The sequence below is a fragment of the Calyptranema fuscum S582 genome, assembly GCF_055793305.1.
The window spans coordinates 1-57,671 of the sequence record NZ_JBSLYH010000004.1; the positions used below are offsets into that span (position 1 = coordinate 1).

Annotated in this window: 45 protein-coding genes and 1 tRNA gene (1 of these 46 running past the window's edge); 23 read left to right on the forward strand and 23 right to left on the reverse strand. The window is 48.1% G+C overall.

The window, feature by feature from the left end; all coding sequences use genetic code 11:
* Positions 1 to 270 precede the first annotated feature (270 nt).
* Positions 271 to 1,218: an ABC transporter ATP-binding protein gene (locus ACR6Z4_RS04160; RefSeq protein ID WP_479715964.1), complete on the reverse strand. Its 948-nt coding sequence runs from the start codon at positions 1,216 to 1,218 to the stop codon at positions 271 to 273.
* Positions 1,219 to 1,532: 314 nt separating this feature from the next.
* Complete coding sequence (locus tag ACR6Z4_RS04165; RefSeq protein ID WP_479715965.1) at positions 1,533 to 3,752, reverse strand: caspase family protein; 2,220 nt, start codon at positions 3,750 to 3,752, stop codon at positions 1,533 to 1,535.
* Positions 3,753 to 4,314: 562 nt separating this feature from the next.
* Between ACR6Z4_RS04165 and ACR6Z4_RS04170 the strand changes: the two genes are divergently transcribed.
* Positions 4,315 to 5,040 carry a hypothetical protein gene (locus ACR6Z4_RS04170; protein WP_479715966.1) on the forward strand — a complete coding sequence of 242 codons (726 nt, stop codon included), beginning with the start codon at positions 4,315 to 4,317 and terminating at the stop codon, positions 5,038 to 5,040.
* Between the two features lie 238 nt (positions 5,041 to 5,278).
* Here ACR6Z4_RS04170 and tkt read toward each other — a convergent pair whose 3' ends face one another.
* The 4 genes from tkt to mrdA all read right to left on the reverse strand — a co-directional run bounded on the left by tkt (position 5,279) and on the right by mrdA (position 11,292).
* Entirely contained in the window at positions 5,279 to 7,291 is a 2,013-nt protein-coding gene (tkt, locus tag ACR6Z4_RS04175) for a transketolase (protein ID WP_479715967.1), read from the reverse strand.
* Positions 7,292 to 7,577: 286 nt separating this feature from the next.
* Complete coding sequence (fabF, locus tag ACR6Z4_RS04180; RefSeq protein WP_479715968.1) at positions 7,578 to 8,837, reverse strand: beta-ketoacyl-ACP synthase II; 1,260 nt, start codon at positions 8,835 to 8,837, stop codon at positions 7,578 to 7,580.
* 95 nt (positions 8,838 to 8,932) lie between these two features.
* Positions 8,933 to 9,178, reverse strand: coding sequence for an acyl carrier protein (gene acpP / locus ACR6Z4_RS04185; protein ID WP_479715969.1), 246 nt, complete (start codon positions 9,176 to 9,178; stop codon positions 8,933 to 8,935).
* Positions 9,179 to 9,489: 311 nt separating this feature from the next.
* On the reverse strand, positions 9,490 to 11,292 hold the full coding sequence (mrdA, locus tag ACR6Z4_RS04190) for a penicillin-binding protein 2 (RefSeq protein ID WP_479715970.1): 1,803 nt from the start codon (positions 11,290 to 11,292) through the stop codon (positions 9,490 to 9,492).
* 1,117 nt (positions 11,293 to 12,409) lie between these two features.
* On the opposite strand from mrdA, the gene ACR6Z4_RS04195 reads away from it, so the two are divergent.
* Both ACR6Z4_RS04195 and ACR6Z4_RS04200 read left to right on the forward strand, forming a co-directional pair.
* Entirely contained in the window at positions 12,410 to 12,544 is a 135-nt protein-coding gene (locus ACR6Z4_RS04195) for a hypothetical protein (RefSeq protein ID WP_479715971.1), read from the forward strand.
* Positions 12,545 to 13,045: 501 nt separating this feature from the next.
* Entirely contained in the window at positions 13,046 to 13,918 is an 873-nt protein-coding gene (locus ACR6Z4_RS04200; RefSeq protein ID WP_479715972.1) for an S-methyl-5'-thioadenosine phosphorylase, read from the forward strand.
* A gap of 193 nt (positions 13,919 to 14,111) precedes the next feature.
* Here the strand turns inward: ACR6Z4_RS04200 and ACR6Z4_RS04205 are convergent, their stop codons facing one another.
* Together ACR6Z4_RS04205 and petL are read right to left on the reverse strand one after the other, a co-directional pair.
* Positions 14,112 to 14,828, reverse strand: a complete 717-nt coding sequence (locus ACR6Z4_RS04205; RefSeq protein WP_479715973.1) for an FHA domain-containing protein — start codon at positions 14,826 to 14,828, stop codon at positions 14,112 to 14,114.
* 734 nt (positions 14,829 to 15,562) lie between these two features.
* Positions 15,563 to 15,700 (reverse strand): cytochrome b6-f complex subunit PetL, encoded by a 138-nt coding sequence (gene petL / locus ACR6Z4_RS04210; protein ID WP_479715974.1) that lies wholly within the window; start codon positions 15,698 to 15,700, stop codon positions 15,563 to 15,565.
* A 249-nt stretch (positions 15,701 to 15,949) separates the two neighbouring features.
* Here petL and aroB point away from each other — a divergent pair, with 249 nt between their 5' ends.
* The 3 genes from aroB (at position 15,950) to gcvP (ending at position 20,800) form a co-directional block, all read left to right on the forward strand.
* On the forward strand, positions 15,950 to 17,059 hold the full coding sequence (aroB, locus tag ACR6Z4_RS04215; RefSeq protein WP_479715975.1) for a 3-dehydroquinate synthase: 1,110 nt from the start codon (positions 15,950 to 15,952) through the stop codon (positions 17,057 to 17,059).
* A 197-nt stretch (positions 17,060 to 17,256) separates the two neighbouring features.
* Complete coding sequence (gene gcvH / locus ACR6Z4_RS04220) at positions 17,257 to 17,646, forward strand: glycine cleavage system protein GcvH (protein ID WP_479715976.1); 390 nt, start codon at positions 17,257 to 17,259, stop codon at positions 17,644 to 17,646.
* A 145-nt stretch (positions 17,647 to 17,791) separates the two neighbouring features.
* Complete coding sequence (gene gcvP, locus ACR6Z4_RS04225; protein ID WP_479715977.1) at positions 17,792 to 20,800, forward strand: aminomethyl-transferring glycine dehydrogenase; 3,009 nt, start codon at positions 17,792 to 17,794, stop codon at positions 20,798 to 20,800.
* Between the two features lie 90 nt (positions 20,801 to 20,890).
* Here the strand turns inward: gcvP and ACR6Z4_RS04230 are convergent, their stop codons facing one another.
* Positions 20,891 to 21,223 carry an HNH endonuclease gene (locus ACR6Z4_RS04230; protein ID WP_479715978.1) on the reverse strand — a complete coding sequence of 111 codons (333 nt, stop codon included), beginning with the start codon at positions 21,221 to 21,223 and terminating at the stop codon, positions 20,891 to 20,893.
* 176 nt (positions 21,224 to 21,399) lie between these two features.
* Positions 21,400 to 22,428, reverse strand: a complete 1,029-nt coding sequence (gene purM / locus ACR6Z4_RS04235) for a phosphoribosylformylglycinamidine cyclo-ligase (protein WP_479716129.1) — start codon at positions 22,426 to 22,428, stop codon at positions 21,400 to 21,402.
* 704 nt (positions 22,429 to 23,132) lie between these two features.
* On the opposite strand from purM, the gene ACR6Z4_RS04240 reads away from it, so the two are divergent.
* From ACR6Z4_RS04240 to ACR6Z4_RS04255, 4 genes are all read left to right on the forward strand, one after another.
* The gene (locus ACR6Z4_RS04240; protein ID WP_479715979.1) at positions 23,133 to 23,885 is read left to right on the forward strand and encodes a ParA family protein; all 753 of its coding nucleotides are present in this window, start codon (positions 23,133 to 23,135) and stop codon (positions 23,883 to 23,885) included.
* A gap of 190 nt (positions 23,886 to 24,075) precedes the next feature.
* On the forward strand, positions 24,076 to 24,783 hold the full coding sequence (locus tag ACR6Z4_RS04245) for a hypothetical protein (RefSeq protein WP_479715980.1): 708 nt from the start codon (positions 24,076 to 24,078) through the stop codon (positions 24,781 to 24,783).
* Positions 24,783 to 25,682 (forward strand): DMT family transporter, encoded by a 900-nt coding sequence (locus ACR6Z4_RS04250; protein WP_479715981.1) that lies wholly within the window; start codon positions 24,783 to 24,785, stop codon positions 25,680 to 25,682. The genes ACR6Z4_RS04245 and ACR6Z4_RS04250 overlap by 1 nt, the downstream gene beginning before the upstream one ends.
* 56 nt (positions 25,683 to 25,738) lie before the next feature.
* Entirely contained in the window at positions 25,739 to 26,794 is a 1,056-nt protein-coding gene (locus tag ACR6Z4_RS04255; protein WP_479715982.1) for a homogentisate phytyltransferase, read from the forward strand.
* Positions 26,795 to 26,809: 15 nt separating this feature from the next.
* On the opposite strand, the gene ACR6Z4_RS04260 is transcribed toward ACR6Z4_RS04255, so the two are convergent.
* The 3 genes from ACR6Z4_RS04260 to ACR6Z4_RS04270 form a co-directional block, all read right to left on the reverse strand.
* Entirely contained in the window at positions 26,810 to 27,550 is a 741-nt protein-coding gene (locus tag ACR6Z4_RS04260) for a pyridoxamine 5'-phosphate oxidase family protein (RefSeq protein ID WP_479715983.1), read from the reverse strand.
* A gap of 77 nt (positions 27,551 to 27,627) precedes the next feature.
* A complete protein-coding gene (locus tag ACR6Z4_RS04265; protein ID WP_479715984.1) occupies positions 27,628 to 28,104 on the reverse strand; it encodes a GNAT family N-acetyltransferase in 477 nt (158 codons plus the stop codon).
* Positions 28,105 to 28,456: 352 nt separating this feature from the next.
* Complete coding sequence (locus ACR6Z4_RS04270; protein WP_479715985.1) at positions 28,457 to 28,750, reverse strand: antibiotic biosynthesis monooxygenase family protein; 294 nt, start codon at positions 28,748 to 28,750, stop codon at positions 28,457 to 28,459.
* 110 nt (positions 28,751 to 28,860) lie between these two features.
* On the opposite strand from ACR6Z4_RS04270, the gene pdxR reads away from it, so the two are divergent.
* Together pdxR and ACR6Z4_RS04280 are read left to right on the forward strand one after the other, a co-directional pair.
* Complete coding sequence (gene pdxR, locus ACR6Z4_RS04275) at positions 28,861 to 30,360, forward strand: MocR-like pyridoxine biosynthesis transcription factor PdxR (protein ID WP_479715986.1); 1,500 nt, start codon at positions 28,861 to 28,863, stop codon at positions 30,358 to 30,360.
* 179 nt (positions 30,361 to 30,539) lie between these two features.
* On the forward strand, positions 30,540 to 31,487 hold the full coding sequence (locus tag ACR6Z4_RS04280) for a bifunctional helix-turn-helix transcriptional regulator/GNAT family N-acetyltransferase (RefSeq protein WP_479715987.1): 948 nt from the start codon (positions 30,540 to 30,542) through the stop codon (positions 31,485 to 31,487).
* Between the two features lie 52 nt (positions 31,488 to 31,539).
* On the opposite strand, the gene ACR6Z4_RS04285 is transcribed toward ACR6Z4_RS04280, so the two are convergent.
* From ACR6Z4_RS04285 to ACR6Z4_RS04295, 3 genes are all read right to left on the reverse strand, one after another.
* Positions 31,540 to 32,898: a glycosyltransferase gene (locus tag ACR6Z4_RS04285; RefSeq protein ID WP_479715988.1), complete on the reverse strand. Its 1,359-nt coding sequence runs from the start codon at positions 32,896 to 32,898 to the stop codon at positions 31,540 to 31,542.
* A gap of 134 nt (positions 32,899 to 33,032) precedes the next feature.
* Entirely contained in the window at positions 33,033 to 33,245 is a 213-nt protein-coding gene (locus tag ACR6Z4_RS04290) for a hypothetical protein (RefSeq protein ID WP_479715989.1), read from the reverse strand.
* A gap of 230 nt (positions 33,246 to 33,475) precedes the next feature.
* Entirely contained in the window at positions 33,476 to 34,453 is a 978-nt protein-coding gene (locus tag ACR6Z4_RS04295; RefSeq protein WP_479715990.1) for a CHAD domain-containing protein, read from the reverse strand.
* Between the two features lie 817 nt (positions 34,454 to 35,270).
* Here ACR6Z4_RS04295 and ACR6Z4_RS04300 point away from each other — a divergent pair.
* A complete protein-coding gene (locus ACR6Z4_RS04300) occupies positions 35,271 to 37,085 on the forward strand; it encodes a tetratricopeptide repeat protein (protein WP_479715991.1) in 1,815 nt (604 codons plus the stop codon).
* A 271-nt stretch (positions 37,086 to 37,356) separates the two neighbouring features.
* On the opposite strand, the gene ACR6Z4_RS04305 is transcribed toward ACR6Z4_RS04300, so the two are convergent.
* On the reverse strand, positions 37,357 to 37,692 hold the full coding sequence (locus tag ACR6Z4_RS04305) for an ArsR/SmtB family transcription factor (RefSeq protein ID WP_479715992.1): 336 nt from the start codon (positions 37,690 to 37,692) through the stop codon (positions 37,357 to 37,359).
* A gap of 470 nt (positions 37,693 to 38,162) precedes the next feature.
* Between ACR6Z4_RS04305 and trxA the strand changes: the two genes are divergently transcribed.
* The 3 genes from trxA (at position 38,163) to ACR6Z4_RS04320 (ending at position 41,231) form a co-directional block, all read left to right on the forward strand.
* Complete coding sequence (gene trxA, locus ACR6Z4_RS04310) at positions 38,163 to 38,519, forward strand: thioredoxin (RefSeq protein ID WP_479715993.1); 357 nt, start codon at positions 38,163 to 38,165, stop codon at positions 38,517 to 38,519.
* Positions 38,520 to 38,708: 189 nt separating this feature from the next.
* Positions 38,709 to 39,812: an alkene reductase gene (locus tag ACR6Z4_RS04315; protein ID WP_479715994.1), complete on the forward strand. Its 1,104-nt coding sequence runs from the start codon at positions 38,709 to 38,711 to the stop codon at positions 39,810 to 39,812.
* A 216-nt stretch (positions 39,813 to 40,028) separates the two neighbouring features.
* Positions 40,029 to 41,231 (forward strand): GNAT family N-acetyltransferase, encoded by a 1,203-nt coding sequence (locus tag ACR6Z4_RS04320; protein WP_479715995.1) that lies wholly within the window; start codon positions 40,029 to 40,031, stop codon positions 41,229 to 41,231.
* Between the two features lie 58 nt (positions 41,232 to 41,289).
* Here the strand turns inward: ACR6Z4_RS04320 and ACR6Z4_RS04325 are convergent, their stop codons facing one another.
* The 3 genes from ACR6Z4_RS04325 to psbO form a co-directional block, all read right to left on the reverse strand.
* Positions 41,290 to 42,066, reverse strand: a complete 777-nt coding sequence (locus ACR6Z4_RS04325) for an RNA polymerase sigma factor SigF (protein ID WP_479715996.1) — start codon at positions 42,064 to 42,066, stop codon at positions 41,290 to 41,292.
* 992 nt (positions 42,067 to 43,058) lie between these two features.
* Entirely contained in the window at positions 43,059 to 44,249 is a 1,191-nt protein-coding gene (locus ACR6Z4_RS04330) for a pentapeptide repeat-containing protein (protein ID WP_479715997.1), read from the reverse strand.
* A gap of 625 nt (positions 44,250 to 44,874) precedes the next feature.
* Entirely contained in the window at positions 44,875 to 45,699 is an 825-nt protein-coding gene (gene psbO, locus ACR6Z4_RS04335; RefSeq protein ID WP_479715998.1) for a photosystem II manganese-stabilizing polypeptide, read from the reverse strand.
* Positions 45,700 to 46,106: 407 nt separating this feature from the next.
* Here psbO and ACR6Z4_RS04340 point away from each other — a divergent pair, with 407 nt between their 5' ends.
* Positions 46,107 to 46,457: a hypothetical protein gene (locus ACR6Z4_RS04340; protein WP_479715999.1), complete on the forward strand. Its 351-nt coding sequence runs from the start codon at positions 46,107 to 46,109 to the stop codon at positions 46,455 to 46,457.
* Between the two features lie 322 nt (positions 46,458 to 46,779).
* Here ACR6Z4_RS04340 and ACR6Z4_RS04345 read toward each other — a convergent pair whose 3' ends face one another.
* The 3 genes from ACR6Z4_RS04345 to ACR6Z4_RS04355 form a co-directional block, all read right to left on the reverse strand.
* Positions 46,780 to 47,889: a peptidylprolyl isomerase gene (locus ACR6Z4_RS04345; protein WP_479716130.1), complete on the reverse strand. Its 1,110-nt coding sequence runs from the start codon at positions 47,887 to 47,889 to the stop codon at positions 46,780 to 46,782.
* A 326-nt stretch (positions 47,890 to 48,215) separates the two neighbouring features.
* The gene (locus ACR6Z4_RS04350; protein WP_479716000.1) at positions 48,216 to 48,947 is read right to left on the reverse strand and encodes a hypothetical protein; all 732 of its coding nucleotides are present in this window, start codon (positions 48,945 to 48,947) and stop codon (positions 48,216 to 48,218) included.
* Positions 48,948 to 49,583: 636 nt separating this feature from the next.
* Positions 49,584 to 50,144, reverse strand: a complete 561-nt coding sequence (locus ACR6Z4_RS04355; RefSeq protein WP_479716001.1) for a DUF7733 domain-containing protein — start codon at positions 50,142 to 50,144, stop codon at positions 49,584 to 49,586.
* 447 nt (positions 50,145 to 50,591) lie between these two features.
* Between ACR6Z4_RS04355 and ACR6Z4_RS04360 the strand changes: the two genes are divergently transcribed.
* The 6 genes from ACR6Z4_RS04360 to ACR6Z4_RS04385 all read left to right on the forward strand — a co-directional run.
* A complete protein-coding gene (locus ACR6Z4_RS04360; protein ID WP_479716002.1) occupies positions 50,592 to 51,389 on the forward strand; it encodes a response regulator transcription factor in 798 nt (265 codons plus the stop codon).
* Positions 51,390 to 52,196: 807 nt separating this feature from the next.
* Entirely contained in the window at positions 52,197 to 52,601 is a 405-nt protein-coding gene (locus tag ACR6Z4_RS04365) for a hypothetical protein (RefSeq protein WP_479716003.1), read from the forward strand.
* 286 nt (positions 52,602 to 52,887) lie between these two features.
* Positions 52,888 to 55,212 (forward strand): ComEC/Rec2 family competence protein, encoded by a 2,325-nt coding sequence (locus ACR6Z4_RS04370; protein ID WP_479716004.1) that lies wholly within the window; start codon positions 52,888 to 52,890, stop codon positions 55,210 to 55,212.
* 300 nt (positions 55,213 to 55,512) lie between these two features.
* Positions 55,513 to 55,597, forward strand: a tRNA-Ser gene (locus tag ACR6Z4_RS04375).
* A 540-nt stretch (positions 55,598 to 56,137) separates the two neighbouring features.
* Positions 56,138 to 56,302 carry a hypothetical protein gene (locus ACR6Z4_RS04380; RefSeq protein WP_479716005.1) on the forward strand — a complete coding sequence of 55 codons (165 nt, stop codon included), beginning with the start codon at positions 56,138 to 56,140 and terminating at the stop codon, positions 56,300 to 56,302.
* A gap of 514 nt (positions 56,303 to 56,816) precedes the next feature.
* On the forward strand, positions 56,817 to 57,671 hold the beginning of the coding sequence (locus ACR6Z4_RS04385; RefSeq protein WP_479716006.1) for a SpoIIE family protein phosphatase. The gene runs 1,296 nt beyond the window's last position; only the first 855 of its 2,151 coding nucleotides appear in the window; the start codon lies at positions 56,817 to 56,819; its stop codon lies off the right edge, out of view.

The following is a 57,671-nucleotide window of genomic DNA, read 5'->3' on the forward strand; positions in this document are numbered from 1 at the left end:
TGAAGGAGGTAGAGAGATGGAGGGTGTGGGAAGAGGGGGAAGCTTTAAGTTTTAATCATCAGGCTGAGATTTTGACTTAACGTTAGGAAGTACGTGCCTTTGGTGCGCACTTCCTAACCGTATACTTCCTAAGCAATTGGCTCGTGATGATGTTTATGGATCTAGCTGCTAATCTACAGTCCCCAATTGTGTTGAAATTTTGAGGGTTCAGATGACATTTATTCAAGAATATTCATCAATAAAAATATAAACCTTCCCTAATCCTCGGGTTTAGGATGCTTGTTGGTGTCCTAATTTAAGGAAAATATTTTCCAGACTTTCTTGCACAGGATGGAAGCTATGGATGGTAAAACCATCAAAGATAAGAGACTTCAATAAATCGGCGCTGTCTTCGGGGGTACCCGAAAATTGGATTTGAATGTTGCCATCGGGTAGAGGTTCGCAGTGATGGATCATGGGGCATTGATCGAGTCTTTGTAGTAGTGCAGCGCGATCGCCTAAGGTTGAAATCAAAATATGGTGCTGGCTGAGTTTTTGGTAAAGCTCGGCTAAGGGGGCGCTTTCTACAAGAAAGCCCAATTCCATAATGCCGATAGAAGTACATAGCTCTGCCAGGTCACTCAACACATGGGATGAAATCAAAATCGTAATCCCAGCCGCCTGAAGCATTTTGATGATGTCTCGAAACTGGACTCGGGCGATCGGATCAAGACCCGACACAGGTTCATCGAGCAACAATACAATCGGTTGATGAATAATGGTGCGAGCTAATCCCAGCCGTTGTTTCATGCCGCGCGAAAGAGAACTGATGACACTATTGCGCTTACTGGTGAGCTGTGCCAACTCCAGCACTTCGTAGAGGCGTCGAGTCCGGTGAGGATCACGCAATCGATAGAGTCGGGCAAAGTAATCTAAATAATCCCAAACGGTCAGCTCATCGTAAACAGGGAAATCATCCGGCAGGTAGCCAATCCACTGTTTTAAATGGGCGTTTTTGTGATCGCACAGGAGCCGCTCGCCATTAATAAAAATCTGTCCGATCGTCGGTTCTTCGGCGGTGGCAAGCATGCGAATCAGGGTGGTTTTACCGGCACCATTGGGACCGATCAAGCCGTAGACGTCTCCGCATCCAATTTCTAGATCAACGTCATTGACAGCAACGTAACGGTCAAACTGTTTGGTCAATCCACGCGTGGCGATCGCCAGTTCCTTTCCCATATTCTGAACTCTACAAAAAATGCAACAAACAACCCAGCATAGGCAACTTGTTTGCCAACCTAACTTGCCAGGGAAGGGAGCGTCATCGGTATCGCAAAACAGCTTAATCCTAAGCGTGGATGGTGGCGCGGGCAAAGCCCGCGCCACCATCCACGATCCGATGATGAGTGTTACCCAGGGTATAGGGCTATGCGCTCGCAACCAGGGCAGTATTAAGGATCGTGAATTAAATAAGATCGACTATGGAATCGTTCGAAGGGGCGAACGGCCGTTCGCCCGTACAACACATCATCACAGTTATTTAATTCCTATTCCTAAGGATCGTTTTGCTGAACTTGCCAGTTCGCGATCGCCGCTTGTGCCAGAGGATAGGATGGCGTATTTTGCGGCACTAACTGAGCCGTTTGAATCGCCGCCGTAAGATTGCCTTCGGTTGCCATTGCCTGCGCCTGATCGAGCAATCGCTGACTCCATTGAGCGATCGTCTGTTGAGCAGTTGGGTACGCCGCTGTGTTGGGGGGGACCATCTGCACAATTTGCAGCGCCAGATCTAAGCGTCCTTCATTCAGCCGTGACTGCGCAGCGCTGAGAATGTATTGGCTCCAACGATTAATCGACTCTTGGGCTTCGGTGTAGATCGCACCTCGGTCAGATGGCACCAACTTGGCTGCTGCGATCGCCGAATTGTAATTACGAGCAGCAACCTCACTAGACCCCTGATTGGGCTGGCTAGCTCGACCTCGCGCCAGTTGAAAAATGACCTCGCTCCAGTTGCTAATATCTCGCTGGGCATCTTCATAGTAAGGATGTCCGGGTCTCAACCGACGGGCAATCTGGATGGCAATGTTAAAGTCTGATGCCTGGTTGGTATTTGCCATGGCACGGATGCGACTGACGGCAGCTCTAGCTTCCAATAGCGATCCTTGAGCCGCTTGTTGCAGCAAATTGGCATAGTCTCCCGTTCGCTGATTAGCAGGCACCTGATCTAATATTTGCAGGGCAACGCCATAGTTCCGGGCTGTTAAGGCAGTACGCACAGACCCAAATGCTCCACTCGTTTGACTGGCTGGCTGACCGGAAGGCTGACTGGAAGGTGCGATCGCAGGAGTTTGCCCAGGGTTCAGGGGAACTGGACTCGTCGTTGGAGCAGGGGTCGTTGGCAGCAGAGATATACCCGGATCAGACGGAGATGGCATCCCTGCTGGGGGGATTGGAGTGGTTGTTGGCGCTAGATTGGCAGGTGGTGATTGTCCGGGCGCTCCTGGAGGCAGATCATCTAGCGAATTAAAGTAAATCGGGTCGCTGGCGGTCGAGGCAGATGGCTCCGACACACCGGATGAATTAGCACCCGATTCAGGATTTGTCGAAGGCTTGCCCATAATGGCAGACCAGTTGTTAATCAGTACCCCTGCCAGCAAAACAGCCGCCAATAAGCCACCCCAAAGCAACAGTCGCCGCCAAAATAGTTCATCCGATATTTCATCGGCTGTTGCACTCGGATTGGGGGTCGCAGACTCATTAGGCTGAGCAGATTCCGTCGCTAAGGTGCTGGGTTGCAGATGACGGGTAGCCGAGTCATGCAACGGTACATGTGCGCCATTGTTTAACTTGTCATACGACAATGCCGGAAAGCTCCAATAGGGAGTCTGATCAGCGGGCTGAACCCCTTCCGGCAGACCGTCTTCCGTAAACGCTGGAAATGGATTCGGGTCTAAGGTCGGAAATGGATTAGCGTAATCTTCAGGTCGTTCTCGACCCCGAAGCGCTGTCGCACCAACGGGCAAAGCGATCGCCTTGCCTGGAACCAATAACTGATATTTCATCGAAAATGGGATAATTCCCATCGGGTCTTGTCGGGGTCGCCAGTGGTGCTCACTCAACTCGGGCAACCGACTACTGAGATACTGCATCAAATGTTCTAGCGTGACGCAACTCTCATATCGCAATCCTTCTAGCAGTGCCGCTGTAAACAACCCATTCCGTAAACTCAGGGTCTCATGGGAAAACTGGGTTGGTGCGCAAGATAATACAGTTGCAATCTCATAGTGGCTTGCCAGTTGCAGCACCTGGTTGCCCACCACTTGATGAACCAAGGCACCCTGGCTGCGGTTAATGTCGAGCAAAAATAAAATATTTTCGGTTGCCGCAGTACTAAATATTTCAAATAAAGATTCAACAGCAATGCCCGTGGCAGCAACCTGGCTCAGATCACCATCCACCGGCATGAGATAGTCCTGCCCTTCAAATTGCGCTCCATACCCACCAAAAAAACACCAAAGAAAATCTCCGGGTTGCAATTGCTGGCAAACGTGTTGAATGGTGTCACGAATATTGGCTTGCGTGGGCTGAATCACCCCCTGTTGAATTGCCGGAGAAATATCGGTCAGCAACCGGCAATGGTCAGGGGCAAATCGGCTTTCTTCGACCCAACAGCTAAGTAACGTCTGGGCATCCCGCTGTGCATACATTAACGGTTGCAAATTGCGGTCTTGATACTGATTGATACCAATCGCGATCGCCCAATAATTCGTCATACCAATGCCCCAAGATATTACTTAACCAGGGTGTCCAAAATGTTATCTAAAAATCAGGCTTAAGGGGTAAAAGACTAGATCCTCCGTAGCCATCAAAGATCGGATGAGGACGGACGTTTAGAACCTTGTGGTTTCCAAATCCCCTGTCCTGACTGACTTAACGAGTGCTATGGCAGTCTAGCCATTTTGCTGGATGAAGGCTGGGTGATTATCAAAGTAACCCCCTTGCCTGAAGATGTAGCCCCATTTTTCGATAGCGCACAACTGAGTATTTTCAACAATAGAATACCCCGACCATTCATCGTAATCACTGCGTGTTTCTATGAAACTTTTTATTTAGACTATGCAGAGAAATGGCTCTACACAATAGTAGCTCTAAATATTTGTGAAATTGCTTATCTATACAAGGGTAGTTAGCGCTATTAATGACACTCAGATACTAAGGATCACAGATTAATTAACCTGTAATTCTTTTTGAGCGCGCGGCGGCTCTGCCGCCGTGCGCTCAAAAAGAATCGGGTTTTATCAAATCCACGATCCTAAGAAGATTTACCAAAATTGAATGTTGTCAGCCCAAATTAATAGTAGTGGTGCGGTCATGCTTAAGCTGAGGCAAGTTCGGACGATGGGATATCAATACTGGCTGCCCTTTCTAACAGGGTGCAAGCTTTCTGGTGTGTTGGGGTTAGCAAGTAGCCTTTGGCTCATGACCGGGGCGATCGCTCCACAAATAGCTCAGGCTGAACCCACTCGATTTATTGTTTCTTTGACGCAACAACCCGGTGAAAGCTATCAAACGCTCATCCAACGCGCTCAAGGCGTGGCACGAGATACCGCTCAACGCAATTTTGATAGCAACGCTCAAGTCAACGATGTCATGATTACAGTCATGGGAGAAACTCGCGGACAGATCGTACCCTTACTGACCCTTTCTACCAATCGCGAGTTGTGGCGCGGTATTCCTGTACCCAGGGGGTCAATTGTCTATTATCAGACGGCTAGAGGATTGTTACAACTCAACCCCAGCAGCACCACTGGAACGGTTCCATCCAGCCCCACCCCCGGCAGTACCGCCGCTGGAACTCCTGCCACGTCAGAACCCGGAGACGTAACTCAAGCCCCCAATGGAGCAACCCAAACTCCGCCTACGCCTAACACGAACAACACGAACTCACCCACATCTACCGACTCTGGTACGGTAGATGTGCCCGAACGCCCTCCTGTAATTATCAATATTCCGGCAACGCCTTCTGGACAGATTGGGCTACCTCGCTCGACTGTGCAGTAAAGGGTTTCAGGTCATCTATAGCGCTTCGCGCCTGGATAGGTTATTGATGGAGAGCCGCGCTCCGCGCGGCTCTCCATCACTTCATGCAGTGAGAATTGCCAGCATCTGGGTCGAGGGCTGCGTCCCTACAGGTGGACTCTCTACGAAAAAAGAGCCTCCTGATGATCAGGAGGCTCTTTTAGTTGGATTCAAGGTTTAGATACAGACAGAAACCTGTTTTCTACCGCTCGACCAGAATTTAGCCTAGCAACGCTTTTGCTTTTGCCACAACATTCTCGATGGTGTAACCAAACTTCTCCATGCAAACGCCGCCGGGGGCAGATGCACCAAAGCTATCGATCGAGATGGTGTCGCCTGCGTCACCCGTGTATTTGCACCAGCCCATGCTAATCCCTGCTTCAACCGCAAGGCGCTTGGTGACCGCTTTGGGCAACACGCTTTCTTTGTAGGCTGCATCTTGGGCTTCAAACAAGTCCCAAGATGGCATCGAGACCACGCGGACTTTAACGCCTTCGCTGCTGAGTTGCTTCGCCGCATCCACACAAAGGCTAACTTCCGAACCCGTGCCAATCAGGATCAGGTCGGGTGTGCCGTCGCAGTCGATTACCGGATAAGCCCCTTTGGCAACGCCTTCGATCGAGCTACCTGCCAGGTTAGGCAGATTTTGACGAGAGAAAGCCATCAGGGTTGCACGATTGTTTTGAGCATTCTCAATCGCCACCTTGTAGCAACCTGATGTTTCAGTGCCATCAGCGGGACGCAAGACGGTCAATTGAGGAATAGCCCGTAACGATGCGATCGTTTCGACCGGCTGGTGCGTCGGTCCATCTTCTCCCAACGCAACGGAGTCGTGAGTCATCACCCACATAACACCGACGCGAGACAGGGCAGACAGACGAATCGCATTCCGCATGTAGTCTGTGAAGATCAGGAAGGTAGCACCGTAGGGAATTAAACCAGAGTTGTGCAGGGCAATGCCATTACAAATCGCTCCCATGCCGTGCTCACGCACCCCAAAGTGAACATTACGATTTTCGTATTGTCCTTTTTGGAAGCTGCCACTGTTTTTCAGTTCTGTGTAATTGGAGTGGGTCAGGTCGGCAGAACCCCCAATGACTTCAGGTAAAACTTTTGCAAGCGCATTGAGACAAATTTCAGAATGCTTACGAGTTGCCAGAGCTTTATCTTCGGGCGTGTAGATCGGTAGGGCTTTTTCCCAGCCTTCGGGAAGTTTGCCCGTGATCAGGCGCTCGAACTCAGCGGCATCTTCGGGATACTTTGTTTTGTACTGCGCCCAAGTTTCATTCCATTCTGCTTCTAAACTTGCACCACGCTCTACAGCTTTCCGCATGTGACTGAGAGCATCTTCGGGAAGAACAAACGGTTCGTAGCTCCATCCCAATTTTTCGCGGGTGAGTTTAACTTCATCTGCTCCTAAAGCCGCACCGTGAACATCTGCGGTATTGGCTTTGTTGGGAGAACCGTAACCAATAGTTGTCGTTACCTTAATCATCGAAGGCTTGTCAGTAACTGCTTTAGCAGCAGCGATCGCCTTTTCAATTGAATCCAGGTCACTGTTGCCATCTTCCACATGCAGCACATGCCAGCCGTAAGCTTCAAAGCGCTTGGAAACATCTTCGGTAAACGCGATGTCGGTAGAACCGTCAATGGAAATATGGTTGTCGTCGTATAGGGCAATCAGTTTACCCAGACCCCAGTGCCCTGCCAGAGAGCAAGCTTCTCCGGAAATCCCTTCCATATTGCAGCCATCGCCCAAAATCACATAGGTGTAGTGATCTACCAGGGTGATATCTGGCTTATTAAATTTGGCAGCCATGTGCGCTTCTGCTACTGCCAAACCGACGGCATTCGCGATCCCTTGTCCCAGAGGTCCAGTGGTGACTTCGACGCCGGGGGTTTCAAAGTTTTCAGGATGCCCTGGAGTTTTTGATCCCCACTGGCGGAACTGTTTGATGTCATCAATCGTGACACTGTCATAGCCCGTCAGGTACATCAGTGCGTACTGCAACATACAGCCATGACCTGCGGACAACACAAAGCGATCGCGGTTAAACCAATTGGTATTTTTGGGATTAAACCGCATAAACTTGTCCCACAGGACAAATGCCATCGGAGCAGCACCCATTGGCAGCCCAGGGTGACCCGATTTAGCTTTTTCTACGGCATCGACTGCCAAAAAGCGAATCGAATTAATACAGAGTTCTTCGAGGGATTGGGTTACGACAGCCATGATATTCCTACTCAACGACGGTGTGACAAATAAGCAAAGTAGCCAAAGACCAAGCAGATCTGCATAGCCCTGGGGCTGTAAATCAATCATCCCATCAGGGGAGTTGACGAGCAAGATTTCTCCTAGCCTGTCGGGGAAGATGCAAAATGGTAGGTAAGTATACTTACTCCTTATAACTTATAGTCTATAAGTTAAGTTGCCAAAGATCTATGCTCTCTGGCGATCGCTAATACAAAAAATGCTCCATCTCATCCTACGGCTCAGATGCAAGCAACGGATGACAATGCTATCCTCGATATTTCTTAAAGGCTAAGGTAACATTATGCCCCCCAAAGCCAAACGAGTTGGATAGAACGACGTCTACGTCTTGGGCACGACTTTGATTGGGAACATAATCGAGATCACAATCTGGGTCGGGGTTTTCGAGATTAATCGTCGGCGGGATGCGATCGTTGGCGACTGCCATGGCAGCCGCAACCGCTTCAATTCCACCTGAACCGCCAAGCAAATGCCCGGTCATAGACTTTGTCGAACTAATCGCTACCTTGTAGGCATGATCTCCCAACGCCTTTTTGATGGCAGCCGTTTCCGTGGGATCGTTGGCAGGCGTACTGGTTCCATGAGCGTTGACATAACTCACTTGCTCAGGAACTAGCCCAGCATCTTTGAGCGCTAGTTGAATTGCTCTTGCGGCTCCCTCGCCTCCGGGCACAGGCGCAGTCATATGATAGGCATCACAGGTCATGCCATAGCCAACAATCTCGGTATAGATTTTGGCTCCCCGGCTGAGAGCATGCTCAAGCTCTTCCAGAATCAAAATGCCAGTTCCTTCTCCCATAACAAACCCGTCGCGATCGCGATCAAACGGACGGCAAGCATGGGTTGGGTCGTCATTACGAGTCGATAAGGCTCTAGCAGACGCAAATCCGGCAACCGAAAGCGGTGTAATGGCAGCTTCTGTGCCACCACAAATCATCGCTTGGGCATAACCCCGTTGCACCAATCGAAACGCATCCCCAATGGCATTAGAACCAGCCGCGCAGGCTGTCACCGCACAGGAATTTGGACCCTTTGCACCCGTATGAATGGCGGTTAACCCTGCTGCCATGTTGACAATCATCATCGGCACCATGAACGGGCTACACCGATCCGGTCCTTTAGTGAGGTAAATCTCTTGTTGTTCTTCCATCACTTTCAGTCCGCCGATGCCAGAGCCGATGATGACACCCACCTGTTCTGCATTTAAATCATTAATGACAAACCCAGCATCAGCCAGAGCTTGTTTACTCGCGGAAACTGCAAATTGGGCAAAGCGATCCATCCGCTTCGCATCTTTTCGATCGAGATAGTCATGTGGGTCATACCCTTTGACCTCTCCGGCAATCTTGCAAGTATGGCGAGATGCGTCAAACAGCGTAATCGGAGTAATACCATTACGCCCACTGGTTAACCCCTCCCAATACTCTTCTAAAGTATTGCCAATGGGGGTAATAGCACCCATACCCGTGACGACAACTCGCTTGTATCCAGAATCAGGACTTGTCATGATAACAGCTTCAGGACTCAAACACTTGACAGGCTAAAAAATGAACGCAGGGGTTTGGGAGCAACAGTTCAACTCCCTAACCCATTGAACTAGCTCTAAGCAGCAACCTTGGAGTTAATGTAATCTACAGCAGATTGAACGGTGGCGATGTTCTCTGCGGCTTCGTCAGGAATTTCAATATCAAATTCTTCTTCTAGAGCCATAACCAACTCCACCGTATCCAGGGAGTCAGCTCCCAAATCGTTTGCAAAGCTAGCTTCTGGCTTTACATCGCTGGTTTCGACACCCAGCTGCTCAGAGACGATCTTCTGAACTTTTTGAAAAATTTCGTCTTGACTCATAAATTAACCCTTCCTAATTCCTAACTTTTAAGAATGCAGCAGCTTCCAGATACACGATATGACCGTTTGTAGACCTATAGAAATATAGAGTTCCAGGATTAGAGAACTCCATTAATGATCTATCAGGGCTTTAGGCATTCCTCCATATTATCCGAAAGAGGGACAGGGTTGATGGATGTGCAAATCGTGAGAAATGCTGAGTCGGCTTTATTGAAAAAATAAGTTAGGGCGCGGTAGTACCGCGCCCTAACTTATTTTTTTACGGTGTTGTGAGAGAGCCGCGCGGAGCACGGCTCTTTCACAACACCTTATTATTTGGCTTGAGTCTGAGCTTGGCGACTGAAATAGACTTTATAAATTTCTTGAGCAATGGGTAGGGCAGCAACACCGCCATATCCTGCATTTTCGACAACCACGGCGATCGCCAATTGTGGATTGTCCACGGGTCCATAGCCAACAAAGAGAGCATGGGGCTGAGGTCTGGGGTTTTCCGCTGTGCCCGTTTTGCCTGCGGTTAAAGGAATCGAACCGTCATTCAATCGCCGTGCCGTGCCCTCTTGCACTGCTGCAATTAACCCTTCCCGAATCGCATTAATAGTGCCTTGAGAGATCCCCGTCGGTTCGGGTTTAGTTTCAGGGGTACCTGTTTGAGAAGCGAGTAGATGGGGATGAACCCGTAACCCACCATTGGCGATCGTCGAAACCATCACTGCCAATTCTAACGGGGTTGCCTGTACTAACCCTTGCCCAATCGACGTACTGACGCTATCACCTGCGTACCAGGGTTCGCCATAAAGCTCTTCTTTTTCGGCAGGGGTGGGAATCGATCCATGCATTCCACCTTCCAAGCCAACATTATCAGTTGTTCCAATGCCTAGAATACGTCCCCACTTTGAAATTTCTTCGGGACCAATTGCCAACCCTAACCGATAAAAGAATGTATTACTGCTGACAGCCAGGGCTGTGCGAAACCCGATGGTGCCATAACCATGACTGCCATGTTCCCAAAATTGAATACCGCCAACGCTGATCGAGGCTGAGGTGCCCAAACGTGAGTCTGGAGTAAATTTGCCCGACTGCATTGCAGCGGTTGAGGTGACAATTTTAAAGGTGCTACCTGGTGGATATCCTTGTAAAGCCCGATTGAGAAAGGGTTGATCGCCTTCTTGTAATTTCTGCCAATCTTCCTGGCTGACCCGATGGGTAAACAGCCCCGGATCAAAGGTAGGAGAACTGGCTAGTACCAACACTTCGCCAGTCTTAGGATTGAGGACAACAACAGCTCCCCGTCGATTGTTTAAAGCCTGTTCTGCCACCTTTTGCAACTCTAGATCTAAGGTGAGTTTCACGGATGTACCAGGTTGAGACGGATCCGAGTCCAACATCCGTAACTCTTGTCCTGCCGCATTGACTTCAATCCGGCGACTTCCCCAAACCCCTTCTAATTCTGCATTTGCCAAGCGTTCGACCCCAGTTTTGCCGACAATCATGCCGCTGGGATAGTCTGGGCGGGCTGCCATCTCTTCTTCACTGGCTTCCCCGATATACCCCAACAAGTGAGCAGCTAACCGACCCTGGGGATAATAGCGACTGGATCCGGCAAAAATTTCTACGCCTGGAAACAGGGATGCATTTTCTGCTAAAGAAACAAAAACCTCAGGACTGATCTGCTGAGCAAGCCGGATTGGCATGGAAGAGTTGTAATTAACTTGCTCCAACCGAGCAATAATTTCTTCGGGCGGTACCCCAATAATGGCACCCAACCGAGGAGCCGTGACGTGCCATTGGTCGGGCGATTGTTGTCGGGGCCACAGATAAACGGAACGAGACAGTTGATTAGCTGCTAAGAGCTTGCCGTAGCGATCGCTAATATTGCCTCGATCAGAAGGCATGGGGATCAAGCGAACGCGATTTTGTTCTGCGAGTAAGCGATTTTGCTCTCCCTGGACAACTTGTAGGTATGCCAAACGGTATGTGCACAACCCCATAAACGTGGTGACGAGCAGCATAAAAAGGATGGCTCGCCCTAATAAGGTTTGTTTGTTTGCAAGGTTTTGCACCAAGGAGTTATTTGCCGCACGACTCCTGGGAGCGAAGGAAACTCTAGTGGTCATCTTCACCGTTCTCGACCTATAAGTGTTGTCATTGATGCGTTCAGTTAATTGCGCCCAGCGACTTCGCTAACCCAGGGTATTGTCTGGATAAGTTATCTTAGCGATCGCATTCCTTTTCAATATTCGTTAAATCTGACTTTCAAATCCGGAGAATTTAATCAAGAATTTCCGAGGCGACATCCAATTCACTGTAACAAGTTTAAAGATTTCGTAAAGAATTAGAAGAAATTAAAGATACCAAACGTGACACTCATGGTGCTGGCAAATTGCAGCAGAGATTCATATCAAAATTCCAGATTTGTGGCAAGATATCCGGTAAGTTTTAAGGTTTCTTATTCTATTTGTTTCGATCGAATTTACTGGGTTGACGATAATAACGACTCGGCTAATTACCCCCTCACAAACATCTACACATTTTGGACGATTACAACTCCTGATAACATTCACAACTCCATTTTCGGACGCATAGCAAGACCACACCTCTGTGAACAAATTATCGACTTTGTCAAACTCACGATCTGTAGAGGATCGGTTGACCATTTTGCAAATTCTGCCGGGTTGAAACTTTAGAGCTTTTTTGTCAAGAAAACTCTAAAACGTCTGCTAGAGAGTTGATTTTTCTCATGCCTTAGACAAGGAAAATTAACTCTTCTAATCACTCTTACAATAGAGTTCAATGCAACGGATATCTATTAATTAATCTAATCTCATCTATTTCAAATTGAAATCAAACAGCCGGTCAAATGTCTATTTTCTTTTAACAGGATGAAAGAACTTAGGGTCATCCCATAGACCTCATCATCCTTTCACTTCAGTTAGATATAAATTGGATGGCGATCGCTCTGACCATCATGGGTTAGAAGCTTTTACCAATAACATTCATCGTTGTCCATTTTCTAACATAAGTCAGACGAAACTGGCAAACCCTTATGCCAGTTTTTGTGCGAGAGTCTTCTTTAAAAAAGCAGATTCCTCAAACGGGAAATCTCTGAATCACTCTTTATTTTTTTAGCATCTTATAACAATGTCCAATAGGTTTTGGGAGGCGCACCCTTCTGGGGTGCGCCTCCCAAAACCGCTGATTTTAAATCATAGTTAGGCGTGAAAAGGATCAGTTGTGACATCGCTCGCCCTTCGGGCGAGCGATGTCACAACTGATTTAGGATCGCTATCGATTTGTGTTGAGTTAATGCCAGTGTTGTGGCAGTTTTGCTCTCTTAATAGTGTGTTGGCGATCGCCTCTCAAGAATAAATATTTGTGAGGATGCGACCCTGTAGATAATTCTTTTTCTCTCAAAAATGTAACTATAGATACAGCGACAAAAAATACAGCACTACACTCTCTACGCTCTAGATCTATGGTCTCAAAATTGGGTAAGGCATACTCCCACCCTAAAGCGCCTTAACCCCCATCTTGCTATTTTCTCCGCAGAGGCAAAAACTATGACACCCGATCTTGTTGACGGACTTACTATTTCGTTGATTGTCTGGGTTGCAAGCATTATTTTATGCCCAATTTTATGTTGGGTTCTACCCGATCGGTCGATTAAACCCGGACATAGCTGAGAGACACGAAATCACATAAAATCGTTGGATGGGTTGCAGCCTATACCCACCGTTGAAATTGACGCAACGGGCGATCGCCAGATGGCACTATATATAAGGATCATATAAGGATCATGAATTAAGATCCCCCCAAACCGGGGGCGGGTAATTCATGGGCAATCCTTAAGCTTGAAAGAAGAGAAACATAATGACGCAAGCAACGATTGGAATCATTGGTGGCAGCGGACTCTACAAAATGGAAGCGCTAAAAGATGTAGAGGAAGTGACCATTGATACACCGTTTGGTTCACCTTCAGACGCCATCATCTTGGGCACATTAGAAGGAACTCGTGTGGCATTTCTGGCACGTCATGGGCGCAACCACCATTTGCTTCCGTCGGAGTTGCCCTTTCGTGCCAATATCTATGCCATGAAAACGTTAGGGGTAGACTATCTGATCTCTGCCTCTGCCGTAGGGTCGCTCAAGCAAGAAGCTAAACCGTTGGATATGGTCGTACCTGACCAATTTATCGATCGCACTAAAAATCGGATTTCTACGTTCTTTGGGGATGGCATCGTCGCTCACATTGCCTTTGGCGATCCCATTTGCCCTCAATTAGCGGGTGTTTTAAGCGAGGCGATCGCCAGTCTTAATCTTCCCGATGTCACGCTTCATTCCAGCGGCACCTATGTGTGTATGGAGGGACCTGCCTTCTCTACCAAAGCTGAGTCTCACCTGTATCGCAGTTGGGGAGCCACCGTCATTGGCATGACCAATCTACCGGAAGCCAAGCTTGCCAGAGAAGCCGAAATTGCCTATGCCACCTTAGCGTTGGTGACAGATTATGACTGTTGGCACTCTGACCATGACAGCGTCACAGTAGAAATGGTCATTGGCAATTTAATGAAAAATGCGGTCAATGCCCAAAAAGTCATTCAAGAAACTGTTCGGCGACTGAGTCAAAACCCGCCCGTGTCTGAGGCTCACTCGGCACTGAAATATGCGATTTTGACACCCTTAGATAAGGTTCCTGCCGCAACCAAAGAGAAACTACAGCTATTGCTTCACAAATATCTGTAGCCTTTTATCTGTAGCCTTTGGCGATCGCTATCCCCGTAGCACTCTTCAGTAAGATAGGCACTGCCCACCTCTCTCACAATAACGACCCCTAAGGGTTTGTAGACAGTGCCCACCCTGCTATCTGTCCTGAACTCTGTCACGCCACAACAAACCGGAGGCTTAATGCAACAGCCCCGCCCTAAGCCCGCACACTTTAGTTGGAAGCCTGAATTTCTACAGACTTGAGAAATTGCATCGTGTCTTCCAAAACACTGCCATTGGCGATTCTGCTGTCTTTCAAGTTGCAGACATGCCCCGTCGAGCTATGCATTTTATGAGGCAGAGCAAAGTTAGGGGGGACTGCCATGCCATCCATCTGTTCCAGAAGTTCATCTGAAACAGAGGCTAACCTCTCCACCCCATGACCGATAAAAAACGAGAAGGTAATGCTGCCCAAGCGAATCTTATCGCCATCTTTGAGTACGATAGAATGCCGGATCAATTCGCCATTGACATACGATCCATTACTGCTACCCAGATCGATTAATTGAAACTGACCTTTGGCATAGCGGATAGCCGCATGACAACGCGACAACCGCCGATCGGGAATAGACAATGCCACTTTGCGCGAATCGCGACCAATCGTCCAGATCTGCTGGTGCTGCGAAAAGGCTCTCGTTTGGCCGCTCGTTAAGTTCGTAACCAGATAAATCTGATCTCCGACCACCATCCCCTGAATATAAGGAATCATCACACCTGAAGGCGATCGATTTCCTGAATTCTCCAGGTTGAGGATTTCATCCAACAAGCCTCGATTTTGTTCATATAATCTCAGGAAAACCTGATATAAACTCAATCGTTGTCGGATCTCTACCTCTTCCCCAATGGTGTCAAGGGAATCAGATTCGACCAGAGAATTTGCTTCTAACATAGTCGGTACTTCCAGTGGGCTGAGTCTTCGGATAATTGACTGAAATGATGAGTTGGGTCGTTGAGATCTAAAATTGCGATCGCAAGTCTGGTATGTTACAAACTTTCTAGATTCTAGTGTTGCAAACACTAAATTTTGCACTATGGGGTGGGGGGACTACTGCCCCACGCAGGGGTAGACCCCCTGTACCCTGTTGTAAAACTTTTGATTGAGTCTACTAGTAGCGATTTTAGAGCTAGAACTTTTCCATTGCTGCGTACCAAATTAATTTGCCCAATCGCAAGCGAAGATTAAACTGAGGTCGCAGCGCCCACAGTTTTTCTCTGCCTGAGTCTATTTGTTGATATATCCGCGGATATAGTGTAGTGCCCTCACCCTAAGGGTAGACGTTGCACGCGATCGCCAGTATCCGCACGATTACGGTAAATCTCTGCATGGAAAGCATTGACAACAAGCCATTGGCTCACAGTCTCCTCAATTCTTCTGACACAATTGAAATCTTACGCAATCAGAATTATGAGAAGTTAATCTTTTTTGACAATTTGTTGCCATTGCATTAATGCAGCGCTTCCCACCTGGCTCGATTACGGCGGTTATTTGAGAGCCGCGCTCCGCGCGGCTCTCAAATAACTTATACTTCCCACAATTAAACAATGCTATAAAACAAAATCCCAGCGTTTTTGGTGCAGCTGAGCTGCACCAAAAACGCTGGGATTTTATCCATCTGTTGACCGTTAAATTAATTTAGCAGCACGCAGGGTATAGAAAAGCCCGATGGCTGCACCAAAAGCTGTGCCTAACAGTAAGACGTAGGATACTACTCCACCCATTGACTCATCTCCCTTCAAAAGTTGCGACAAAAATGATTTCATCAGGCAAGCTATTTAAACATAAACCCCGGTCAGGTTAAGCCGTCGGAATTTTCCCATCGAAAAAACACAGGCATCCCACCCGATTGGGTGTCGTTGATTTTGTAAAGACGAACCCTTACCAAAATCAATGATTTACGTCAGTCTTGCTCTAGAGTTTATTCAACCATATATAGCGATCCGATTTGTCGTCGAATATTCTGGAGTATAGATATAGCCCAGATGGGCGATGCACCTTTGACTAGGGGGATTATGGAATCTGTTATCGTTGTTGATTTACCGCAGCAGGGTTACGAAATCCCAATTGTGTCTGGAGGATTGGACGCACTGGGAACATGGATGAAAGGAAGCGATCGCTTTCCCCTGAAGCTGGGTCAAAAAGTCTTATTAGTCTCCAATCCCGGCATTGCCAAACATTATGCAAAAAGGGCGATCGCCTCGTTAGAAACAGCTGGCTTTCAAGTTATCGAATGCACCCTTCCGGCTGGAGAACGCTACAAAACCCTCAACTCTATCCAAAAAATTTATGACATTGCCTTAGAGCATCGCCTGGAACGCTCATCTACGATTGTGGCGTTGGGGGGTGGCGTAATCGGCGATATGTCTGGGTTTGCCGCTGCCACCTGGCTCCGGGGTATTAACTTTGTCCAAGTTCCCACGTCACTGTTAGCCATGGTCGATGCCTCTATCGGCGGCAAGACCGGGGTCAATCATCCCCATGGCAAAAATCTCATTGGCGCATTTCATCAACCCCGACTCGTTCTCATCGATCCTGATGTGTTAGCGACCTTACCCGCTCGCGAATTTCGGGCAGGTATGGCAGAAGTGATCAAATATGGCGTGATTTGGGATGCCGAATTATTCGAACGCCTGGAGCAAGCGAAGCGACTGGATCAACAACGCTACGTCGATGCTGAGTTGTTGCAGGTGATCTTGACCCATTCGTGTCGGGCAAAGGCGCATGTTGTTAGTAAGGACGAAAAAGAAGCAGGATTACGCGCCATTCTGAACTATGGGCATACGATCGGACATGCGGTTGAAAGTTTAACAGGCTATCGTGTCGTGAATCACGGCGAAGCAGTGGCGATCGGTATGGTATTGGCAGGGCAGATTGCTGTAGAGCTGGGGCTATGGGATCAGGGGTCGGCAGATCGGCAGCGGGTTTTGCTAGAAAAAACAGGACTCCCCACCCAACTCCCTCCCGGTTTGGATATTGAAGCTATTTTAGACAGCTTACAAACCGATAAAAAAGTCAAAGACGGACGGGTTCGGTTTGTTTTGCCTACCCAAATTGGTGCGGTTGTCGTAACCGATCAAGCCTCGGCGACGGTGATTCGTAAGGTGTTGAGCCAGGGAGTATAGCCGGACGCCATGCAGTTAAGACGGGCAATGGGTTGAAGCCATACACAGAGCGTATGGCTCCAACCCATTGCCATCCTGGTTCTGAGTTCATAACGCCGTACATCTGTATAGAGTATGTCGGTGGGATATTATTTGATTGCATCAATTAGGCGTACGCTAGCGTAAGGTATTGATTCAGCCACGTTGTGAGGATAGTTATGGCTTTTGAATATCCCGATGATCTGAAATATATGGATTCTCACGAATATGCCCGGTTGGATGGTGAGATTGCCACCGTTGGGATCACGGCTTTTGCAATTGATCAGTTGGGCGATATTGTCTTTCTAGAATTGCCCGATGTCGGAGAATTGGTAGAACGTGGCGAAACGTTTGGCACAGTAGAATCGGTCAAAGCCGTTGAAGATCTAAAGTCCCCCATTACCGGAACTGTCGTAGAACGGAATGATCCCCTGTTAGATGCACCAGAACAGTTAGCCGACGATCCTTATGGAGAAGCCTGGTTATTGAAAGTGCGGATCGATGACCCGACAGAATTGGATGATGCCATGGCGGCAGATGAGTATCGGGCACTGGTCGAAGGGGAATAAGTCGGTTCATCCAGAGATCGATCAGGCATGGAGTAAGTTCCACGGTTGTCTGTCTCAACTGAACTAACGCTTTATTGCAGATTGTTGCAGAATGGTAAGAAGTTAACGATTTTCGTTCTTTTATCCCTATCTGCACGAACCCTCTATGTCATCTGAGTTGTCTGCCCATCCCCAAGCTCTATCTGATCTGCACGTGCCCAAACGGGTCACTTCCAATGGCACCCATGGCAAACCCACTGAGCCTGCGAGCCTGTCTAATGGACCTATCAGCTCTCTAGAACCTGTTGATGGGGAGGGTTCTCCAGACGGTTTTGCAGATAGTTTTGCAGATAGGCATATTGGACCCGATCGGAATGATATTCAGCACATGCTGGAGGTGATGGGGATCGCGACGTTAGAGGAGCTGATTGATGGAGCCGTTCCGGCAGCAATTCGGTTGCAGACGGCGTTGCAGATCGAAGCAGCCCGAAGTGAATATGAAGCATTGCAGGACTTGAAGGCGATCGCTGGTCAAAACCAACTGTTCCGTTCGTTCATTGGTATGGGGTATGCCAACTGCATCACCCCAGCCGTGATCCAGCGGAATGTGTTAGAAAATCCAGGCTGGTACACCCAATACACCCCCTACCAGCCAGAAATTTCTCAGGGTCGATTGGAAGCCCTGCTGAATTTTCAGACCCTAGTGACGGATTTGACCGGCTTGGAAATTGCCAATGCGTCCTTGCTAGATGAGGGCACAGCGGCAGCCGAAGCCATGAGCATGAGCTATGGATTGCACAAGGGTAAGACAACTGCCTTCTGGGTGTCAGACCTGTGCCATCCCCAAACCATTGATGTGGTGCAGACGAGAGCCAAGCCATTAGGCATCGATGTGATTATTGGCGATCACCGCACCTTTGACTTCGATCAACCTGTGTTTGGCGTATTGCTGCAATATCCGGCAAGCGATGGGGCAATTTACGATTATCAAGCGTTTTGCGATCGCGCTCATGCTGCCGGAGCTACCGTCACCGTTGCTGCCGATTTATTAAGCTTGACCCTATTAAAACCCCCCGGCGAATTTGGCGCAGACATTGTCGTTGGCAATACCCAGCGGATGGGTGTGCCGTTGGGATATGGCGGCCCCCATGCTGCCTACTTTGCCACCAAGGAACTCTACAAACGACAGATTCCGGGGCGATTGGTGGGGGTATCTAAAGATGACTCGGGTAAACCGGCTCTGCGACTGGCGTTACAAACCCGTGAGCAACATATCCGACGGGATAAAGCTACCAGCAATATCTGTACTGCGCAGGTGTTGCTGGCGGTGATTGCCAGTATGTATGCGGTCTATCACGGCCCCAAAGGATTGAAGCGCATTGCCGAGAAGATTCATCGTCTCACCTGTCGTTTGGCAGCATCTTTAAGCCAACAGGGCTACCAAGTCGGTGCAGAGCCTTACTTTGATACGATTCGAGTAGAGGTAGGCGATCGCCTACCGACAATTCGGCAACAGGCGATCGCTCAGCAGATTAACCTGCGTTATATCGATGCCCACACGATTGGCATTAGCCTCGACGAAACTACTACTCAGACAGATCTGCAAGACCTGCTCCAGATTTTTGCGATCGAGGGCAATCATAGCGATGCTGCCTTAACCACTTCGCCGACTTCCCTGCCAGCATCCTTAACCCGTACCTCTCCCTATCTCACCCATCCAGTTTTCAACGCCTATCATTCTGAAACGGAATTACTGCGGTATCTGCATCGCTTGCAGTCAAAAGATCTATCGCTGACAACTGCCATGATCCCGTTGGGGTCTTGCACGATGAAGCTCAACGCTACCTCAGAGATGATCCCGATTACCTGGGCAGAGTTTGCTCAGATTCATCCGTTTGCGCCATTGGAGCAAACCCAGGGCTATCAGCTGTTGTTCCGGCAACTGGAACACTGGTTAGCCGAGATTACTGGATTTGCCGCCATTTCGCTGCAACCCAATGCTGGGTCACAGGGTGAATATGCCGGATTGCTAGCCATTCACCACTATCACGCCAGTCGCGGAGATGATCAGCGCACGATCTGCCTGATTCCCGAATCAGCACATGGTACGAATCCTGCCAGCGCAGTGATGGCAGGAATGAAGGTTGTGGCGATCGCCTGTGATGCAGACGGCAATATTGATATTGCGGACTTAAAGGCAAAAGCGGAGACTTATCGAGACACCCTGGCAGCCCTGATGGTGACCTATCCTTCCACCCATGGTGTGTTTGAGGAAGGCATCTTAGAAATCTGTGAGATCATCCATGCCAATGGCGGACAGGTTTACATGGATGGAGCCAATATGAATGCCCAGGTGGGCTTGTGTCGTCCGGCAGATTTTGGCGCAGATGTTTGCCATTTGAACTTGCACAAAACGTTCTGCATCCCCCACGGGGGCGGGGGTCCTGGGATGGGACCCATCGGTGTCGCGGCTCATCTGGTGCCCTTTTTACCGGGTCATGCCGTGGTATCGCTCCAGGACGAAGAGGGCGATCGCATTGGTGCCGTGGCTTCAGCTCCGTGGGGCAGCAGCAGCATTCTGCCGATTTCCTGGATGTATATTGCCCTGATGGGCAGTGCTGGCTTAACTCAGGCAACACGGATCGCAATCTTGAATGCCAACTATATTGCCAAACGCTTAGAACATGCCTATCCGGTACTGTACAAAGGCAAAAACGGCTTAGTTGCCCACGAGTGCATTCTCGATTTGCGGCAATTTAAGAAAACGGCTGGAATTGAGGTGGATGATATCGCCAAACGGTTGATTGACTACGGCTTTCACCCACCCACTGTATCCTGGCCAGTGCCGGGAACCATGATGGTGGAACCAACGGAAAGCGAGTCTAAGCAAGAACTCGATCGCTTCTGCGATGCCATGCTGGCAATTCGGGAAGAAATTCGAGAGATCGAAACAGGCAAGGTCGATCCACAAAATAACCTGCTAAAGAATGCGCCCCATACGGTGGCGAGTCTTTTAACTGAAACCTGGGATCGTCCCTATACCCGCGATCGCGCAGCTTACCCTACCGAATGGACAAGAGACAATAAGTTTTGGGCAACCGTAGGTCGCATTGATGGAGCCTATGGCGATCGCAATTTGGTCTGCACCTGCCTACCGATGGAAGCATATCAGTAACACCAGTGTTGCAAACACTGAATTTTACCTGGGGGTGGGGGCTGTGCCCCCACCCCCAGGTAAAACTTTTAACTGTGACTACAAACGGAGTTATGAAAGATATCGAATCGGGTTTTGACCCGCTTCAGCAAACTCAATCCAATTAATTAGTGTTGTGCCAATGTATTGAACATGAGTCAGTTGGATGTCATACCGCCCTTCTCGCTCAGCGGGCTGCACACCCGCATGATTGGCAATATACAAAGTGTTGGTATTCGTCTCATCGTTGCGATGGTAAACAATCACCCGATCCACAGGGCGGTTGGGGTCAAGATTCCATTGCCCCGTTGAGCCTGTGTTGTCTTCCTTGAGAAAAAAGTGTAGTCCATGGGTGAAAACCGCTATCACCTTTTCATCCGGTTTCATCAAGTCACGAGCTTTCACAAACGACTCCTATAGATAAAAATCCTGGGTGCATCGTCAGACGACAGGTTAGAAACTTGCATGAAAATAAAATGTCAGTAGTGCGTTGCGGTTAGCGCCTAACACACCCTACGAATGGGGGACATTATTAGCTGGCAAATTCCTTAGCGATCGCGTACCTTTCGTCTCTAGCACAATTACAACCCATTCAGCTCTAAGGTGCCCACACCCGGAATTACTTCACCGATCGCCCAGGCAGATAGCTCTTGGGTCGCAAACCACTGGATCGTCTGGTCTGCCTGACTGGGTGGCACCAATAACACAAAGCCAATCCCCATATTAAAGGTATTGAACATTTCAATGGCTTGTACTGATCCCTGGGTTGCCAACCAGTCAAAAATTGGCAGACCTGACCAGGCTTTGATATCTACCTGGATCGATTGACCATCCCCCAAACAACGGGGCAAATTTTCGGGTAAGCCACCGCCTGTGATGTGTGCCATTGCATGAATCTCTAGCCCTGCTTTGCGAGCGGCTAAGACCGATGAGACATAAATTTGGGTGGGAGTCAGCAATACCTCACCCAGGCTTTTGCCGTTGAGGGCAGCGGGACAGTCATCAAGAGTATGGTTGGAAATGTCCAAGATTTTGCGAACCAGACTAAAGCCGTTGCTATGAATGCCCTGACTGGCTAACCCGATCGCCACATCACCAATATTGACCTGCGACCCATCCAAAATGGCGGATTTCTCGACAATGCCGACACAAAAGCCAGCCAGATCATATTCCCCCGGTTGATAAAATCCAGGCATCTCAGCTGTTTCTCCGCCCAATAAGGCACAACCCGCTTGACGACAGCCTTCACTGATCCCCGATACCACCTGGGTGAGCTGGTCTTGATTGAGTTTTCCTGTGGCTAAATAGTCCAGGAAAAACAGCGGCTCTGCCCCACAGGTGAGAACATCATTGACACACATGGCAACCAGATCAATCCCAACGGTGTCATGGCGATCGCACTGGTGAGCCAACTTCAGTTTTGTGCCCACACCATCTGTGCCCGACACCAGCACAGGTTCCCGATAGCCGGTTGGCAATTGAAACAATCCGCTAAAGCCACCCAGACCCCCCAACACTTCAGGGCGACGAGTACTTTCGACCAGACTGCGAATGCGCTTAACAAAATCGCGCCCTGCTTCAACATCTACGCCCGCTTCCCGATAATCCATCCAACATCCTTCATTCAATACCGTCATTGAGATTCAAATCAATTTGTTTGGGAAAGGCTCGCTCCGCGAGCCTTTCCCAAACAATCAACGCCAGCTCTAAAACATCACCCAGACGTTGACCTGACTGCATCAGGGTCTGAAGTTGAAGATCAACCTTAAGGATCGTGGATTAAATAAGATCGAATATTGAGTCGTTTGGAGGGGCGAACGGCCGTTCGCCCGTACAACACATCACCGGAGTTATTTAATTCCCATTCCTAAGAGGGTGTTTTAAAAGTCCTGCTGTTGGTAGCAATCTGTTTCAGATCCCCCTAAATTCCCCTTAAAAAGGGGGACTTTAGAACCAGTTCCCCCCTTTTTACTAGCGCAGCGGCGCGAATGCGCGGGGGCTAGGGGGGATCAGCCGGTGTCAAAAATCACAGCCAACCACTTTTCAAACATCCTCTAAGATTTCACGTTCACGTTCAAACCTGAATCGAAACACGTCAGACTGCTGCCCCATTCATCGGTCATCGCTCACCACAAATGGAAAGAAGTCTACTGTAGACTATAGATTTTGGATCGCAAGCTGTCTAATGTAAACTTTTTGCAATGTAGTTTATAAGTATAACAACCTAATCCTTCTTAAAGAGACTGTCTGCCCCGGTTTGGGTTTGGAGTCTTCTTTGCAGCTGGTATAGCCGGTAAAACCCATATCACAACCTATGATTACTGCGATCGCAAACCAAAAAGGTGGTGTTGCCAAAACCACGTCTACCATTGCTTTGGGCGGACTCTTGGCAGAAGAGGGGTCTTGCTTATTGATTGACCTCGATCCCCAAGGCAATTTGACAACTGGAATGGGAATTGAGCTGGAACCGGATCAGCCCACGCTTTATGACGTATTAGCCGGACAAGCCAGCGTTAAAGATGCGATCGTAAAAACCGCGTTTGATTTAAGTGTGCTGCCGTCAACGATTGCCTTGGCACAAGCAGAACGAGAATTAGTCAGCCCAGAAGAGAAATTTTTCATCCTCAAAGAGAAGCTGAAGACCGTGCGTCGATCGTTCGAACATATTTTGATCGACTGTCCACCCAACATGGGTGTGCTGACGGCAAATGCCCTGTGTGCTGCCAATACGCTGATTATTCCGGTGCAATGTCAGTTTTTTGCCCTGAAAGGCCTGGAAGGACTGTTACAAACCATCGAAACGATCAAAAAGCAGCTCAATCCCCGTTTGAAAGTGTTGGGAGTGCTGCCAACAATGGCAGAAACCAATACGTTGATGACACAAGATGTATTGAAGATGCTGAAGGCTCAGGTCGAGGGGATTAAGGTGTTTAATCCGGTACCAAAATCAGTAAAGTTCCCAGAATCGAACCTGGCAGGCAAACCAATCCATTTCTATTGCGGTGAATGGCGCTTGGTTCAGCCCTATCGGGAAGTTGCCAGAGAGCTAATTATTATGCGGGAGTAATTTAGTCACAGTGTTGTGGCGCAGCTCCGCTGCGCCACAACAAAACTGACAAATTTATTGGATTGCCCGTCCCCCAGAAAAGATCACGGTTTTTTGTAAACAGCTGAGGAACTAACCCAGGCATGGGATAGTCGTTGCTCCTACTTTGTCCGTGAGCTGGACAGTCGTTTCACGGCTCATTCACAGCTCATTGACTCAGTTAATACGGTTTGCAACGATTCGCATCGGTTTGATTATGGCAATGAATCAATGGTTGGTTTGGGTCAACCAGAGTTTGCCTCAGCGGACTCCGCTATCTACCCACTTCGTCTTACGGATTGTCGGTCTGGTGATCTTGGGCAGTTATCTGGCAGCGTGCGATCGCCTTTCAGGGGTACTGCCCGATCGCGCACCCAATGCCGATGCAACCGCAGCAGCTAATTCACCCGATTCCGGTTCACCAACCACTTCAGCGGGTGTTAGCGTGGCGACGTTAGCAGATGCAGAAAACTATTTGGTATGCAGTCAGCCGTTACTCAATCAGGTGAACAGCGAAGATCTAGGATATTGTTTTGCCTTTCGTAAACGTGGCGATCGCCTTGCAGGATACTATTACGACACAAAAACGTTTGGAGAAGTGGGGCTGTGCCTCACCGGGACGTTGAGCCAGAATAAGCTAGAGGGGCAGGGAGTTGAGTTTATTGGCAATATCGGGCGACAGCAGCCTCCCCCCGGTTCAGACGGGCAAGAGTTGGTAAATTGGGACCCCGGTAGCCACCTCAAGGTTGCCCAGGCAGAAGTGTTACGCGCTTCCGAAACAACCGGAGAAGAAGTTCGCTATAACCAGGCTGTGCTAAACTTCAACCACTTCTATCGTCATCCGGATATGGAAAATGCGGTATCGGCTCGCTGTCAGTGATGATGCTATCTAATTTTCGGGGTGAGCTGGCAGCCTTGGGGGCTGCACTGATCTGGGCGATCGCTTCTTATGTCTACATCCATCTGGGCAAACAGTTGTCGCCGATGGTGTTAAACCTGACTAAAAGTAGCATTGCGATCGCCCTGACGTTGCTGGCACTGGGATTGTTGGGCGATTTTGCGCCCCAGATGAGTTCTCAAGCGTTGTTGCTATTGCTGGTTAGTGGGGCGATCGGCATTGGCTTGGGCGATACGGTTTTCTTTGAAGCGTTGAATTGTTTGGGATCTCGACGGGCGCTTTTATTGGAATCATTGGCTCCGCCGCTAACGGCACTGATGGCACTGATTTTTTTACAGGAAATGCTATCTTCGACGGCATGGTTAGGGATCGCCCTGACGGTTATAGGGGTTGCCTGGGTGGTGGTAGAACGGGCACCCGATGCAGTGCAGCACTATCTGCAACCCTGGCGCGGCATCGGCTTTGGCCTGGTCGCAGCCCTCTGTCAAGCCAGCGGTTCGGTGATGTCCAGGGCAGCTCTGGCAGACACACTGGTCAGCCCCTTATGGAGTACGCTGATTCGCCTGGTGGCTGGGGTTGGCATTCTGGCATTGTGGATGGTAGCTAAACCCCAGACCTGGACAGAATTTCGAGTGTTGCGATCGCCTCGTTTGCTGGGTATCCTGACCGTCGCGTCGTTTGCCAGCACTTTCCTAGCAATTTTGTTGCAACAAACGGCGATTAAATATACAGCCGCTGGAATTGCTCAATCGTTGAGTGCTACCAGCCCCCTTTTTGTGATTGCGATCGCCCTGGGGTTGCGTGAATCCGTCAGTATCAGAGCCATTCTTGGAGTTTTTATTGCGTTAGGCGGCATCTGGTTGCTATTTCAGGGACAATAGACCTTTTACCCACCGATCGTGGTTTGAGCCATATTGAATCGCTAAAAATTAGCCCTATGAGTCAGAGTTCTCCACCCCAGCATCCAATTTTAACGCCTCAGTCAGCCCCAGCTAACTTAATACAAAAACGCTTTCCTGGGTTATATGCCTTCTGGAAGTTTTCACGACCCCACACCATTTTTGGTACGAGTCTAAGTGTTTTGGGATTGTTTGTGATTGCGATCAGTCGTCCAGAGGGTGCAGAAACTGTGCAGTGGGCTTTGCCTGCAATGCCAGCTTTGAATTTACCGGCTGGTATCTTGCCCTTGTTGGCACTCCTGGCGTGTTTGTGCGGCAACATTTATATCGTCGGGCTAAATCAACTGGAAGATGTCGGCATTGATCGCATTAATAAACCCCATTTGCCCTTAGCATCCGGTGAATTTTCGCGTCCACAAGCCCAGCTGATTGTTGGAATTACTGGCATTTTGGCACTCTTGATCGCGGCATCCCAGAGCTATTTTTTGATGGCAATGGTAACAATCAGCCTGGTGTTAGGCACAGCATATTCATTGCCCCCCCTGCGACTCAAACGATTTCCCTTTTGGGCATCTTTCTGCATTTTTACAGTGCGGGGAATTATTGTTAATTTAGGATTATTTTTACATTTCCAACACGTCCTCTCGATCAAACAAATTGGGTTAGAACCGATTCAATGGCAAACGGTGGCAATTCCACCCGTGGTCTGGGCACTAACCGCTTTTATTTTAATTTTTACGCTGGCGATCGCTCTGTTCAAAGATATTCCAGACTTAGAAGGCGATCGCCATTACAACATCAACACCCTTACCGTACGACTGGGACAAAAGGCAATTTTCCGGCTCACTCAGGTGATCTTGATTAGCTGCTATCTGGGCATGATCGTCGCAGGGTTTTATCTCACCTCGATTTACAAACCCCTGTGGATTGGGATTCACCTGATTGCAGTCGTCACCTTTTGGTTGCTGAGTTTGCGCGTGAATTTAACCGAAAAACGGGCGATCGCCAAATTCTACCAATTCATCTGGAAGCTATTTTTTCTGGAATATGTGATCGTACCTGCGGCTTGCTGGTTGCAATCGGTTGTGAAGTAAATGGATAGACGTGAACTATGTCGCGATCGCACCTCTGGTGTAATGCTGCACATAGTCAGGAATTTCCAGATTGGGCATCAGGTCGGGGTCGGCAATGGGTGGCATTGCCGTGACTCGTAAGGGAATTTCTCCTGCCCAAACAGGGAAAGAATAATCGGCTTCATCGTCGTGGGGCGACCCCGATCGAATTTTGGCAGACGCTTCATTGAGCGGTAGGGAAAGAACCAGGGTTCCTAAAATTTCCTGGCGCGTCGGCAATCGTACCTCTGACCACCGACCCGGAATCACATGTTCAGTAAAAGCTTGCAAGGCTGCCATTTTTTCAGCCATATCATCCACGACTGTTGCCGTGCCAAAGACAACTACTGAGCGATAGTTCATCGAATGTGAAAACGCCGATCGTGCCAATACTAATCCGTCAATTAGCGTTACCGTGACACAGACATCGATCCCTTGTTTCAGCGTGCGCAACATCCGACTCGCAGGCGAACCATGAATATACAGGCGATCGCCCACTCTACCGTAAGCCGTCGGAATCACAAACGGTTGTTGATCCATCACAAACCCAATATGACAGACCAACCCTTCATCTAAAATCGCGTCAATCACTTCTCGTTGATATTGCCCCCGATCAGGAAGACGCTTAATCTGAATCCGAGGCGTCACTGCGATCGCATCTGAAGTCGTATCTGAAGTCGCATCTGAAGTTGTTATTTGAGGCGTAGGCTGCATGGCTAGCTCCGAGATGGGAATCATAGATTTTCCAGATTAAAAATACGTTGGCGATGTAGAGCAGGAGGCGTCATACTTTACCCTTCATCGGCAGTTTTTTTCTATAAATCGAGGCGCATCGTATTACTTTCTTCAAACCCTAATTGGGTGTAAATGGGTTTTCCCATGCGAGATGCATTGAGCACGGCATGGCTACAGCCAATCGCTCGTAAATGGGCGATCGCCGTTTCCGTCAGTTGCGTTGCAATGCCCTGACGACGATAGTCAGGCTCCACATACACGCCCCAGATATAGCCATACTGGCGATAAGCAGGAGTAAGAATATTGGGATACAGTCCGGTATAAATTTGGCAACTGCTAGACCCAACCACTTGCCCCTCTACCTCTGCCACAAACGACGCAAAAGCCAGATCTCGACGTGCCTGCTGGATAAACTGATGCGAAATATCAAGCCAGTCTGGGCGAATGGCATCGGCTGGAACATCCAAATCTCGCCACATTTGATAAAAATGTTGGGCAATTAAGGCGTCTTCGTCAGGCGTTGCCGTTCTAATGTGCACTGCTGTAGCCGTCTGCATGAGTCATATGCTGAGTTCCACAATTACCAGCTTAATAGAGATTATTGGACTGGTTCAATAGCCAATTTCACATCAAAGCACCAGTCCAATTTTCCGTTAGTGTTTGGGAGGGCGACGGCTCTGCCGTCGCCCTCCCAAACAGAACGATAGGCTCATGCATTTGTGGATATTACGTGTGAATAATTCTAAAAAAGTCATGATTTTGTGTGGCGCGGGCAATGCCCGCGCCACACAAAATCATGACATAAATACCACCAGTGCTTTGTCAAGTATTTTCTGACGGGTGATGTGCCGCGCGAAGCGCGGCACATCACCCGTTTTAACCGTCAATTTTTAATTGACAGACCACGACCTACGTGTGAATTAAATGATAGTGTTCCACTGTGGGAAACGGATCGTAGAAGTGATGAAGCAGCTGTCGCCATTCTTGATAGCGAGGCGATTGGCGAAAGCCAACGGTATGATCTGCCAATGTTTTCCAATGAACCAGGAGAATATATTGGTCAGACTTTTCGATGCATTTGTGCAACTCATGGGAAAGATATCCCGGCATCGACGCAATAATAGGGGCAGCGTCTTGAAATGCGGCTTCAAATGAGGTGGACTGCCCCGGTTTCACCTGAAGAATGGCAACTTCTAAGATCATGAATCATTCTCAACGACTTCTCAACCCGTCAGGATAGTGCAGGCGAGCCTGCACCCTCCACAATCATGACCTTAATCCCATCCTCGTCATCGCTGTAACCAAAGTTGAGTATGGATTTCGCTATTGTCCTCGATCGCCACTCGCCTCAGCCCTTGCACCAACAGCTTTATGATGCCTTGCGGCAGTCGATTTTAAGTGGACGGTTGTCACCCCGCCAACGACTACCATCAACGCGATCGCTGGCTGATTCGTTAGGAATTTCTCGGACAACTGTCACGCAAAGCTATGAGCAATTGTTAAGTGAAGGTTATTTAGAAACAAACGTCGGTTCTGGCACCTATGTTTGCGCTCAACTCCCCGATGATTTATTGCGATCGACACCGATTCCATCAATTCCTAAAAAGGTTCCCACTGGCGTCCAACTATCAACCTACGGAACGGGACTTTCTAAGACTTTTTTTACGCTATTACCTGAACCCGAGATACGCATTAGCTTTCGCTATGGTAGACCGGCTCTCAGTCATTTTCCCATGAATATCTGGCGCAAGCTCTTGTCGCGCCATTGTCGAGAAACACATGATTGGTTGGACTATGCCCGCGATTTTCAGGGGTATCGACCCCTGCGACAGGCGATCGCCCGTCATATTGCCCGTGCCCGTGCCGTCCAGTGTGATCCAGATCAAATTGTGCTGACCAATGGCACCCAACAAGCATTGGACTTAGCCATGCGCTTACTGATCAATCCAGGAGATGCGATCGCCATCGAAAATCCCGGTTATCTCAGTGCCCGACGCATTTTTTTAAGCCACCATGCCCGGTTGGTTCCCATCTCTGTAGATGCGTCTGGGTTAGTCGTGAGTCAGTTGATCACCCAATCCCAACCGCTCAAACTCGTCTACGTTACCCCGTCTCACCAATTTCCTACCGGCGCAATTCTCTCGCTACCTCGCCGATTGGAACTGCTGGCATGGGCACACCAGACAGGTGCATTAATTTTAGAAGACGATTACGACAGCGAATATCGCTATGGGGTGCGCGGCACGTCTCAACATGAAAATCGCCCCATCCCAGCCCTTCAGGGACTCGATCAACACCATTCGGTGCTGTATATGGGCACGTTTTCTAAGGTTCTCTTTCCGTCGTTGCGGATTGGCTATCTGGTATTGCCCCCCCATCTGGTGTCTCTGTTTGCCCATGCCAAATGGTTAAGCGATCGCCAGTTGCCAACCCTGGAACAGCGAGTCTTGACCGACTTTATCGAAGACGGCTATTTGGAAAGTCATATTCGTAAAATGCGATCGCACTACGACCAAAATTGTCAGACCTTAGTGCAAGCACTCAACACTTACATAGGAGATACCGCCACCATTTTGGGTGAAACTGCTGGAATTCATATTATGGTGCGATTTCATACTACTCTCAGCGATGAGGCGATCGTGCAAAAAGCAGCCCAATTGGGAATAGGATTGATGCCAGCCAAACCCCACTACTTAGACCCTTGCGATCGCGGCGAATTCATTTTCGGCTATGCAGAACTAACAGAAACCCAGATCCAGGAAGGCATCTATCAATTAGCACAAATTGTGTATAGCAGTACGCATCAGGGTTAAGACGGGATGCAGGGGTGAAACCCGTTCACAACGGATTGAGGATCGCTCTATTTTATAGCGCCAGATAGTTAAGAAGAACAGGGTTAGCATGTCTTTCAAAAGCAACGCAATCTGCATCAGATAACTGAAAGGGGTAATTCGTGATATACCTGTAGACAATTACGTAACTAACTACACATATGGATTTTTACACTCAAGTTGGCAAAATGGCTTTGGGTAGTCGTCTACGTCGCCTTAGCGAAAAGTTTACGGATGAGGCAGCGCAAATCTATGCCCTGTATGATGTTGCCCTTGATCCCAAATGGTTCCCCGTCTTCTATGTTCTCTGCCATCAGGAGGAAGCATCGGTAACAGAAATCGCTCAGACTATCGGGCATTCGCATCCGTCGGTCAGCCAAATTGTCAAAGAAATGACTCAAAAAGGATTGACGACAACGGACAAGAGTGCGCAAGATGGCAGGGTTAGCGTTGTCAAACTATCAGATGCCGGAAAGCAACTCATTCCCAAGTTGGCAACCCAATGCAGAGACGTGACGCAGGCGTTAGAAGACCTGTTATCTGATAGTCAATATGATTTGTGGAACGCGATCGCAGAGATTGAGTTTTTGCTAACTCAAACCAGCTTTTTTGAACGGGTGGCAGACATCCACAAACAGCGGCAACAGCAACAGGTTGAAATTATTGACTATACCCCTGAGTTTCAACATGATTTCAAACGATTAAATTGTGAATGGATTCAACACTACTTTCAACTAGAGGAAAGCGACTATCAATCGCTCAATCACCCAGATGACAAGATCTTGAAACCCGGTGGACATATTTATATGGCGCGGTATCAGGGCGAAATTGTCGGCACCTGTGCTTTGATTAAGCTATCGCCGGAACGTTATGAACTCGCCAAGATGGCAGTGACGGCAAGCGCTAGGGGTAAAGGAGTGGGTTGGCTATTGGGACAGGCAGCCCTGGCAAAAGCGCGTGAATTAGGGGCAAAAACCGTTTATTTAGAAAGCAATACGGTTTTAGAACCTGCAATTCGGCTCTATCAAAAATTAAGGTTTCAGCGAGTGACCGGACACTCCTCTACCTATGAACGGTGCAATATTCAAATGGAATGTCAGTTGAGCTAAAGCGAACGGCTCCTATTGAGCCAGCGATCAACTACAATTTGGTCGAGTTTTCTCATACCGCTAACTGTCGGTAAATTTCGGCTAAATCGTCTGCCTGTTGGCGAACGGTACGAACGGATTGAATGCCAGCTCGCAAACGATCGAGCAACTCTCTGTTTTGTGCCAGAGTGGCGATCGCCTGTGTCCAACCGGCAACATCTTGGGGTTCTACGAGCCAGCCATTTTTGCCATGCTTGACTAATTCAGCAATGCCTCCCAAATTAGACCCAATCACTGGAATACCTAAAGCATGGGCTTCTAACACCACCAGGGGACCTGCTTCAAGCCATTGCGAGGGGACAACCAGCACATCAAACTGGGGCAGGATTTCAGCAATATCGGCTCTCGATAGAGGCGGCTCAATCCGAAACCGAGCATCATCGGCAACTTGCTGCACAGTTTGCTTGCGATAGGTTTCGCCTTGTTTAATCCCATAAATCGTCAGTTCTACCGGCACCTCAGGAGGTAGTTGTTGAATCGCTTCGACCAAAATATGAATCCCTTTATTCGGGTCCCATCGACCCAAATACACCAGTTTGAGAGGGGCAAGCGGCGATCGCGAAGGCTGTGGTGAAGCCTGCAATGTTTCGGCAACGCCACAGCGACTTAAGATCAGTTTTTCTTTGGGAATGCCATTAATCAATAACGCATCGTACAACCATTGGCAGACTGCAATAATCCGATCTGCCACCTCAAACATTTGCCATAGCTTTTGTTGACGCTGGGCAATGTAATTGGGCACAACCAGCGATCGCAATAACGCTCCGGCGATCGCCTTCATCCCCGGCTGAGGCGATTGCATAGGATTTGCCCAGACTTGAGCACTAGGCGGTAGTTCAATCCGATTGATGAGCGGCTGAGGTAACTGGCTGATCGCCTCAACGAACCCTTTGGGAAACATCGACGGCACACCACAACACCGACTGCACCGAGTGTGATCAATGTTGCCATCACAGGTGGTCTGTCCCTCCCACATCAACGTACCACGCTGGCAGATGGGACTTGGATCATGGATGGTAATCACCGTGGCTAAACCCAACGCTTTCGCCACTCGAAGATGCTCCAACCCACACCGCCCCGTCCAATGGTGCTGGTGATAAACATCGGCTTGCTTTGACATCAGCCATCGTTTGAAATAGTCGATGCCGGGAGGTGGGAAGTCATCAACCTGCTTCCACTCTTTTGGCATGGGATAGCGATAAACAGACACCCCATTATGGTGATAGGTTTGGTCTTGCTTCCCCGATCCGGGTGCAATTACATCGCTATCGATCCCAAATTTACTTAACCAGGGGATAACATCATTCAGGTTGACTTGAATGCCACCACAGTTATCAGGAAAATAGCGAACAACAGACTGGATCACTTTCATACTGAAATCGATGCTAAAAATCCGAACGCTTGTTCAGATGGTTTTTCAAAACGCCACTTAACCGACGATTTATCCTGTGACTGAAGGCTACGGTACAGAAGTGCTAGGGTGCGATCGCGACTCGTATCCTCGCATTACACAGGTTTGCTGAAGATTTCAGACTGAGTTAATAATGCGATCGCCCATAGCAAACATACAGGTTTACCTACCCTAACCCGGACAATTCCAGTATTCTTGACGCTCAGTAGTGTTTCAAATCTGTTGTTAATTTTTTGGGAAGGTGCGCGGCGCGCACCTTCCCAAAAAATTAACAACAGATCCAGGACATCACCTGACGCTCCAATCATCCTTTAACACCACACGACTACTTCCGTAGAAAAGAGTAACCTACTATTAAGCCAGGAGCACCATCAGAGAATGCTTGAAACGTCCTACACCAGGGAAAGCAACCCGTTTCAGGCATCCCCTAATCCCCACACATTCGCATCGCCGCGCTGCCAAACATAAACTTCCGGTCGAGCATGGCTGAAAAGCACATTAGGTAAAGCTCTTGATTTCTACGTTTATAGCAAACGACTCACGAGCCTATCTCTAACAGCATGTGGTGCAATTGTTGATGAAACGTCGGTTCTAGATACTTCTGTCGAGTCGTCTCCCAGTCCGACAATGCCTGATTTTGTTGCTTGTGAATAATGTTTTCTAGCTCTGGCAAACGCGTTGCTGCCGGTAACTCTTCAGCCAGGGAATGGAGCAACACCTGCCCATCCTGCACAAGCCCTAAATTCTCCTGAATAGCCTTAATTTCTTCTAGCCAGGTTGAAAACTCCTCACCATAAAACTGGGCAAAAAACTCTGCCTGATAACGCACATGTTTGCTGACTTTTCGTAGATCATGCAACATGACACTATTCTGGTCTGACAGATTATGGGTTGAAATCAGCCACCCCGAATGGAGCAATAGCGACGATAGCAACGGACTCAAAAGCGAGGGGATAAGAGGCAATAACAACTGTTGTGCCAGTGGTTTGTAGTCAGGATGGCTTAACCAGGCGTTGTAAGTTGTCTTGAGATTTCGATATTTCGTCCGTTTTAGCGTGTACTCAACCCCAGCGAAAGCTTTTCGTCGCCGTTTTGCTAACGTAGCCAGCACAGAGTCAAGTGTCGCTTGTTCAGACTTACTCAGCTGAGGATAATAGCGAGTTTTCAAAACATCGATTTGTACATCCAAATCGCGTAATTTACCCAGAACTTTGGCGATCGCCCCGACGTGTTTGACGCCAGCAGCCTTAGGCAAATCGATCGCACACTCAAAAACTTGTAACGCAGTCCGCAGACGACGTGTCCCAACCCTCATCTGGTGTAAATGTTCGGGATCTTTGTCCGCTAAAACCCGCCGTTCTTGCTTGATAATCCGATGATACTGTTCATGAATCACCTGATGAGCATAGTCCCCCAGGGTCAGAGACATAATTAGCTCTGGCTTTACTACCGCTTTCCCTTTCGAAACCTGGTGAGTCGTCGTTTTGGCACCACGATGGGATGAACTCTTTTCCATGTTTAACGAAATGTTCGGTTAACTCAATATAGCGCCCATATTGGAAGGATAGAAAGTCCAATATTAGAGCCGTAAAAACATCCAACTCCCTAACATCAACCCGATGGGACTACTACAGTTTTACATTCTATAGCAGTCCTAAATGAGTTGTCCGATCAGCAGCTTGTGAGAGGCGCACCCCTTTGAGGTGCGCCTCTCACAAGCCATTAGCGCATAATGCTTACACCTGGCATCACTCTTGTACTGAGCCAAGCCACTCTTGTACTGAGCTAGGAAGGATGATTGGATGTATCTTTTATTCTCTTGCGATCTATAAATTCCGAACTCCGTAATTTCCTGTACTCCGGATTTACAAGCGCTTGATTGCGTAATACTGAATCATTAATCTCCGTAAAATTCCGGATTCTTTCAAAAGAAAGCGAAAAGTTTCACCTAATCTTGACTCAATTTATAGTCAGCTTTATCGAAAGGTGGGGAATACTGGAGAGTGTAGATTGGTAACAGCGTGTGATTGCACGAATAAGTTCAAAGACGGCAATTTCCTTGGCTATGGCTAGATACCGATAGTTACTGAAGCATTAATTACTTAATAACTGTCATTCTGTTTGGATATCAGGGTTTAGCTTCTTCGTAAACTCCTCTCAAATCGTTCAATTAATGGATGAATAACAGCACCAAAACAGCTAGAACAAACTATCGGGAATCCCTTTTTTAAGACGTTTACCCTTTTTCGTTTGTTCTTAATGGATCGGTCTAACGTTAGACACCAGGATTGGATAGTTCTCAGAGGATACTCTTCACATTTACATCTGCCTTTATGTTAGGAAAAACCGTTGGTGGACGATACCAGATCATACGGTACCTGGGCGGAGGAGGGTTTGGTCGCACCTTCCTCGCTGAGGACTGGCATCTTCCTGGAAAACCTCAGGTAGTTGTCAAGCAACTCAAGCCTCAAGTCTCTGAGGAGAAGACCTTAACGATTGCACGCCGGTTGTTTAACCAGGAAGCCGAAGTCTTATATACATTAGGCAATCACAACCAAATTCCCAAGCTGTTTGCCCACTTTGAAGAGCTTCAGGAATTCTATCTGGTTCAAGAATTTGTTGAAGGTACCGTTCTCAGCCGAGAAATGAAACGGGGTACCTGTTTTGATGAGGATCAGGTGATCACTCTCTTGCTCGACATTTTGACGACGCTAGAATTCGTCCATGAGCAAAAGGTAATTCACCGAGACATTAAACCGTCCAATTTGATTCGCCGCAGTAGCGATCAAAAAGTTGTATTAATTGATTTTGGTGCAGTCAAGCAAATCGGTGGCATTCCCCCTCAAGATTTTGAGGGAGAGTCAAGCATCACGATTGCAGTAGGGTCTTGTGGCTACATGCCCAACGAACAACTTGCCGGAAAACCTCGCTACAGTAGCGATATTTATGCCATTGGCATGGTCGGATTACGAGCCTTAACAGGTCTCTATCCCAGTCAGTTGCCCGACAACCCTAGAACTGGGGAAATTCTTTGGCGTGATAAAGCTCAAATGAGTTCGGAATTTGCGGACATCTTAGACAAGATGATTCGCTATGACTATCGCCAACGTTATCAATCCGCAGCAGAGGCATTGGCTGCCCTCCGAAGTATCGCCCCCGTCAACCATGCCACCGTGATCATGCCGACCTTTAAGGACATGAGACTGGATGGACACTTAGTCTGGATAGAACGGGGCGATGAGTTGTTTAACCAACAGCGCTATCGAGAAGCGATCGCTTGCTACGATAAAGCGATTCAAGCGGTTCCACAAGATTATTTAATTTGGTTTAAGCGCAGCATGGCGCTAGAAAACATGCAGGCTTATGAAGAAGCCATTGAGTCCTACGATCGGGTGATTCAGATCCAGCCGGATGATTATCTGGCATGGTTTAAGCGTGGTAAAGCCTTGGAGAATATCCAGCGCTATGACGATGCAGTGCAATCGTATGACAAGGTGATCCAGATTCAACCCGATAACTATTGGGCATGGCATGACCGGGGAAGAGTGTTAGAGCATTCCCAACGCTTCCAAGATGCCGTTAATTCTTACGATCGGGCAGTACAACTGAAGCCAGATTTTAAGCTGGCGTCCGACAGTCGCAAGCGTGTGTTAAGCCAACTGAAACAGGTCGATGAACTGTACGAGTTACAGCACTATGAAGAAGCGATCGCCTCATGCGATCGCACCATTGCCGATCAACCTCACGATACGCTGGCATGGTTAATGCGAGGCATGGCATTAGAAAAGTTGCACCACTATGAAGGAGCGATCGAGTCATATAACCACGTTGTCCAGATCCAACCAGATGACCACCTTGCCTGGTTCAAGCGAGCCACTTTACTGGAACAGCTGAAACGCTATAAAGAAGCCGTACTGTCATACAACAAAGTGGTTCAAATCCAACCAGAAAACTACTGGGCATGGAATGATCGAGGCAGAGTGTTGGAAACGCTGAAAAAATATGAAGCGGCTCTGGTGTCTTACGATAAAGCCGTGCAGCTAAAGCCAGATTTTCGCGCAGCCTCAGAAGGACGACAACGAGTGTTGCGCTACCTCAAACAGGGTTACGCCCAAACCAGAGTACCCGTGATGAAAACTCGCGTATAAGTTGTTGAGAGAGAGCCGCGCAGAGCGCGGCTCTCTCTCAACAACCGGAATCTATCTGGGCGCAAAGCGCTACCCACCAATTAAAGGATCTTTACAAAATTAAAACCCACGACTTTTTTGGAAGAGTGCGGCTCCGCCGTACTCTTCCAAAAAACTTATTCAAGTTATTTTTGTGAGAATCTTAACGTGTCTGTGGATCAGATGATGTTTGAGAATCGTGCTTCGCATAGCTCTCAAACATCATCTGACCTATTTTGTTTTTAAAGCATGGTTAATCTGTTGAATTGAGGGCATTGTCGGATACCGAATTTTGACAGGCTAGCCGATTAAAACTGCTGAAACAGTCGCTTAATAGCTCTAGATTGAGCGAGTTATATTTCGTTTGCCCATCTTTGCGAATTTGAATTAGCCCTGCTTCCGCTAACGTCTTGGAGTGATGACAGAAGAGTGCAAGACTAATTCCTGCTTGACTTGCAACCTCCGATCCACTCATTTCTCCTTGTTCAGCCAGCATTTCTACAATTCGTAAACGAGTGGGGTCAGCAAGGGCTGCAAAAATCTTTGCTCGTTGCTCAGTATCAAGACGAGGAGACACAGATAAAGACATAGGTCATACCAGAGATGGCAATAACCAAAGTTGGTCATACCAAAAGTACAGTCTTCTCCATTCTACCCCTGAACAGCCCTGCTTAAATAGTTAAATAAGTACTTGACTTTCAAGACAGGTCTCATCTATCATCATAGTTAAATGGTTGCTTGAGTGTTTATCTTTCTTCTGGATTGAAGCGGCATAAACTTAGGGTATAGCCTCATCACGTTGAGTTGGATAACAAAATTCACTACAGTTTTGCTCGCAGTAACCTGAACGCTGATCGATATGAACCGTACTCGACTGGGTTGTGTTGCATAGGTTGTATTTCAAATATGTTTTTTTGAACCGCTTACGCCGTGAACGGTTCAAAAAACCTCTCCCTATCTAGAACACCACCCCACACTTCCACTGAATTGATTTATCTCTGGTTGCACACCGTGCCCTCCGGTGACAGCCCAACTTATCCTTTACGGAGGTATTTCACGATGTCTGACAAACCAATCACCCTCACCAATGACAATTTTGAACAGGTTGTGCTCAACAGTTCAGTTCCTGTCGTGGTTGACTTTTGGGCACCTTGGTGTGGTCCCTGCCGTGTCGTAGGACCGATGGTGGAGTCGCTGGCAGAAGAATTTGCTGGGCTCGCCACTATCAGCAAATTAAACATTGACGATTACGATCGCATTGCAACGGAGTACCACATCCAAGCTATTCCCACCCTGCTTTTCTTCCAAAATGGTCGAGTGGTTGACCAGGTTACCGGAGTTACCCCTAAAGCGACGCTGGTCAATAAGCTAACGGCTTTATTGGCTGATCACAATGCGGTCAGTCAGGTCGCTTAGAAGTTCGAACTGCTGGATTTTCGCGCCTGAGGGCGCGAAAATCCAGGTTTTAAGGGACTAACCACAATGTTGCAGATTGCGAAGATAGTGTTGCCTGTGACGCTTCCGGTTTCATCGACAACCATATGCGGGCGTTGACCATGCGCAAATCTGCTATTCATCTTGTTCTTCTAGAAGGCTATAAACTTTATGACACCTAATTTGCATCTTCTTTCTCCGGTTAAGCTCGGAGCGTACGATTTACCCAACCGTCTGGTGATGGCTCCTTTGACTCGTAATCGAGCCAGTGCTGGCTTCGTCCCGACTGACTTAAACGCTACGTACTATGCCCAACGGGCTTCAGCAGGGTTAATTGTGACAGAAGCATCGCAAATTATGCCCCAAGGAATGGGGTATCCCGATACACCAGGCATTTATTCGCCTGAACAGGTGGCTGGTTGGCAGTTGGTCACCAATGCTGTGCATCAGAATGGAGGACGCATTTTTCTGCAACTTTGGCATGTTGGACGGATTTCTCACCCGTCTTTGCAACCCGATGGTGCGTTGCCTGTGGCTCCTAGTGCGATCGCCCCTGAAGGGATGGCAAGTACGTATACCGGAATGCAACCGTTTGTGACGCCGCGCGCCTTAGAAACGGTAGAAATTCCTATGATTGTTGAGCATTATCGCTTAGCGGCGCAAAACGCTCTGGCGGCGGGGTTTGATGGCGTAGAGATTCACGGGGCGAATGGCTATCTCATCGATCAATTTTTGCGGGATGGCTCCAACCATCGCACGGATGAATATGGTGGTTCCGTTGAAAATCGAGCACGGTTCTTGTTGGCAGTGGTCGAAGCTGTAGTAGGGGTATGGGGAGGCGATCGCGTCGGTCTGCGCCTTTCTCCCAGCGGCACGTTCAACGATATGAATGATTCCGACCCCGGCGCAATTTTCGACTATGTTGCCAATGCGCTGAATCCCTTTGGACTAGCTTATCTGCACATTATTGAGCCACGACAAGATGGCACATCGCACGAATCGGCAATGCATTTGACCGCACGGCATTTTCGGTCTCTGTTCCATGGCACGATTATTTCAGCCGGTGGCTATGACCGAGAATTAGGAGATGCCGCGATCGCCGCTGGAGATGCAGATCTGATTGCTTATGGTCGCTGGTTTATCTCCAATCCAGACTTACCCCAACGATTTGCCCTTAACGTTCCATTGAATGAATACGATCGCTCTACCTTTTATGGTGGAGATGAGAAAGGCTACATCGACTATCCAACGCTCGAACTGGCATCTGTGAGCTAACCATTCTCACTGGCGTAAAGTACATGTTGTTGAGAGAGAGCCGCGCGGAGCGCGGCTCTCTCTCAACAACTATCCAGGCGCAAAGCGCGATGTAGACGTTTCTGATTTGAACTATGAAATTTGGTGTGGGTGCCGCGCGAAGCGCGGCACCCACACCAAATTTCATAGCTGGATTCAGCAATGCCAAAATGTATAAGATCCATCAACTATCTACTAATGCAAGCCAAACGCATCACCCCAGATTTAGAATACAGTGCCCTAACCGATGCCACAGAAGCAGCACAACTCAGTAAACTACTGGCGCAATGTTTTATTACCCCTGCTCAGCAAGAAGACCAATATCTGCATCACATTGGACTTGAAAATTTTCGGGTGATGCGTCGTCACGGCAAAATGGTGGGTGCCTTGTCCATTGTTCCCATGGGTCAATGGTGGCAGGGGCGATCGGTACCCATGGGCGGTATTGCATCGGTTGGCATTGCGCCAGAAGAACGCGGTTCTGGTGTGGCGATCGCGTTTATTCAGGCAGTGCTTGAAGAATTGTATGACCGAGAAACCCCGATTTCCGTCCTCTATCCGGCAGCCCAACAGCTTTATCGCAAAGCTGGATATGAACAAGGCGGGCACTATTGCGATTGGGAGATCGCACCCCACACGATTCAGATAAAAGAGCGATCGCTGCCGGTTGAACCGATTGATTTGAGCAATTTAAATACTGACGATATCTTTCTGCCCCTCTATCAGCAACACGCACAACACGAAAATGGCAATCTCGATCGCCATCCTGCTATCTGGAAAGGAATTTTCCAACCGCAGCGAGAGGAAGTTATTCATGCCTACCTTTTAGGTAGCACAACGCAACCTCAAGGCTACATCATCTTTTCTCAAGAGCGTACCCCCACAGGCTCTATCCTGACGGTTAAAGATTGGGTCGCCCTTACCCCTACCGCCAGTAAAGGGTTATGGTCATTCCTGGCAAATCATCGTTCTCAGGTGGATAAAGTGAAATGGCGAGGAGCCGCGATCGCCTCGCTTCCCCTGCTTTTACCTGAACAGACCGCCCATCTAAAGTTTGCTGAACGTTGGATGCTACGTCTGGTCAACGTTGCTCAAGCTTTAGAACAACGAGGCTACACCCCAGGACTGCAAGCAGAACTGCATCTAGACATCCAAGATGCCTTACTTCCCAGCAATAACGGTAAAGTTATCCTCACAGTTGCCAATGGCATCGGTGATGTAAAAAAGGGAGGCAAAGGTGAACTCAAAACAAGTGTGAGTGGCTTAGCACCCCTTTACAGCGGCTTATTTACACCTGACCAATTGCAACGATTGGGAATGCTTGATGCCACGCCTACAGCCCTGACAACGGCTCACCAGGTATTTAGCGGCATGTCCCCCTGGATGCCCGATTTCTTTTAAACAGAGATCCGACAATCACCACTGGCAAATAATGACTGAAGCATTAAGCGCTTAACGGTTAGTTATTAACTCCAACCATGGCTTTTTGCAGCAATTTTAAGCCTTTCTTGACTCTCCGAGAAACGGTTACCGCACTAATGCCTAAGCGCTCAGCCGTCTCTTTTTGAGTCAAATCATATAGAAAGACGAATTCCAAAACCTCGCGAGTCCGATTTTCTAGTTGCACCAAAGCCTGTTGTAAACGGATCTGGTCTTCCTGTGCCAATTGAAAACTACGATACTGGCTATCTGGAATTAAATCACCCAATGAGGTAGAGCCATCTTCCTCGTCTCTCATGGGTGCATCCAAGCTCAGAGGGGCGCGGTTGCGACAGGCTAGTTTGATCTCTTGCCACTCTTGCACAGAAATCTCTAAAGCGGTTGCGATTTCTGTATCTGAAGGAAACCGATGGAACTTTGCTTGAAACTCTCGAACGACGCCCGTTGCTTGATGCTGTAAGGCTTGCCAACGACGAGGAATTCTGACCGGCGACCCTTTGTCGCGTAGGTAGTGTTGAATTTCACCACGAATGTAGGGAATGGCAAATGAGCTAAACGCGTGACCCTTAGACATATCGAAGCGTTCAATCGCTCGGATCAGCCCCAAACTTCCAACTTGCAGCAAATCTTCGTAACTTTCTGTACATTGATTGACCCAGTGATGCGCTTCTTTTCGGACTAAGCCAAAGTTTAGCTGCACAAGTCGATTTCGGAGTTCAGGTGAAGGAGTTTTTTGGTACTCTCGCAACAACTGCAAGCTTTCACTTTTAAGTTCATTGGCTACTGGAGTATACATGACGAGATTTCAGGTAAAAACAGCAATTTCTAACAATTAAGTCCATCAAGCTCTTGCTTTCGGACGGTCGAAGAAGCAGTTCAGGCTACCAAACGGTACACCTGAGCGAGTAATTAAAGCCAATTCTGATCAAATTTCTGTTGATGCAAAAGCTCTCTATCCGAGCAGAGCGCAAGAGAACCCTATTTCCCAATGTTGTGCAGTTCCACTTGAGCAGATTAAACCCTGAGTTGCACATTAAAGCTATTCTTTTCGGCAAATGATTCACAACTGCATTTTTACTGAAACTATACAGAGTACAACTCGGTGTGAAATGCGTGTGGACTTGACACGGAGCAAGGTTAAACGAACTACACAAAAACGATAGCGCTGTCAAGATTAATGTAACAAGCTGCTTAATAGTAGATAATTTTACGGAGACAGAATAGCTGAACCTTGATTGAGACTTTACACGATTCGGATCGTATTCCTGGAGAATCTCTGGTTGAAGTGGCATGTTGTTACCTACCTAAGATCAATCGAGATCAAAACTGCTATAGCGTTCACAAATAATTAACAAATACGTAGAGGTTAGCCTGCACCCCCATGCATGAGTTTTACTACTAGACTCCGTTTCAATTCAAAATTGCTCACTCTATTAGAAAAGCCGGATGACAACCAGCGTGGTCTCTGGGTCTATCCCAGTTGTGAAACTTGAGATTATTTTTTTGGAATAAGTGTCCAAGTTATGTACTACGGATAAAACTAAGATCCTGATAGTACCTCACCACGGTTATTGCGGAAAAAACTCAGGCAAATCTTTGCGAAATGAAAGAAGGATTTCATGAAATCCTTACAAAAAATTTTCTCATCCGCTATATGTGGAACATAGATCAGCCTCCTGGTTCAGGTTGATGAATACGTCGTTTGAGATGCCGCCATCTCTATAGGAACGGGGCAATCTGAAACTATGGCTTGAGCCGACAGCTTTCCTGGGAGTACGGTCGCGCCTCTTATCTGCTATAGCCAACCGATGCTCGCTTTTGCTTCGCTTTTAAGCGATCGCGACGCTTACGGATTTCTGCGGCTGTTCGAGCCAAGGGAGAAATATACCCGCCAGTAGAATCGACTGAATGGGGCGATTCACCGTCCCCATAGATGTCACTGGGAATGCCACTATGAATGTCACTCAGTGGGTTGCTGGTATCGGCAGACGCATCGAAGTCCAGACTCATAGACGGCATATCAAAATCCGCCTCGATGGGAGGCATATCAGTATCTACAACGATCAAGGTGTTTTCGGTAATAGGGCGATTGGTGGGTAGGGAAGCAAGATCAGGTAAGGTGTCAGCATGAGTCTTGTAAACCAAGTTTTGCTGTCGTAACGATGTGTTAACTTGGCGCAGTTCTAACGCACGCTTTAAAACGTTGTACGCATCATCACGGGGGTGTTGCATACTTTTTTGCTCTTTAGGCAGTTTGGTAAACACAGCCCCTTGCTGGAGTAAATCAGCTTTAACGGTTTCAGATAAACCTGCATTGATGCCAAATCTGGCATCTTCGACGATGCAACTGCTTAGATCCGTATTACTCAGGTCTGTATCCCACAAATTGGTTGCGGTCAAATTAGCATTGCTCAAATCGACTCTACTGAGGTTAGCACCGCTCAAATTTGCACTGGAGAGATTCGTTCCCCATAAGTTAGCGCGTTTTAAGTTGGCATTTCTTAGATCGGCGTTTTGTAAAATTGCCCCTCTCAGGTCTGCGCCGCTTAAATCTGCACCGCTCAGGTTGGCATCTTTGAGGTTGGCACGGTGTAACACTGCGCCACTCAGATTGGCATCCCAGAGGGTAGCACCACTTAGGGTAGCACCACTCAAATCCGCGCCATTAAAAATCGCCCCGCTGAGTGTTGCGCTGTGAAGCATCACCCGCGTTAAGGTTGCTCCTCTGAGATCTGCCCCACTCAGGGTTGCCCCTCTGAGATCGGCTTTGCTAAGAATTGCACCTCGTAAGTCAGCGCCTCTAAGATTGGCATGTCTGAGATCGACTCCACTCAGGTCTGTTCCTCGTAAATCTCGATTGTGTAAGTCTGATGAGACGAGATTGGACGAGACCCCGAATGTAGGTTTTTGGCTGTTAGATTGCTGGGATGTCTTGATTTCGGAACTATTGATGTCTGAGGTTTGAGGCGAAGGCATCATGCTCGTTATCCTATCCTTAAAGTTGATTCTGGCGCACATCGGTGAGTCAGTCGTAGCCATACGAATTGACTGTGGACTTGATGCCCTGATCTGCAAAGGTTGAGGACAAGCTTACATAGCTAGAGTGACTCTGTATCAAAAAATACTGAGCAAACGAGGAACGGCTGACTAACCCTATGCTTGGAACGATTTTGGTAGATAGCCGATGACAGAAGCCTGATTATGGGTAGAAGACTTAGGTATTGAGCTTGCATCTGGAAGCTAACCCCAGTGGATTAGCCGTTATGCCGCTGTTCTTTTCATAGATTGGCATACCTTCTACACAGTGTAATTAATTTTCTACGTAGATTTACGAAAGAAAGATACGAAATGGGTGCTGTTTAAAGCCTGAATTAACGTGGGCTGTGAGTACGTAGCGCCACACTGTGAAGAAACGCCCATTGGCTTTAGTAAATTCGCCCAAATATATGGCGGTGTGCAAGTTCGTTAAATACAGAAACAGTGTGGTGGGGCGCTGCCCCACCACACCGTACTAAGTCAACCCACACAGCACTAGAAATTAAAAAGAGGAGGGCGATCGCCCTCCTCTTTAGAAAATTAGCTACTGAACAGCGAATTGGCTGATCTAAGCAGCAGATGGCTCGACACGGCCATAGAACAGACCACGGACTCTGACATCCATAGGTTCTTTACCGCCCATGTCGGTGTCAGATGGCTGAATGCTCTCAAACGTACCGGCAACTTCGCCAGTGGCGCTATTCACCTTGGAAATTTGCAGAGAGATTGAGCCCGTTCCGGTATCGAATCTCTTCATATTTTCCCGTGCCAGTTCCTCGTTATCCGTAGCAGGAAGACCGACTGCCGCACCATAACCTGTGGTTAAGCCCCGACCTTTAGGGTCAAGGAAATTGGAGGTTCTGTAGGAAGGAACTTTAAAGTTTCCTTCAAAATCGGTAGAGGTGTTAATACTATCTAGACCGGGTTGGGTGGTTGCAACTAATCCTTTAATGCTGAACAAGAAAGGAACCAGTTCGTTACCGGGAAGAAGTACGGTGATAGCCTGAAAATCGAAGCCATCTTCTTCATAGAAAGTTAGGCTACCGTCAGAGTTAGATGCCAATGTGCCGCTGACTTGATCGATCGTCGATGTTGCACGAGTCATCGGTTTACCAGCAACAAAGAGGGCTTGCTGGCGCTTGCTGGAGGGTTCTTCTTTAACAAAGAAGTTAACTGGTTCTAAGCACAAGTCTCTCAAAACGTAAGACTGTCCTTTTTCAAGAGGAATCGAACCTCGACTGGTTTCGCCAAGTTGGGGGCAAGTATTTGCCAGACCCGTACCTCTGATTTGTTCATAAGTAAGGGGTCCATCAGCACTTGGACCTTCACTACAAGCAGTAAGTACACCCAAGCATAGTGCCAAGAATGCAACGATAAGAGCGCGGTACCTCATGGTCAACCTCAATTCTGATGTGAAATATAAAAGATCCCTACCAATGTCATTTATTTCAATCTTAAAGATTTAGGCTTCTATTAATGGATCAAGTAAAGTAGCAATCTTCAAAATCTAATTTATCTATTCCGTCAGGTAGGATAGCTGGAAAAGGACTGCCAACTTTGCCTTCAAGTATGTCTGTAGGCGATAAATTTCCTCAGACGATACATTAACGACCTCTCCAAAGAAGCCTTTGCGAACTTATGCAAGATCACATATGAATTTTACAAGACCTTGTACCCTTGTTTTGACCTAAGAAATAAATTGCACTTGACGTAGGAAACGCTGAAAATTGTGTCTTGTCCAATATTTATGTCAAGTATTTTAGGTTAGGCTCTTAGCCAAGACGGGAGAATAGTAAGTCAATGAGTGATCAGGATAGTCGTCAGGATGTGTTGTGTCAGGAGTCTTTACCCCATGATTTGAGAGCGATCGCCCAACTGGTTAGAGACTCAGCAAACCTGCGCCAGGACAGCGATCGCGACCTATTGGCGCTTTTAAGAATGCTAGAGAATTTGCATCGTGAGATTCGAGATGGCTTGTTTCAAGATGCGTTGCCAGATAATCGTCAGGCACTCTATAAGCTGTTAAAAGACATTGAAACCGAGGGCGGATGGCCTTACATTCATCGCATGAGACTTCAGGCTTTTCTGGCAAATTTGCCTTTAGATCATCCTGAAGACGAACCTCAATCCCAAACTCAAGCCGATAATTAAGTTGAAAACGGCGTTGAATCCTCTCTAAATGGTGAATTCTTTGCTAAAAACCTGTCGGAGATTTGCTTAAATCCCTGCTCTTTAGGGAAAGCGTCACCCACAAACGGGAAATTTTCAAACTGGTGCCTTCTTGGGAAAGAGAATTAAGAAGGCTCAAATCCATAGAAAACGTTGTATGGCGCGGCTGAGCCGCGCCATACAACGTTTTAAAATTTAAACATGTAGCGGTGATGGTCTAGATCTGTTGTTAATTTTTTGAAAAAGCGCGCGGCGCGCGCCTTTCCAAAAAATTAACCATAAGTTTGAAACACTACCATGAATGCTATTGGAGATTTTCGATACCCGATACCACGGTCATCGATTCGATTTGGTCGCCCTGTTTGAGTTTCTCTAACACGTCGCTGCCTTGAGTGACATAACCAAACACGGAATACCGTCCATCTAGCAGATTAAAGCCCGGTGGGGTGAGTTCGCGTTCAAACAAAAAGAAGAAAAACTGAGAGGAGCCACCATTGGGGTCATTGCCGGGGCGAGCCATTGCCAACGCACCATAGGCAGAAAAGGGCAAAACTGGGTTATCTAAATAACGACCCGCATCTTCCAGGGTGATGCCATAGGTGGGTTCTTTGTCTCCCTTCACCAAGATTTCCAGAGGAATAGCACGATATTGTTTGGTGCCTGGGTCAATAAACCCAGTTTCTTTGCCGGGTGGATCACCAATTTGCAACACATAATTATCTTCTGCTCGGGTGAACGCCAAGCCATTGTAAAAGCCACGTTTCACCAGATCAACGAAATTACCGGCGGTGACGGGGGCACTATAGCCGTCAACCACAACGGTCATGTCGCCTTTGTTAGTTTTGACGGCAATGGTTGCGCGACCTTTGAGCTGAGGCAACTGACTATAGGCTTCTGGCACCTCAAAGGGAAACTGAGTCACCATGAGCGCTTCCAAAACCCCAACCTGTTCTAAAAACTGGCTGCGCTTGCTTAAGATAGTTTCTTTATCTTGAGTCTCGACGGCCTGGTGCATGTCACCCAGCAATTGTTGCATTTGGGCGATCGCCGCTTCTGCTTCAGGTTTGCGATCGTCGGGAATCTTGGCTAACAGCACATCCTGTTTGGTGGTGACGATCCGGTCTGCCAGTTTTAAGTTGCTATTGATAGCCGTCAACCGTTTGCGGCTAATTCGCAGAGTCTCAGAGATATCTTCAATCGACTTCTGGAGTTCGCGGACAGTCGGGTTGTCGATTGGTAAAGCATATCTCAGGATTGCTTTGCCATCCGTGATTGCATTGCCCGCAGGCAGGTTGGCAATCAGCATACTGGCAGATGCCGGTTGAGCGCACCAGCCAGGACTTACCCATAATGAGACCGTCGCAACCAAAGTGAGTATTGCGGCTCTAAGCGTATATTTCAGGGTATTAATCATGAGAATCTTAAGAATTTGCCTACACAATACAACGGCGTCGGCATACTCAAAACCGACATAGTGGTGGACTACAGAGTCGGTAGCCAAAACACCCAGCTTAATCATGCCACGGCGCAAAGACCTAAGTTCAAATCAGAGGGGTGATTTTTAACAATAGCAGGGGTGCAGAGGCTAAGCCTCTGCACCCCTGCTATGGCACTGAAATTAGGTTGATTATATAGAGCGGTTAAAAGAGCCTTGCAAAATTCAAACCCACATCGTTTTAGGAGAGTGCAGCAGAGCCGCACTCTCCCAAAACAGTATTTTGATGAGAATCCTGAACGGGTTTAATCTTCGTAGATTTCAATCTGACTGGTACGTCTGGGCGATCGCGTCTGAGATGGTAAGAGGGCTTGTTCAGGCAGTACGTAAGGGGGTGGCATGGGGTGGATCACATGCATCGGACGGGGGTAACGGCGTTGAGACTGAACAAGCAACACAATTAAAATCACCAAAATAACACCCCCACCCAACGCCAGGACGATCAGGGTGACGCCAACAACCCAAAGCAGCGTATTTTGAAACCTGACAGGTTGTTGCTGTGGCAGATTTGCGAGTTGGAGTTGTTCTGATAGAGTCAGCCGATTGTCAGACGAACGGGCAACATCAGCCGCACTGATCTGTTGTTGCACAGCGATCGTGTCTAGTATGCGTTGCTGCGTCTCAACCTTTTGCTGCAATTGGGTAATGATCGTTTCTGTATCATTTTGTTGCCGCTCTAACGACGTTTTCAGATCATCGGTTGTCGTTTTTTGCAGTTCGAGTTGATTTTTTAAATCTGCTGTCAGAGTTTTTTGTTGGTCTAATTCCCGTTCGAGTTGCCACTGCTGGTCAGACGTTAGGGGCACACCCGGCGCTGAAAGCGACGATGGAGGAACTTGCTGCAACGACGTTGCAGGTGGGGTTTGCATCGACGGGACTCGAGATTGTTCAGAAATCAGCCCACCCCGCAGTAGCAACACTGCTGCTACTCCTGTAATCGCACAGCCCGCCAAAAATGCCGTGGTGTCACCGCTCATTAGTACTTAATCCTCACACTGTGGCTAGCGCTTAGAGCCAAATCATCTTGAACAAAGTTTGCTAACATGCCCCACTGAAAACCAAAATTTAGACTGAGATGCGACGACGACTTCAGGACGTGGAAAGATTTCAGGGGAGTTATTAAAGAATGGATCTAGCCACATTAACTTAGACTAAATAAATCATAGTGTGGATATCCAGAAATACGGACAAAATAATCTCACTTTAACCTACCCTCGACGAAATTAGCAGATCTTTTTTAGGAAGTAAATACAAAATTATAGGGATGGGCTGCCCGGCTCCAAGCATTTCGTTTTTGAGTTCGCTAGGGCAGCGTTGGCAAAATGCTAACGCTTAAATCCCGTTTCTTTTGGCACGTTTTACATCAATAATCTGCTGGTTGAAAACCTTGTGAGCCACAATTAATTTCAGTACGCACCGGAAATGATTTGAATCTCCGATGATTCAGGAAAGACTCGTTAATTTGTTAATCACGTTTCCTATAAAAACTTAATATTTAGTATCCCTACAATCGTGATATTTATTAATATTTATTCGAGGGCGATCGCCTAGTCTGCATAGGCTTGCCAGAAGTGTGGCAGCAGTTGTTAAGCCTTTCCAGCAGCAAGTTTAGCCTAACCCGAGGTAGACACTTTCTGATTGGGAAAAAGTTGAGATTGAGTATCCCACCGTAAAAGGTTGGGCAGTTGGGAGAGATGAACACCGTAATTAAACAGCCAAAACCAAATCTCCAGCATCAGTAGCTGCCTAACCCAAAGTAGATTGGCATCGGTACTAATCAGCTCTATGCCTGTATAAAGTTGCCATACCCGATAGGGAATATATAAGCAAGGAATAATAACCCAAACACAAGAACGAAAGTACCTTAAGGTTGTATTTTCGGAGAGAATTTGCAACCCAAGCATCAGAAAATAAGGTAGAAATGCTTGTAAAACACTGTTATTTCCTAAGCCAAACCAGCCAAAGACGATCGCAACGATAGGGACTAAAATACCAACGAACAAAACCACAACCAACCAGGTGGCAAACCATCGGGGCAGGTTGCGGGGCAAGCTGAAAGGTGGCGAATGACGGTATTTCCAGCCAACCCCAATGAGGAAACTCGTGGCGATCGCTAAAAATAATAGATTTTCAACAAGCGGGTTAACGGTCGTGGCAGAGAGAATGAGCAACATATGTGTAGATGAACCACAACGAAACTATAGCAATCTTATAAGAATAATGTTGCTGGATGAGGAGTTGCAGCCCTTCAGCCCGACCACCTATATATAGCAGTTCTACATGAGCTATGAGATAAGCGGATTGTGAGGAGCACACCCCTTCGGAGTGGGTCACGCACAATCTTATTGGGGATTGCTATATCTCGTCCCTGTTCAATCGGGATTGACCGAAACGTCTCCACTGAGAATCGTACATTAAATCAAACTTAATTCTGTTTGAGAGGGCGACGGCAGAGTCGTCGCCTCTCTATTCCACCCGCTATCGATGCCGAAATGGACTGAGTCCGTCTAAAATTTACTCAAACTGGAAAACAGAAGTCTTCGAAGTAGCTACAGTTACAAAAAACCACACAACGACTCTGATAACCTGAAACTCGCTAACCCAAAATTACGCCTGACACTGTGGGATCTGTTTGTATCCAAATCGTTGAGGGCAATCCTCATTTGCGATCGCTGCTTGGCTGGCACTTGCAGCAGGTGGGATATGAGGTGTATCAGTCTGCTGACCTTCAGCAAGGTAGAGAGGTGTTCCAGAGCCGCCAGCCGCACCTGGTTATCCTCGATTCAGAATTGCCGGATGGAGACGGTTTGGAGTTTTGCCGATGGCTCCAACGCCAAGAACACCCGCTAATTCTCATGTTGTCTGCCCGCAACACTGAGTCTGATATTGTTGAAGGTCTGAAAGCTGGAGCAGATGATTATTTAACCAAACCTTTTGGTATGCAAGAGTTTTTGGCTCGGGTTGAGGCGCTCACCCGCCGCCATCGCTCGACGACCGCTCCCGCGTTTTTAGATTATGGAGACCTCAAGGTTGACCTAATTCAACGGCGAGTTCGATTTAAAGAGGATCTTATTGATCTGACCCCCCAAGAATTTAGTTTGTTGTATGTCCTGGCACAGGCAGGGGGCGCACCCCTAAGTCGATCAGAACTCTTGCGCAAAGCATGGCCCGATGCGATCGATAACCATCGCACGGTCGATACCCATGTGTTGTCGTTACGTAAAAAAATTGAAGTTGATCCTCGGCAACCAAGTTTAATTCAAACCGTACGGAATGTCGGATATCGTCTGAATGTTGAGGTGTTTAATGCCCGAAAAACATCGGGGGAAGCACTCAACCATAAAAAGACAGAGATTCCGCTCAATCGCAGAAAACCTCTTTCTCATGCTCTTTCCAGGGTCGTTGAGAATGGTATTTAAATGACGACCGACCATACAAACGTATGTAAATCACATATAGATCACGCGTTAGATGTTGATAGCTAAACTCTGCATGACGGCTTTCAACACATTTAGACTATTACGTCTTGTTTCAATCGTTGGAATAGTGGCTATAAGGGTGTTTAGTGCTCGGAGGGGTATAGCCCCCGCGCCCCCATCCTCACCAGTCCTTCGCTGGCTGCATAAACCTACCAATACACCAACTTAAAAGGTTTAGAGGGGGTGGAGGGGGTTTTACCCCCTCTTGGGGCGCAGCCCCCAAACCCCCATGTTGCAAAATTTCATGTTTGCAACACTAGTACACCAAGTTAAAAGTTTTAGAGGGGGTGGAGGGGGTTTTACCCCCTCTTGGGGGCGCAGCCCCCAAACCCCCATGTTGCAAAATTTCGTGTTTGCAACACCAGATCTGTAGTGCTACAGCGAATGACTGAGAAACAGTCTTGATCATTGTAAATAAATATAAAAATTGTTGCCGTTCCTCTACCTCAGACTGGCGCTTTACAGCCCAACTGGGAGGAGTGGGGAGTCTTACTCATCCCCCCTGCAAAACTGGGAAACCTCCTGAGTCAGCCGTTATTGCTTACGGAGCCTGGATCGAGGTGTGTATAGCTACTTACAATTTAGGCTTCACGGAAAAGTGTTGATGAATATTGCATATAGGGTACATAGAATCTCATAATTAACTTGATGAATAGGCTTATAGATCTATTCTCTTGGTATTTTCTGTCCGTACGGATGGGCTTGCTGGAATTTTGATTAAGCTAAAGTTTAGGAGCGATCGCAATAATGGGTCTTATCAAAAAGTTGATTGGGGGTATTTTTTCTCTCTTGGGTGGTATTTTCAGTATTTTCAAGAAGTCTGAGTATTTCTTAGAAGATGATTCATCCTCTTCGGTTACTGAGGCACCAGCTCCCGCACCTACCCAGAAAGAAAAGATTAAAAAAGAAAAAGCTTTAGAAACCGCAGCACCTGAATCTTTAAATGGGAAGGTTGCGGCTCCTGCTACACCTGCGCCTGCACCTGCACCCGCACCTGCAAAGGTTGAACCTGTCGCACCTCAACCTACACAAGCGGCACCTGCTTTGTTTTCTCCTAACTACCTGGTGACAGCTGGAAGCTCGACCAGTCGTCGTCGTCCAGGTCCCAGCCTAAATCGCTTTATGGATATGGCAAAACAAGTCAAATCTTAGGATTACAAATTAAATAAAACCCGGAAGTTATTTTTGGAAGCGCGGCGACGCCGCGCTTCCAAAAATAACTCTTCGGTTTTATTTAATCCATGATCCTTAAATAATTAGGGATTGAAGCAGGTAAATTAAGGACTTTACATCATTGAAAGCCAGTTCGACCATACCTGATGTGGCTGAGCTGGCTTATTTTTTTCCTCAATGTGTCGTTGTCAAAAGGCTTTGTCGATGAGCGATCGCCATGGTCATCGGGAACACTGGCAGTCGAAGGGTGCATTGAGAATCAGGGATGATGACGGCGATTGATTGGGCTGTAGTGTGTCTAGCCTACGGTGTAGGTCTATTACTAACGGGAATTTCTGGCGAATTTAGAGGCATTCCGACCGGAGCCTGGGTGATGTTAGCTTCAGGGGCGATCGCTGCGTTGATCGTGCCGCGATATTGGCGGGCGATGCCGCGATCGCGAATTTGGTTAATTGCTGGATTAGTCGGCTTTGCAGCCAGTTTTTATATGCAGATCCGGACACCTGCGCCAGCGAGTACAGATATTAGTCGCTTGCTGGCAGGCACCAGTGAGTTTGCCCCTGCGCAACAGGTTGACGTTCACGGGCAAATTGCCAGTCCACCCCGGCTCACCCGCAACCAAAAAATTCAGTTTGAACTCAACGCCACAGAGGCGATCGCCCTTTCCACTGAAACAGACGCAGTCAGCGAAACCCCACCTGCACCTCAGCCCGTTACAGGCAAAGTCTACGTGACCGTGCCACTGTTGCAAGGCACAGGACTTTATCCCGGAGAGCGGGTAGAGATTAGAGGCTCGTTGTATCGACCCAAACCTGCCACCAATCCAGGTGGCTTTGACTTCCAGCATTACCTGGCGAGGCAGGGCATCTTTGCGGGCTTAAGTGGTTATCAAGTGGATCGTCCCGCCAGATCATCTGCCCCCACTGCACCCTTGTGGTCGATTCGGCAACGGATTAGCCGTGCCCAGGTGAATGGACTGGGCGTACCCGAAGGTCCCTTACTCAGCGCCATGGTCATGGGGCGCAGGGCAGTGGATGTGCCGTTTGATATTCAAGATCAATTCAAACAAGCAGGGTTAGCCCACGCCTTGGCGGCGTCTGGCGCTCAGGTATCGATGTTAATTGGCGTGATTTTGAGCCTAACCCAACGCCTGCCTGCCCGACTGAGAATGGCGTTGGGGACGGGTGTTTTGCTGCTGTATGTCGGGCTGACGGGTCTGGAAGCCGCCGTTTTACGAGCAGGCATTATGGGGATTATTGCCCTGTTTGCCCTGACCGCCGAACGGAAGGTGCGCCCGTTAGGTGCGATCTTGTTTGCGGCAGTGGTGTTATTGCTGTGGCAGCCGCTATGGATTTTTGATTTGGGGTTTCAGCTGAGTTTTTTGGCAACGTTGGGACTGTTGGTCACAGTGCCCGTGTTGAATCGATGGCTGGACTGGCTACCCACCGCGATCGCCCCGTTGATCTCGGTTCCCATTGCTGCCTATGTCTGGGTATTTCCCCTACAGCTCTTTGCCTTTGGCATCGTTTCGCCCTATAGCATTCTCATCAACGTGCTTACGGCTCCGTTGATTATGATCATCAGCATTGGCGGCATGATCAGCGCTCTAGCGGCATTACTTCATCCCACACTCGGCAGTCTGTCGGCAGGCTCACTCTATTACCCCACCACTCTGTTTATCAAACTCGCCGAATGGGGCAATCACTTACCCGGCAATCGCTTTGCAGTTGGGGCGATCGCCCTCAGCCAGGTTTTGAGCTTGTATGGCTTATTGATCTTGATCTGGTGGCGACCGCGATGGCAACGCTATTGGTGGATAGCGGGATTGGTGGGGATCGCTTTGGTGGTCTTGCCCGTTAGCTACAACATCACCCATCTCTATCGAGCCACAGTTTTAGCAACCGCGACCGATCCGGTTTTAGTGGTGCAAGACAAAGGGAATGTGGGCTTGATTAACAGCGGCACGGAGACAGATGCCCAACTGACCCTGCTGCCATTTTTTCAAAAACAGGGGATCAATCAGTTGCAATGGGCGATCGCCACTCATTGGAATGAGTCTAATCAAGCAAGCTGGCAACGGCTGCGAGAACAAATTACGATTCAAACCCTCTATAGCAACCCGCCTTTGCCCACCACAGCAGCCAGTGAGACGGTTTCATCACCTCAACCACCCAACCATCCAGCGCCAACCTTAGCCCCTTTGCTGCCGCTAACGACCGATCAACCCGTACAACTGGGTTCTGTCACGGTCAACGTGATCAGCACCGATCCCGTTGCGTTGCAAGTGCAACTGGCAGATCAGACCTGGCTATTGCTGAATCCTCTACCTGCCATTGAGCAACAAGCTCCAGCGATCGCCCAGTTGCAACACTCGGTTCAAGTCCTGTGGTGGTCTGGAGAAGCATTGCATCCCAAATTATTGGCAGCACTCAACCCTAAAGTGGCGATCGCATCTGCTAAATCCATTTCCCCTGCCACAGAACAATGGCTGAAAGCTCACGCGGCAACGATCTATTGCACAGGACGAGATGGCGCAATCCAATGGACTCCGGAGCAGGGATTTAAGAGCATCCTGGAGTCTGAGCTATAGCGCCATGCTTAGAAGCAGCATCGCGATGTGTTGAAAAGTGGCGCGGCGCACCGCTTTTCAACACATCACCTGTCCTAACAAAGTGGCGTCAGGCTATATAGCGATTCTGAGTCAGTTGTGAAAGCGCCCGCCCGAAGGGCGGGCGCTTTCACAACCGATCATTTTCACAAATCAAATTAGGATTGCTATATCAGCCTAGATGAAATAGGAACCCGGAGATTTTCGATTCCATAACATCTCTGGATGAAGCCATGCCCTTTTTTTCATTAGGCAGTAAAATGGTCGGAGATACCCCACCCTGGAGAGGTGGCAGAGCGGTTGAATGCGGCGCACTCGAAATGCGCTTTGGGGAAACTCAACGGGGGTTCGAATCCCCCCCTCTCCGTTTCACGCTGATTAAACATCACAAATTCAATCACACCCGGAAGTCTAGCTTGAAAGCGTGATGACGACGTGCTTGAAGAAATAAGTCCTGGATTCTGCTAATCCACGATTCTAATACTGATTTAATGGGACGCTGCATCTTATTCAACCCCGGCTGTCGCCGTCCCCCTTGGCAAGGAGACTACAGGGGGTTTTAGTTTGGCGCAACTTCATAAACAGCTGGTATAAGTAGACCTGACGCAGGGTTAGGGAGTGAGCGAAGCTCACTCCCTAACCCTGTTGTCCTTGAAGATTGAAGCAGCTACAGAACGATGTGATGCCTGGACATCGCTTCATGCAGGAGCTTGAATAAGTTACGAAATCTTAACAATATTTGTAAAATCTATACATAACGGTAGATCCAATTCCAGGGTGACTTCGTATTAAGTAATGCAAGGTTCAATGAATGATGGCGATCGCCATCTAATTCCCGCCTGATCTGCATTAGACGTCTCTAATCGCAAAGTTTTAGCCCCACCCGCCACCCTTGAGGTCGTTCTCTATGAAAAAACTATTCCAAAACGTTGACGAACTAGGTGCCTATGCGATCGCCTTAGCCGTGATGGTGACAACGATGGGTCTGCCCCTCAGCCTAATTGGCTATGTCATTGTCTCCCAACGAGCTGAAGTTAGCCAGGTGAACTCACCCATTAATCGCCACTTCTAAGCATCGCTTCAAGCCATTAGCAGGCGATCGCAACTCCTGCGTTATGGGTTATTAGTTATTAGTTGCAGTCAGACGTTAGAGTGCTAACGCCAATTTTTAGTTCCCCTGCCACCACAAAGCCAGAGGGAAGATGTTTGATCTTTACTCACTCGTGTTGCAAACACGAAATTTTGCAACATTGGGGTTTGGGGGCTGCGCCCCCAAGAGTGGGTTTTCCCCCTCCACTCCCTCTAAAACTTTTAAGTTGGTGTACTAGGATCACAAATTAATTAAAACCCGAAGATTTATTCTTGGAAGCGCGACGGAGCCGCGCTTCCAAAAATAAACCTTCGGTTTTATCAAATCCACGAGCCTAGTGAAATCTTTGGTATCACCTGCCCATGTATACCAAGCTGCGCCATGCCATGCTGCTCCCTGGTGCAGCATGAATGTTAACAATCATGACAAATTTGCTTTGTAGCCGATATTCCTTAGAAGTAATTTTTTATTCTATTCTTGTATCGGAATAATCGGAATGGCTGCCCACTTGTCTTCGCCCGCCCCTCAACGCCGAAAATTATCGCTGCGTACACTTCTGATTGTTCCGTTTGTGGTGCAAGTGTTTGGCACAGTTGCTTTGGTAGGCTATCTCTCGTTCCGGAATGGTCAGCAAGCGGTTAACGAGTTAGCCTCTCAATTGCGCGATGAGCTAACAGCACGGATTCAGCAGCAATTGCAAAGCTATGTTGAAACCCCTTTTTTAATCAATCAAATTAATCAAACCTCATTGTCTCGGGGCGACTTGCAAATTGCTGAACGCAAAGGCACGTATCTGTTTTGGCAACAAGCAAAGACCTTCCCAACGACCAATTTGATTTATTGCGGCACTGAAAGCGATGGGGCGTTTATGGGAGTAGGGCACGCAAACAACGACGAAGAGTTAGTGTTGCAATACAGTAATGCCGCAACAGACTATTACTTTGATTATTACTCCCTGGATGAGGCTGGCAATCAAGCCACATTTCAGCGATATGGCGATCGCCCTTATGATCCGCGTGTGCGTCCCTGGTATAAAGCAGCGATCGCTGCCAATAGCCCCACCTGGAGCGAAATTTATATCGACTTTGACGCTCTGGTTCCCGTGATCACAGCTAGCGTCCCCGTTTACGACACAAGCCAAACAAAACTATTAGGCGTCTGCGCCACAGACTTTCTCTTGTCAGTCGAGTTAGACTCATTTCTCAGCAAATTAGAAGTGGGTCAGTCTGGTGAAACCTTTATCATCGAGCGATCGGGCACCTTAGTCTCCAGTTCGACATCGGCAGAAGAACAGTTATTGGTGGGCACCGGAGAAGAGGCAAAACGGATTCAGGCAAGCGATAGTACCAAT

What these genes read in the sequence shown, in the direction of transcription:
- ACR6Z4_RS04165 (WP_479715965.1), bottom strand. Translation starts at nt 3,752, where the DNA reads ATGACGAATTATTGGGCGATCGCGATTGGTATCAATCAGTATCAAGAC.
- ACR6Z4_RS04300 (WP_479715991.1), top strand. Translation starts at nt 35,271, where the DNA reads ATGTTAGGAAAAACCGTTGGTGGACGATACCAGATCATACGGTACCTG.
- mrdA (WP_479715970.1), bottom strand. Translation starts at nt 11,292, where the DNA reads ATGACCACTAGAGTTTCCTTCGCTCCCAGGAGTCGTGCGGCAAATAAC.
- aroB (WP_479715975.1), top strand. Translation starts at nt 15,950, where the DNA reads ATGGAATCTGTTATCGTTGTTGATTTACCGCAGCAGGGTTACGAAATC.
- ACR6Z4_RS04350 (WP_479716000.1), bottom strand. Translation starts at nt 48,947, where the DNA reads ATGAGCGGTGACACCACGGCATTTTTGGCGGGCTGTGCGATTACAGGA.
- gcvH (WP_479715976.1), top strand. Translation starts at nt 17,257, where the DNA reads ATGGCTTTTGAATATCCCGATGATCTGAAATATATGGATTCTCACGAA.
- ACR6Z4_RS04270 (WP_479715985.1), bottom strand. Translation starts at nt 28,750, where the DNA reads ATGATCTTAGAAGTTGCCATTCTTCAGGTGAAACCGGGGCAGTCCACC.
- ACR6Z4_RS04170 (WP_479715966.1), top strand. Translation starts at nt 4,315, where the DNA reads ATGTTGTCAGCCCAAATTAATAGTAGTGGTGCGGTCATGCTTAAGCTG.
- purM (WP_479716129.1), bottom strand. Translation starts at nt 22,428, where the DNA reads ATGGATTATCGGGAAGCGGGCGTAGATGTTGAAGCAGGGCGCGATTTT.
- psbO (WP_479715998.1), bottom strand. Translation starts at nt 45,699, where the DNA reads ATGAGGTACCGCGCTCTTATCGTTGCATTCTTGGCACTATGCTTGGGT.
- ACR6Z4_RS04285 (WP_479715988.1), bottom strand. Translation starts at nt 32,898, where the DNA reads ATGAAAGTGATCCAGTCTGTTGTTCGCTATTTTCCTGATAACTGTGGT.
- acpP (WP_479715969.1), bottom strand. Translation starts at nt 9,178, where the DNA reads ATGAGTCAAGACGAAATTTTTCAAAAAGTTCAGAAGATCGTCTCTGAG.
- pdxR (WP_479715986.1), top strand. Translation starts at nt 28,861, where the DNA reads ATGGATTTCGCTATTGTCCTCGATCGCCACTCGCCTCAGCCCTTGCAC.
- ACR6Z4_RS04305 (WP_479715992.1), bottom strand. Translation starts at nt 37,692, where the DNA reads ATGTCTTTATCTGTGTCTCCTCGTCTTGATACTGAGCAACGAGCAAAG.
- ACR6Z4_RS04330 (WP_479715997.1), bottom strand. Translation starts at nt 44,249, where the DNA reads ATGATGCCTTCGCCTCAAACCTCAGACATCAATAGTTCCGAAATCAAG.
- ACR6Z4_RS04365 (WP_479716003.1), top strand. Translation starts at nt 52,197, where the DNA reads ATGGGTCTTATCAAAAAGTTGATTGGGGGTATTTTTTCTCTCTTGGGT.
- ACR6Z4_RS04370 (WP_479716004.1), top strand. Translation starts at nt 52,888, where the DNA reads ATGATGACGGCGATTGATTGGGCTGTAGTGTGTCTAGCCTACGGTGTA.
- ACR6Z4_RS04265 (WP_479715984.1), bottom strand. Translation starts at nt 28,104, where the DNA reads ATGCAGACGGCTACAGCAGTGCACATTAGAACGGCAACGCCTGACGAA.
- ACR6Z4_RS04355 (WP_479716001.1), bottom strand. Translation starts at nt 50,144, where the DNA reads ATGTTGCTCATTCTCTCTGCCACGACCGTTAACCCGCTTGTTGAAAAT.
- ACR6Z4_RS04160 (WP_479715964.1), bottom strand. Translation starts at nt 1,218, where the DNA reads ATGGGAAAGGAACTGGCGATCGCCACGCGTGGATTGACCAAACAGTTT.
- ACR6Z4_RS04315 (WP_479715994.1), top strand. Translation starts at nt 38,709, where the DNA reads ATGACACCTAATTTGCATCTTCTTTCTCCGGTTAAGCTCGGAGCGTAC.
- ACR6Z4_RS04205 (WP_479715973.1), bottom strand. Translation starts at nt 14,828, where the DNA reads ATGTTAGAAGCAAATTCTCTGGTCGAATCTGATTCCCTTGACACCATT.
- ACR6Z4_RS04250 (WP_479715981.1), top strand. Translation starts at nt 24,783, where the DNA reads ATGATGCTATCTAATTTTCGGGGTGAGCTGGCAGCCTTGGGGGCTGCA.
- gcvP (WP_479715977.1), top strand. Translation starts at nt 17,792, where the DNA reads ATGTCATCTGAGTTGTCTGCCCATCCCCAAGCTCTATCTGATCTGCAC.
- ACR6Z4_RS04320 (WP_479715995.1), top strand. Translation starts at nt 40,029, where the DNA reads ATGCAAGCCAAACGCATCACCCCAGATTTAGAATACAGTGCCCTAACC.
- ACR6Z4_RS04200 (WP_479715972.1), top strand. Translation starts at nt 13,046, where the DNA reads ATGACGCAAGCAACGATTGGAATCATTGGTGGCAGCGGACTCTACAAA.
- ACR6Z4_RS04260 (WP_479715983.1), bottom strand. Translation starts at nt 27,550, where the DNA reads ATGATTCCCATCTCGGAGCTAGCCATGCAGCCTACGCCTCAAATAACA.
- ACR6Z4_RS04380 (WP_479716005.1), top strand. Translation starts at nt 56,138, where the DNA reads ATGAAAAAACTATTCCAAAACGTTGACGAACTAGGTGCCTATGCGATC.
- ACR6Z4_RS04340 (WP_479715999.1), top strand. Translation starts at nt 46,107, where the DNA reads ATGAGTGATCAGGATAGTCGTCAGGATGTGTTGTGTCAGGAGTCTTTA.
- ACR6Z4_RS04240 (WP_479715979.1), top strand. Translation starts at nt 23,133, where the DNA reads ATGATTACTGCGATCGCAAACCAAAAAGGTGGTGTTGCCAAAACCACG.
- fabF (WP_479715968.1), bottom strand. Translation starts at nt 8,837, where the DNA reads ATGACAAGTCCTGATTCTGGATACAAGCGAGTTGTCGTCACGGGTATG.
- ACR6Z4_RS04295 (WP_479715990.1), bottom strand. Translation starts at nt 34,453, where the DNA reads ATGGAAAAGAGTTCATCCCATCGTGGTGCCAAAACGACGACTCACCAG.
- petL (WP_479715974.1), bottom strand. Translation starts at nt 15,700, where the DNA reads ATGAAATCATTTTTGTCGCAACTTTTGAAGGGAGATGAGTCAATGGGT.
- ACR6Z4_RS04255 (WP_479715982.1), top strand. Translation starts at nt 25,739, where the DNA reads ATGAGTCAGAGTTCTCCACCCCAGCATCCAATTTTAACGCCTCAGTCA.
- ACR6Z4_RS04345 (WP_479716130.1), bottom strand. Translation starts at nt 47,889, where the DNA reads ATGATTAATACCCTGAAATATACGCTTAGAGCCGCAATACTCACTTTG.
- ACR6Z4_RS04290 (WP_479715989.1), bottom strand. Translation starts at nt 33,245, where the DNA reads ATGATTGGAGCGTCAGGTGATGTCCTGGATCTGTTGTTAATTTTTTGG.
- ACR6Z4_RS04280 (WP_479715987.1), top strand. Translation starts at nt 30,540, where the DNA reads ATGGATTTTTACACTCAAGTTGGCAAAATGGCTTTGGGTAGTCGTCTA.
- tkt (WP_479715967.1), bottom strand. Translation starts at nt 7,291, where the DNA reads ATGGCTGTCGTAACCCAATCCCTCGAAGAACTCTGTATTAATTCGATT.
- trxA (WP_479715993.1), top strand. Translation starts at nt 38,163, where the DNA reads ATGTCTGACAAACCAATCACCCTCACCAATGACAATTTTGAACAGGTT.
- ACR6Z4_RS04325 (WP_479715996.1), bottom strand. Translation starts at nt 42,066, where the DNA reads ATGTATACTCCAGTAGCCAATGAACTTAAAAGTGAAAGCTTGCAGTTG.